The 57,671-nt window shown below is 72.8% G+C and carries 40 protein-coding genes (2 of these 40 running past the window's edge); 22 read left to right on the top strand and 18 right to left on the bottom strand.

What is annotated here, in order from left to right; all coding sequences use genetic code 11:
* A protein-coding gene (thpR, locus tag RIU97_RS03835) for an RNA 2',3'-cyclic phosphodiesterase (protein WP_404953336.1) crosses the window boundary here: on the bottom strand, positions 1 to 77 show its 5' portion. The gene continues 508 nt to the left of window position 1, outside the view; the window shows 77 of its 585 coding nt (coding positions 1-77); it begins with the start codon at positions 75 to 77; its stop codon lies off the left edge, out of view.
* A gap of 259 nt (positions 78 to 336) precedes the next feature.
* Between thpR and RIU97_RS03830 the strand changes: the two genes are divergently transcribed.
* The 5 genes from RIU97_RS03830 to RIU97_RS03810 all read left to right on the top strand — a co-directional run bounded on the left by RIU97_RS03830 (position 337) and on the right by RIU97_RS03810 (position 7,338).
* A complete protein-coding gene (locus RIU97_RS03830) occupies positions 337 to 1,503 on the top strand; it encodes a glycosyltransferase (protein ID WP_404953334.1) in 1,167 nt (388 codons plus the stop codon).
* A gap of 302 nt (positions 1,504 to 1,805) precedes the next feature.
* Positions 1,806 to 2,483 (top strand): two-component system response regulator CseB, encoded by a 678-nt coding sequence (gene cseB, locus RIU97_RS03825; protein WP_404962746.1) that lies wholly within the window; start codon positions 1,806 to 1,808, stop codon positions 2,481 to 2,483.
* A complete protein-coding gene (locus tag RIU97_RS03820; RefSeq protein WP_404953333.1) occupies positions 2,480 to 3,778 on the top strand; it encodes an ATP-binding protein in 1,299 nt (432 codons plus the stop codon). Before cseB ends, RIU97_RS03820 begins: the two co-directional genes overlap by 4 nt.
* Before the next feature lie 153 nt (positions 3,779 to 3,931).
* Complete coding sequence (locus RIU97_RS03815; RefSeq protein ID WP_404962745.1) at positions 3,932 to 4,684, top strand: ABC transporter ATP-binding protein; 753 nt, start codon at positions 3,932 to 3,934, stop codon at positions 4,682 to 4,684.
* A gap of 107 nt (positions 4,685 to 4,791) precedes the next feature.
* The gene (locus RIU97_RS03810; protein WP_404953332.1) at positions 4,792 to 7,338 is read left to right on the top strand and encodes an ABC transporter permease; all 2,547 of its coding nucleotides are present in this window, start codon (positions 4,792 to 4,794) and stop codon (positions 7,336 to 7,338) included.
* Positions 7,339 to 7,370: 32 nt separating this feature from the next.
* On the opposite strand, the gene RIU97_RS03805 is transcribed toward RIU97_RS03810, so the two are convergent.
* Entirely contained in the window at positions 7,371 to 8,060 is a 690-nt protein-coding gene (locus RIU97_RS03805; RefSeq protein ID WP_404953331.1) for an alpha/beta hydrolase, read from the bottom strand.
* A gap of 218 nt (positions 8,061 to 8,278) precedes the next feature.
* Positions 8,279 to 8,926, bottom strand: coding sequence for a DUF4389 domain-containing protein (locus RIU97_RS03800; protein ID WP_404962744.1), 648 nt, complete (start codon positions 8,924 to 8,926; stop codon positions 8,279 to 8,281).
* 171 nt (positions 8,927 to 9,097) lie between these two features.
* On the opposite strand from RIU97_RS03800, the gene RIU97_RS03795 reads away from it, so the two are divergent.
* Positions 9,098 to 9,955 carry a 2OG-Fe(II) oxygenase gene (locus RIU97_RS03795; RefSeq protein WP_404953329.1) on the top strand — a complete coding sequence of 286 codons (858 nt, stop codon included), beginning with the start codon at positions 9,098 to 9,100 and terminating at the stop codon, positions 9,953 to 9,955.
* Positions 9,956 to 10,174: 219 nt separating this feature from the next.
* Here RIU97_RS03795 and RIU97_RS03790 read toward each other — a convergent pair whose 3' ends face one another.
* On the bottom strand, positions 10,175 to 11,122 hold the full coding sequence (locus tag RIU97_RS03790) for a methionyl-tRNA formyltransferase (protein WP_404953328.1): 948 nt from the start codon (positions 11,120 to 11,122) through the stop codon (positions 10,175 to 10,177).
* 271 nt (positions 11,123 to 11,393) lie between these two features.
* Between RIU97_RS03790 and RIU97_RS03785 the strand changes: the two genes are divergently transcribed.
* From RIU97_RS03785 to RIU97_RS03750, 8 genes are all read left to right on the top strand, one after another.
* Complete coding sequence (locus RIU97_RS03785; RefSeq protein WP_404953327.1) at positions 11,394 to 12,749, top strand: lysine N(6)-hydroxylase/L-ornithine N(5)-oxygenase family protein; 1,356 nt, start codon at positions 11,394 to 11,396, stop codon at positions 12,747 to 12,749.
* Between the two features lie 98 nt (positions 12,750 to 12,847).
* Positions 12,848 to 13,906 carry a FecCD family ABC transporter permease gene (locus tag RIU97_RS03780; protein WP_404953325.1) on the top strand — a complete coding sequence of 353 codons (1,059 nt, stop codon included), beginning with the start codon at positions 12,848 to 12,850 and terminating at the stop codon, positions 13,904 to 13,906.
* A gap of 92 nt (positions 13,907 to 13,998) precedes the next feature.
* The gene (locus tag RIU97_RS03775; RefSeq protein ID WP_404962743.1) at positions 13,999 to 14,982 is read left to right on the top strand and encodes a FecCD family ABC transporter permease; all 984 of its coding nucleotides are present in this window, start codon (positions 13,999 to 14,001) and stop codon (positions 14,980 to 14,982) included.
* Positions 14,983 to 15,020: 38 nt separating this feature from the next.
* Entirely contained in the window at positions 15,021 to 15,869 is an 849-nt protein-coding gene (locus tag RIU97_RS03770; RefSeq protein ID WP_404953324.1) for an ABC transporter ATP-binding protein, read from the top strand.
* A 112-nt stretch (positions 15,870 to 15,981) separates the two neighbouring features.
* Positions 15,982 to 17,040 carry an iron-siderophore ABC transporter substrate-binding protein gene (locus RIU97_RS03765; RefSeq protein ID WP_404953323.1) on the top strand — a complete coding sequence of 353 codons (1,059 nt, stop codon included), beginning with the start codon at positions 15,982 to 15,984 and terminating at the stop codon, positions 17,038 to 17,040.
* Between the two features lie 2 nt (positions 17,041 to 17,042).
* On the top strand, positions 17,043 to 18,830 hold the full coding sequence (locus tag RIU97_RS03760; protein ID WP_404953322.1) for an ABC transporter ATP-binding protein: 1,788 nt from the start codon (positions 17,043 to 17,045) through the stop codon (positions 18,828 to 18,830).
* 57 nt (positions 18,831 to 18,887) lie between these two features.
* Entirely contained in the window at positions 18,888 to 29,855 is a 10,968-nt protein-coding gene (locus RIU97_RS03755; protein ID WP_404953320.1) for an amino acid adenylation domain-containing protein, read from the top strand.
* Positions 29,842 to 31,545, top strand: a complete 1,704-nt coding sequence (locus RIU97_RS03750; protein WP_404953318.1) for an ABC transporter ATP-binding protein — start codon at positions 29,842 to 29,844, stop codon at positions 31,543 to 31,545. Before RIU97_RS03755 ends, RIU97_RS03750 begins: the two co-directional genes overlap by 14 nt.
* A gap of 24 nt (positions 31,546 to 31,569) precedes the next feature.
* Here RIU97_RS03750 and RIU97_RS03745 read toward each other — a convergent pair whose 3' ends face one another.
* The gene (locus RIU97_RS03745; RefSeq protein WP_404953317.1) at positions 31,570 to 32,694 is read right to left on the bottom strand and encodes an alpha/beta fold hydrolase; all 1,125 of its coding nucleotides are present in this window, start codon (positions 32,692 to 32,694) and stop codon (positions 31,570 to 31,572) included.
* A gap of 93 nt (positions 32,695 to 32,787) precedes the next feature.
* Here RIU97_RS03745 and RIU97_RS03740 point away from each other — a divergent pair, with 93 nt between their 5' ends.
* The 5 genes from RIU97_RS03740 (at position 32,788) to RIU97_RS03720 (ending at position 38,711) form a co-directional block, all read left to right on the top strand.
* On the top strand, positions 32,788 to 33,000 hold the full coding sequence (locus RIU97_RS03740; protein WP_404953316.1) for an MbtH family protein: 213 nt from the start codon (positions 32,788 to 32,790) through the stop codon (positions 32,998 to 33,000).
* Positions 33,001 to 33,039: 39 nt separating this feature from the next.
* Positions 33,040 to 34,608, top strand: coding sequence for an amidohydrolase (locus tag RIU97_RS03735; RefSeq protein WP_404953315.1), 1,569 nt, complete (start codon positions 33,040 to 33,042; stop codon positions 34,606 to 34,608).
* Positions 34,609 to 34,894: 286 nt separating this feature from the next.
* Entirely contained in the window at positions 34,895 to 36,307 is a 1,413-nt protein-coding gene (locus tag RIU97_RS03730) for a family 2B encapsulin nanocompartment shell protein (RefSeq protein WP_404953314.1), read from the top strand.
* A gap of 209 nt (positions 36,308 to 36,516) precedes the next feature.
* On the top strand, positions 36,517 to 37,803 hold the full coding sequence (locus RIU97_RS03725) for a family 2 encapsulin nanocompartment cargo protein terpene cyclase (protein ID WP_404953313.1): 1,287 nt from the start codon (positions 36,517 to 36,519) through the stop codon (positions 37,801 to 37,803).
* Positions 37,804 to 37,817: 14 nt separating this feature from the next.
* On the top strand, positions 37,818 to 38,711 hold the full coding sequence (locus tag RIU97_RS03720) for a geranyl diphosphate 2-C-methyltransferase (protein ID WP_404953312.1): 894 nt from the start codon (positions 37,818 to 37,820) through the stop codon (positions 38,709 to 38,711).
* A gap of 169 nt (positions 38,712 to 38,880) precedes the next feature.
* Here RIU97_RS03720 and RIU97_RS03715 read toward each other — a convergent pair whose 3' ends face one another.
* Positions 38,881 to 40,485, bottom strand: coding sequence for an FAD-binding oxidoreductase (locus RIU97_RS03715; protein ID WP_404953311.1), 1,605 nt, complete (start codon positions 40,483 to 40,485; stop codon positions 38,881 to 38,883).
* 63 nt (positions 40,486 to 40,548) lie between these two features.
* Between RIU97_RS03715 and RIU97_RS03710 the strand changes: the two genes are divergently transcribed.
* Complete coding sequence (locus tag RIU97_RS03710) at positions 40,549 to 41,196, top strand: TetR/AcrR family transcriptional regulator (RefSeq protein WP_404953310.1); 648 nt, start codon at positions 40,549 to 40,551, stop codon at positions 41,194 to 41,196.
* On the opposite strand, the gene RIU97_RS03705 is transcribed toward RIU97_RS03710, so the two are convergent.
* Positions 41,165 to 41,632, bottom strand: coding sequence for a MarR family winged helix-turn-helix transcriptional regulator (locus tag RIU97_RS03705; RefSeq protein WP_404953309.1), 468 nt, complete (start codon positions 41,630 to 41,632; stop codon positions 41,165 to 41,167). The two genes, RIU97_RS03710 and RIU97_RS03705, sit on opposite strands and share 32 nt — an antisense overlap.
* An 89-nt stretch (positions 41,633 to 41,721) precedes the next feature.
* Here RIU97_RS03705 and RIU97_RS03700 point away from each other — a divergent pair, with 89 nt between their 5' ends.
* Positions 41,722 to 42,588, top strand: coding sequence for an SDR family NAD(P)-dependent oxidoreductase (locus tag RIU97_RS03700; protein ID WP_404953308.1), 867 nt, complete (start codon positions 41,722 to 41,724; stop codon positions 42,586 to 42,588).
* Positions 42,589 to 42,975: 387 nt separating this feature from the next.
* Here the strand turns inward: RIU97_RS03700 and RIU97_RS03695 are convergent, their stop codons facing one another.
* Both RIU97_RS03695 and RIU97_RS03690 read right to left on the bottom strand, forming a co-directional pair.
* Complete coding sequence (locus RIU97_RS03695) at positions 42,976 to 43,425, bottom strand: hypothetical protein (RefSeq protein WP_404953307.1); 450 nt, start codon at positions 43,423 to 43,425, stop codon at positions 42,976 to 42,978.
* On the bottom strand, positions 43,356 to 43,634 hold the full coding sequence (locus RIU97_RS03690; protein ID WP_404953305.1) for a hypothetical protein: 279 nt from the start codon (positions 43,632 to 43,634) through the stop codon (positions 43,356 to 43,358). The genes RIU97_RS03695 and RIU97_RS03690 overlap by 70 nt, the downstream gene beginning before the upstream one ends.
* A 272-nt stretch (positions 43,635 to 43,906) precedes the next feature.
* Here RIU97_RS03690 and RIU97_RS03685 point away from each other — a divergent pair, with 272 nt between their 5' ends.
* Positions 43,907 to 44,674, top strand: coding sequence for an NPP1 family protein (locus RIU97_RS03685; protein WP_404953304.1), 768 nt, complete (start codon positions 43,907 to 43,909; stop codon positions 44,672 to 44,674).
* Between the two features lie 24 nt (positions 44,675 to 44,698).
* Here the strand turns inward: RIU97_RS03685 and RIU97_RS03680 are convergent, their stop codons facing one another.
* The 9 genes from RIU97_RS03680 to RIU97_RS03640 form a co-directional block, all read right to left on the bottom strand.
* Positions 44,699 to 45,835, bottom strand: coding sequence for a substrate-binding domain-containing protein (locus RIU97_RS03680; protein WP_404953303.1), 1,137 nt, complete (start codon positions 45,833 to 45,835; stop codon positions 44,699 to 44,701).
* Positions 45,836 to 45,869: 34 nt separating this feature from the next.
* Positions 45,870 to 46,931 carry an ABC transporter permease gene (locus RIU97_RS03675; protein WP_404953302.1) on the bottom strand — a complete coding sequence of 354 codons (1,062 nt, stop codon included), beginning with the start codon at positions 46,929 to 46,931 and terminating at the stop codon, positions 45,870 to 45,872.
* On the bottom strand, positions 46,928 to 48,481 hold the full coding sequence (locus RIU97_RS03670) for a sugar ABC transporter ATP-binding protein (RefSeq protein ID WP_404953300.1): 1,554 nt from the start codon (positions 48,479 to 48,481) through the stop codon (positions 46,928 to 46,930). Before RIU97_RS03670 ends, RIU97_RS03675 begins: the two co-directional genes overlap by 4 nt.
* Before the next feature lie 117 nt (positions 48,482 to 48,598).
* Entirely contained in the window at positions 48,599 to 51,385 is a 2,787-nt protein-coding gene (locus RIU97_RS03665) for a SpoIIE family protein phosphatase (protein WP_404953299.1), read from the bottom strand.
* A gap of 75 nt (positions 51,386 to 51,460) precedes the next feature.
* Complete coding sequence (locus RIU97_RS03660; RefSeq protein WP_404953298.1) at positions 51,461 to 52,432, bottom strand: cyclase family protein; 972 nt, start codon at positions 52,430 to 52,432, stop codon at positions 51,461 to 51,463.
* A 129-nt stretch (positions 52,433 to 52,561) separates the two neighbouring features.
* A complete protein-coding gene (locus tag RIU97_RS03655) occupies positions 52,562 to 53,281 on the bottom strand; it encodes a DUF2993 domain-containing protein (RefSeq protein WP_404953297.1) in 720 nt (239 codons plus the stop codon).
* A complete protein-coding gene (locus RIU97_RS03650; protein ID WP_404953296.1) occupies positions 53,278 to 55,533 on the bottom strand; it encodes an MMPL family transporter in 2,256 nt (751 codons plus the stop codon). The genes RIU97_RS03655 and RIU97_RS03650 overlap by 4 nt, the downstream gene beginning before the upstream one ends.
* 139 nt (positions 55,534 to 55,672) lie before the next feature.
* Positions 55,673 to 57,073 carry an ATP-binding protein gene (locus tag RIU97_RS03645; protein WP_404953295.1) on the bottom strand — a complete coding sequence of 467 codons (1,401 nt, stop codon included), beginning with the start codon at positions 57,071 to 57,073 and terminating at the stop codon, positions 55,673 to 55,675.
* Positions 57,070 to 57,671: the 3' portion of a response regulator transcription factor gene (locus RIU97_RS03640; RefSeq protein ID WP_404953294.1), read on the bottom strand. Its footprint extends 91 nt past the window's final position; 602 of the gene's 693 nt are visible here — the last part of the coding sequence; its start codon lies beyond the right edge, outside the window; it ends in the stop codon at positions 57,070 to 57,072. Before RIU97_RS03640 ends, RIU97_RS03645 begins: the two co-directional genes overlap by 4 nt.

Here is a 57,671-nt window from a genome sequence, read left to right as displayed (position 1 = left end):
AGCTCTTGCTTCGCGTCGTCGGGCGGGGCGAGCGCTATGAACACGCGGACGGTCTCGGCCTGGATCTTTTCGTTCACGGAGGACTTCGTACCGTGTCCGAGCGGGTCCAGTCATCTTTGCGTTCCCCGCGCGCGGTGCGGCGGCGGACGGCAAAAGGAAAGGCAAGGAGGTAACCGACTCCTTGCCACGCTCAACATATAGCGCACCGGGGGCCTTGCGGCAAGACCCCGGCCGTGCCGCAGAATCACCGATCGAACCTGGAATCTGCGGAAGTTGGGGTTGTTCACGTTGCGTGTGCTGTTGTCGACGTACGGGTCGCGCGGAAGTGTCGAGCCGATGGCGGGTCTCGCGGTCGCCCTGCGGGAGCTCGGCGCGGAGGTGCGGGTGTGCGCCCCGCCGGATGCGGAGTTCGTGGAGCGGCTGGCCGGGGTCGGTGTGGAGATGGTGCCGGCCGGGCAGCCGGTGCGCCCGATGGTGCACTCGGTGACGCCGGGTTCGGCGGTGGGGCTGGCGCAGCGCGTGGCCGACCTGATGGGCGCGCAGTTCGAGACGGTCGCCGCGGCGGCCGTGGGCTGTGATGCGCTGGTGGCGACGGGCCCGTTGCCGGCCGTGACCGGTGCGCGGTCGGTGGCCGAGAAGCTGGGCATCCGCTACGTGCACGCGAGCCACCAGCCGGTCGCCCTCCCGTCGCCCTACCGGCGGCCGCCCGCGCGGCGGGGCCGGCCGTTGCCGCCGGGGGTGAGCGACAACCGGGCGCTGTGGGAGCTGGACGCGCGGATCGCGAACGAGATGTTCGGCGAGGAGCTGAACGGCCGACGGGCTGCGTTCGGCCTGCCACCGGTGGAGAACGTCCGCGACTACGCCTTCACCGACCAGCCGTGGCTGGCCACGGACCCGGTCCTGGACCCCTGGCGGACGACGGACCTCGACGTGGTGCAGACCGGTGCCTGGACCCGGCCCGACGAACGCCCGCTCCCCGCCGGCCTGGAGGCGTTCCTGGAAGCCGGCGCACCACCGGTGTACGTCGGCCTGGGCAGTACGCCCATCGGCGCCCCGGAGGACTTCGCGCGGACGGCCGTCGCCGCGGTCCGCGCGCAGGGCCGCCGTGTGGTCCTCGCCCGCGGCTGGGCCGGCCTGGACCTGGTCGACGACCAGGACGACTGCTTCGTCGTCGGCGAGGTCAACCAGCAGGCGCTGTTCCGGCGGGCGGCCGCCGTCGTGCACCACGGCAGCGCGGGCACCACGGCGACCGCCACCGGGTCCGGCACGCCCCAGGTGGTCGTGCCCCAGGGAGGAGACGCACCGTACTGGGGCGGCCGGATCACCGACCTGGGCATCGGGACCGCCCACGACGGCCCCGCCCCGACCACCGAGTCCCTGTCGCTCGCGCTCGAGGCGGCCCTGGAGCCCGAGACCGGCGCACGGGCGACCGCCGTGGCCGCCACGATCCGTAAGGACGGGGCGACGGTCGCCGCGAAACTGCTGCTCGACGCCGCCCACTGAGCCAGCCGTGATCCCGGTGCGGCGCACCACCCCGGACGGGTTTTGTATCGGGCGGGTATCAGGGAGCGCTTGGTCGTCCATCGAAATGCGTGCGCCGGGCCGCGGCGAACGGCCACGCCCGATGTCTGCCATATCGTTCCTTTCAGGTCCCGTCCGCGCGTGGGCGCGGACGGGACCTGCCCGTTTCCCACGACCGTCCGAACAGGAGCCGTCCGCCCGTGTCCCCGTCCGTCCCGCCCCCGGCGCCGGCCCCGGCCTCTCCGCCACCCGTTCGCGTGCTGCTGGTGGAGGACGACGACCTGATGCGCCGCTCCTTCACCGTCGCCCTCGAGCGCTACGGCTACCGGATGAGGACCGCGGCCGACGGGCTGGCGGGGCTGGAGCTCTTCCGCGAGGAGGGCTTCGACCTGCTGATCCTGGACGTGATGCTGCCCGGCCTGGACGGGATCGGCCTGTGCCGCAGGGTCCGGGAGACCAGCCTGGTGCCGGTCCTCATGATGTCCGCCCGCGGCGACGGACTCGATGTCGTCGCAGGTCTGGAGGCCGGCGCGGACGACTACGTGGTCAAACCCGTGGACACGTACGTGCTCGTGGCACGCATCCGTTCGCTGCTGCGGCGGGCGACCTACGCGCCCGCGCCCGCCCCGGAACCCGGGCGGGCGACCGGCGACGACGGGCCGCCACCGTCGGCGGGGGAGACGCTGGTCTTCGGGGACCTGACCATCGACACCGGCGGCCTGGAGGTCTTCGTCGCCGGAAGCCCGGTGGCGCTGACCCCGACGGAACTGAAACTGCTCCTGGCGTTCGCCGCCCACCCGGGCATCGTGCTGGAGCGCCACACGCTGCTGCGGGACGTGTGGGACTACGGCTGGGACGGCGACAGCCGCGTCGTGGACCTGTGCGTGCAGCGGCTGCGCAGGAAACTCGGCCGCGACAGGATCGAGACGGTCCGCGGCTTCGGCTACAAGCTCAGGCGTTGAGGCCGGTGCGTCCGTTCCACCGGCTCCGGCCGGCCCGCGTGTCCCTGCGCTGGAAGATCGCCGCACTGGCCGCGGCCACGTCATGCCTGGTCGTGGCGGCGGTGGGCGTCCTCGTGCACGTGTGGACCGCACAGGACATCCGCAGCCGGGCCGAAGCCCAGGCCTTCAACACCGTGTACTCCGCCACGGCCACCTACCGGCGCACCGGAACGCTGATCGACGGTGCCGAGCTCGATCCGGCCGAGCTGCCCGCCGCACTGCGCCGGCCTGCCGACGGCGTCCGGCACGTCGCCCACGACGGGCACGTCGAGGGCAACGTGGGGCCCAGCGTCTGGGCCGCCCAGCGCACCGGCGGCCCGGACAGCCCGGTGCTCGCCGTCCGGGTCAACATGAGCTCGGAGCTCCACGATCTGCAGCGGCTCGACGTCAGCATGGCGCTGGCCTCGCTGGTCGCGCTCGCGGCGGCCGTGCCCCTCGCGGTCTACGGAGCCGGGCTGCTCGCCCGTAGGCTGCGGCGGGTCTCCGAGACCGCGGGCCGGATCTCCGCCGGGGACCTGGACGCCCGGACCGGACCCACCGAGGGCGGCGACGAGGTCGCCGACATCGCCGCCACCGTCGACCTCATGGCCGACAGCCTCGGCCGACGGCTGCGCACCGAGCGCCAGTTCACCGCGGACGTGGCCCACGAGCTGCGCACCCCCGTCGGCGGTCTGCTGGCCGCCGCCGACCTGCTGCCCCGCGGTGAGACGGAGGACCTGCTCCGGGCCCGGGTGCGCGACCTGCGCGGCCTGGTCGAGGACCTCCTCGAGATCTCCCGGCTCGACGCCGGCGCCGAACGGCCGGTCCGCGACCGTGTCCCGCTCGGCGCGGTCGTCTCCGAGGCGGTGGCGCGCACCGGCCTCGACACCGAGGTCACCGTCACCGCAGCCGCCGACGCCGACGCACAGGGTGGTCCCGAGGCCGCACGGGCCGGGGAGACGGTGGAGACCGATCCGCGCCGCCTCGAACGGATCGTCGGCAACCTCGTCGTCAACGCCCACCGGCACGGAGACACCCCGGTACGGGTCGCCGTCGAGGGCCGGACGGTCGTCGTGCGCGACCACGGCCCCGGCTTCCCCAGGGACCTGCTCCTCGACGGCCCGCGCCGCTTCCACACGGGCGGCACGGGGCGCGGCTCGGGCCACGGCCTGGGCCTGACCATCGCCCTCGGCCAGGCTCGGCTCCTCGGCGCCGAGCTGCGCTTCGAGAACGCCCCGGACGGCGGCGCGGTCGCCACCCTCCGTCTGCCGGCCTGACCGCCCGCCCCTACACAACCGATACGAAGCGGAGCGGACGCCGATACGCGGCGGCCCGAACCCCGATACGTTCCCCGGACACCCTTCGGAGTGCACCTTTCCGCACCCGAGGAGGAGTCCTTCGTGACCGCCGACGCCTTTGCCCCGCACCCGCTGCACACGCCGACCGGGGCCGCGGCCGCCACCACCGACCTGTCGAAGGTCTACGGCAGCGGCGACACCCGCGTCGTCGCCCTGGACCGGGTCAGCATCGCCTTCGGGGAGGGCGAGTTCACCGCGATCATGGGTCCCTCCGGCTGCGGCAAGTCCACCCTGCTGCACTGCGCCGCCGGTCTCGACTCCTTCAGCTCCGGCTCCGTCCGCATCGGCACCGCCGAACTGGGCACCCTCGACGACCGGCAGCTCACCCGGCTGCGCCGCGACCGGATCGGTTTCGTCTTCCAGGCCTTCAACCTGCTGCCGACGCTGACCGCGCTGGAGAACATCACGCTGCCGCTGACCATCGCAGGCCGCCGGCCCGACCGGCAGTGGCTGGACCGGGTGGTCTCCATGGTCGGGCTGCCCCAGCGCCTGGACCACCGGCCGGGACAGCTGTCCGGCGGGCAGCAGCAGCGCGTCGCGGTCGCCCGCGCCCTGGTGTCCCGTCCCTCGATCGTCTTCGGCGACGAACCCACCGGCAATCTCGACTCCCGGTCCGGGGCCGAAGTCCTCGGCTTCCTGCGCGACTCGGTGCGCGAGCTGGGCCAGACCGTGGTCATGGTCACCCACGACCCCGTCGCCGCCGGCTACGCGGACCGCGTGGTCTTCCTCTCCGACGGCCGTCTGGTCGACGAGATGAGCCGTCCCACCCCGGACCGGGTGCTGGACCGGATGAAGGAATTCGACACCCGCTCGCGCACCAGCTGAACCGCCCCCCGCCCCGGCACCACACCAGCACCAGCCCGAGCACCGCACCAGCCGCCCTCCCGCTCGCTCGCACCAGCCGAGCCGCCTCCCCCAGGATCCGCATCCCCATGTTCCGTACCGCCCTGCGCAACGTGTTCGCGCACAAGGCCCGTCTCCTGATGACCGTGTTCGCGGTCATGCTCGGAGTCACCTTCGTGTCCGGCAGCCTCGTCTACGGCGACAGCCTCCACCGCGCCGCCACCGCCCGGGCGACCGACGGCTACGAGCGCATCGCCGTCAGCGTCTTCCCCGAGGACTCCCGGGACTCCCCGAACCACCCCGGCGGGCCGGCCGGCATCGACGCCGGCACCGTGAACACCCTGGCCGGGGTCCCCGGCGTCGCCGTCGCCGCGGGCCGCGTCACCGGTTTCGCCGCCGTCGCCGACCGCGAGGGCCGGCTGCTCGGTCACGGCCCGTCCCACAAGGGGGGCAACTTCGCCGCGGGGGCAGCCGGCACGGACCCCGCCTACCGCTTCACCCAGGGTTCGGGCCCGACCGGAGACGACACGATCGCCCTCGACGAGACCACCGCCGCGAAGGGCGGCTTCCGCGTGGGCGACACCGTCCGCGTCGGCACGAACCAGGGCGCCGCCTCGTACACCCTCAGGGGGATCTTCCGTGCCGACGGGACCACGCTGCCCGCCGGGGGCAGCCTGACGCTGTTCGGCGACGCCACCGCGCAGCGGCTCTTCCTCCAGCCCGGCTGCTACCAGAACGTGGACATCACGGCCGCACCCGGCGCCGACGCGCAGCAGCTCCTCGGCCGGATCGAATCGGCGCTGCCCCAGGGCACCGGCGCGGCCACCGGGGCCCAGCTCGCCCGGATCCAGGCGAACCTCGCCACCAGCGACAGCGACACCATGAGCCAGATCCTGCTCGGTTTCGCCGCGGTCGCCCTGTTCGTCGCCACCTTCCTCATCTCCAACACCTTCACCATGCTCGTCGCCCGGCGCACCCGGGAGCTGGCCCTGATGCGGGCCGTCGGGGCCTCGCGCAAGCAGGTGCGCCGCATCCTGCTGACCGAGTCCCTCCTCGTCGGCGCGATCGCCTCCGCGGCCGGACTCGCCGCCGGCACCGGGGCCGCGGCCCTGCTGCAGACCCTCTTCGCCCCGGCCGACGCCCCGGCCGGCCCGCTGGTCCTCACCCCGGGCACCGTGATCACCTCCCTGCTGGTCGGCACCGCCCTGCCCATGGTCGCCGCCTGGCTGCCGATCCGCCGGGCCATGGCCATCCCGCCGGTCGCCGCGCTCAGCGCGGCCGAGCCCGCGGCGCCCGCGCGCACCGGCTCCCTGCGCACCGGCCTCGGCGCCGCGCTGCTGGTCGGCGGCATCGCCGCCGCCGTGTACGGGGCCCTCACCACGGGGCGGGACTCCCGGGCCGTCATCGGCCTCGGCGCGGCCCTCACCCTGACCGGGGCGATCGTCCTCATCCCGCTGCTGGCCCGGCCGTTCGTCGCCCTGGTCCGGCCGCTGCTGACCCGCCTCCACCCGGTGTACGGCAGCCTCGCCGCCCGCAACACCGTGCGCGACCCGCGCCGTACGGGCGCCACGGCCGCCGCGCTCGCCATCGCGCTCACCCTCGCCTCGGGCCTGTCCGTCCTCGGAGCCTCCGTCGCCCGGTACCTCGACCGGGCGACCACCCACGACTTCACCGCCGACTACCTGGTCAAGCCCGCCGAGGGCGGCATGCGGATGACCCCCGACACCGCGGCGGCCCTGAGGAAGGTGCCCGGGGCCGCGGTCAGCCCGCTCAACCAGTCCACCGAGTACCGGCTGGCCGGAACCCCCTCCGTGCTGACCGGCGTCGACCCCGCCACCATCGGCCGGCTGCTGCGCTACGACGTGGTCGCGGGCTCCCTCGACCGCCTCGCCGAGGGCCAGATCGCCGTGGCCGAATTCAAGGCCAGGCCGGCCGGCTGGCACGTCGGCCAGACCCTGACCCTGCAGCGTCAGGACGGCGAGCGGGGCAGCGTCACCATCGGCGCCGTCTACCGGGCGGACGAGCAGAGCAACCTGCTGCCCAGCATCACCGCACCCGACTCCCTCGTCGCCCGCTACGACTCCACCCCGCACACCGCCGGAATCCTCGTCGGCACGGCCGGCGGACCCGGCCGGAGCGCACTCGGCGACGTCACCCGCGCACTCGGCGACAACCCCGCCCTGGCCGTGCTCGACCGGGCGGGCATCCGGGCCCAGGACAGCGGGTCCATCGGCGACCAGCTCAACGTCTTCTACGCCCTGCTGAGCATGGCCCTGGCGATCGCCGGGCTGGGCATCGCCAACACCCTCGCGATGTCCGTCCTCGAACGCCGCAAGGAGATCGGCACCTTGCGCGCCCTCGGTGTGGACCGCGCCGGTGTGAGCCGGATGATCCGGCTGGAGGCCCTGGTCCTTGGCGGGCTCGGCGCGGCGCTCGGCACGGTCCTGGGCGTCTTCCTGGGCTGGGCGCTCGGCCGCACCCTCCAGGAAAGCGTCGCGGGCTACGCGCTGGTCCTTCCCTGGGGCCGGCTCGCCCTCGGCGTGCTCGTCGCGATGGCGGGCGCGCTGGCCGCCTCGCTCTGGCCGGCCCGCAGGGCCGCCCGCGTCGATATTCCGGCCGCCACGGCGGCGCAGTAATCCCCGCGCCCGGGCCCGCCGCCGTGAGCTGCTCAGCAGTCGGCGGGCCCGGCACCGGACCGGGCGAGGACGCGACCGAGCCAGGCGGAACGGGCGGCGCGGGCGTCCCGGCTGAGGGCCGCCCGGGGCGCGAAGGTGTCGAAGCCGTGGGGGAAGGCCCCGGGCCACACGTGCAGTTCGGCCTGGCCGCCGGCCTGCCAGATCGCGTTCGCGTAGGCCACGGCCTCGTCCCGGAAGGTCTCGGCCGATCCGACCTCGATGTAGGCCGGGGGCAGCCCGGACAGATCCGTGGCGCGGGCGGGGGCCGCGGCGAGGCCGCCGCCGGCGCTCTTGCCCCCGATGACGACGCGGTCCGCGTCGATGCCCAGTTCGGGCGCGTGTTCGGCCACCCGGACGAGTCCGGCGTAGCAGTCCTCCACCGGGCCGGGGTACCGCGTGTGCGGTGCCAGCCGGTACTCGACGGAGACGACGGCCAGCTCCAGGGGCAGGGCCCATGCGCGCAGCACCTGCGGGACGACGGACCGCGCGTTGCCCATGATCATTCCGCCGCCGTGCAGGTAGTACAGCGCCGGCAGCGGGCCCGCGACCCCGGCGGGCCGTGCGCTCACCAGCGTGACGTCCGGGTCGCCCGGCGCTCCCGGCACGACCAGCTCGTCCACCTCGAAGAGGCCGTCGGTCGGCCCGGAGCTCCCGCCGTGCCGGCATGGGCCGGGACGCGGCATCCCGCACCTGCCGGGCGGCGAGGTTCTCCGGGGTGAACGGCTCCCTCGCCGCGTCCCCCAAAGCCGCCAGCGCCGCACTCAGTTCGGGGTCGAAGGGGGGCGCGTTCCAAGCCGTCGGGCCGGGCTCGCCACCTGCGGGGAACGCTCGCGCGGGATCCCTCCGGCGTGGTCAACCACCCGTCGGCCACGGGCCGGTGCCCGGCGTCCGAGCGCGCGGTTCATACGGCGGTCACGTGTTCCTCACCGCCCATGTCGAGGCGGAAGGGCGGGTAGGCGTCCGTCATGAGCGTGGCGTACGCCGTCACGCGGAGCACCCACCGGTTGAGCCCGATCACCAGGTCGAACAGGTCGCGCGGGTACTTCTCGGTGAAGGCCAGCGTGACGACCGCGATGAGCGCGAGCAGGCCGATCAGGCCCGCGCTCCACCAGCCGCCGTGCGCACCGGTGAAGAAGCCGATCACGAGGTAGTGCGGAATGGCGAGCAGCCACCACTTCACCAGGACCAGGCCCCGGGAGAGCCGCTCGGGGTAGGCGATGTCCAGCCGGGCCGGGTAGTCGGGTTCGGGTCCGAGGCTGAACGGCGGATACCGGTCGGTGCCCAGGACGCCGTAGGAGTAGTACGTGACCCGCCAGGTCCAGCGGAGGACCCCGAGGTTGCAGTCGAAGAGGGCCCGCGGATACCGCTCGGTGAAGAGGATGGCGAAGAACGCGATCACGCAGATCACGAGGAAGGCGATCCACAGGAACGCCAGCACGATGTAGTGCGGAACGGCCAGGATCCACTTGACCAGCCACAGCCAGCGCGAAAGCGGTGGGTCCAGTCGGGCCGTCACCGTTACCGGCGGGTAGGAGGTCGGCAGGGTCATCGTGCTCACCTCATCGGCTCACCTCGTCCCCTCCCATCATCCCGGCTGCGCGCACCGCGCTCCACTCGGGCGGACCCCGAGCGCGAGCACATGGGGCGGGAGCGGCGTACTCCTGTGCGCCCCTGCGTGCTCCTTCGACGGTGCGGGCCACTCCGCTTACGGTTCCGGGCCATGAGCGGATACGCGAAGGAACCGGCCACCCCGACGGAAATCAGCACCCGGGACTTGCCTCCCTCCGACCGGTGGTCCACGACCCCCGTCATACCGGCCCCGGTCTGCCGCTTCGAGAACTTCCTCGGCGAGGAACGCGCCGCCGGCCTGCTGGCCTACGGGATCTCCCGGCAGCCCGACTTCAACGCGGGAACGGTCCTCGACCCCCTGTCGGGCCAGGTCTCCCACAAAGGCCGCAGCTCCCTCGTCCTCCCCGTGACCAGCTCCGTCTTCAGCCGGCACCTCGCCGACTGCCTGCCGCTCGTCCAGGAGGTCCTCGGTCACCAGGCCGCGCTCACGCAGACCCTGACGGTCCTGACGGCGCACGGGGAAGGTGGCCACTACGGCATCCACACCGACGCCTCACGGGTCCGCGACGTCGGCACGGCCGTGTCGGCCGTGTACTACCTCCACCGCAGGCCCCGTGGTTTCGAGGGCGGCCAACTCCGTTTGTACGACACGCAGTTCCACGAGAGCGGACCGCTGCCGGCGGAGACCTACCGCACCATCGAACCCGAGCACGACACCATCGTGTTCTTCCCGGCCAGCGCCTTCCACGAGGTGGTCCCGTCCACCTGCCCCAGCGGCCGGTTCGAAGATCACCGGTTCACGCTCACGACGTGGATCAGCGGCACCGAGTCCGCGCCGGCGACTCCCGGCACCCCGTTCCGGATCTGGCAGTGGATGGCCCGCGCGGCCGAACACACCCGCCCGCTCGCGGACATCACCCGCGACCACGACGGCGCCAGGCCCATCGCCCTCCCGGCCGCCGACCCCGTCACCCGGCTCACCCTTCCCGCGCCCCGCACGGCACCGTGAGCGAGGTCCTCGAAAGTCCCCTCACGAACACCGCCGACCTGGTGGGCCGGACGGTCATCGCACCGGCCCGGCCCGGCCCGGCGCAGGCCTGATGACCGCCGTGATCGGCACGCCGAACTTCCGCCACCTGCTCGTACGCAGCCGCCGGTAGTCGCACACGGCCGGGGGCGACGGGTCACGGGCCCCCGGTCACGGACGCCCGGTCAGGACTCCGACGGGTCAGGCCCGCCCGGTCAGGTATCCGCCCATCGAGGTGAAGTACTCGGCCGCGGGCAGCTCCCGGCCGTCCTCGGTCCGTACGCGCGTGACGGCCAGCCCGTGGTTGCGGCCCGTCCGGGCGTCGGCGCCCGCGACGATCACCACGCCCTCGCCCTCCCGGTAGAAGATCCGGCCGGGCGTGCCGCCGTACCGGCCCTCGGACACGCAGGCGGACAGGACCTCCAGGCGCCTGCCCTTGTGGAAGGTGAAGGCGCTGGGGTACGGCTCGGACTGGGCGCGGACCAGGCGGTCGAGGTCCTCCGCGGGCCAGCTCCAGTCGAGCCGGCTGTCCTCGAGGGACCGCTTGTGGAAGAAGCTCGCCTGGGACCGGTCCTGCCTGGTGAACTCCGTCCGCCCGGAGGCGATGAGGTCGAGGGCGCCGACGGTGACCGGGGCGATGAGGTCGACGGTCCGGTGGAAGAGGTCGGTGGCGGTGTCCGTCGGCCCCACCGGTACCGACTCCTGCCGCACGATGTCCCCGGCGTCGAGTTCGTCGTTCATCATGTGCGCGGTGACGCCCACTTCGGTCTCGCCGTTGATCAGCGCCCAGATGAGGGGCGAGAAGCCGGCGTACTTCGGCAGCAGCGAGTCGTGCACGTTCAGGGTGCCGTGGCGGGGGAGTCCGAAGACGCGCGGGGGCAGCCACGTACGCCAGTTGTTGGCGACGATGATGTCCGGGTCGGCCTCCTTGAGGCGCTGGAACAGCTCGTCGTCGTCCGGGCGGTTGCGGAGCAGGACCGGGACGCCGTGCTCTTCGGCGAGGTCGGCGACGGAGTCGCTCCAGATCTTCTCGTAGGCGTGCTCGCTCTTCGGGTGCGTCACCACCAGCACCACGTCGTGCTCGGAGTCCAGGAGGGCTTGCAGGGTGCGGTGCCCCCAGGTCTGGTAACCGAACATGACGACCCGCATGGGGTTCCTCCTCAGGGACAGGGGTTGGTAGCAGTCGAGTAAAGCAAGGCTTGCCTAAGTTGACAACGGTGCTCGCTCTGCCGGGAGTTGACGATCACTCCGATCCGGCCGCCCGATTTGTCTATCGACAGCCCCGGGAGAATCAGCTTAGCCTTACCTAAGTTTCGGTCGCGTCTCCGTCGGCGTGCCCGGCTTTCCGGCCTTCCCGATGCCCGACCGACCGCCTTGGCCGCTCGGCAGACGGCGGCTGCCCTCGCACGATGGGAGCGACATGGCACAGGCTCGTCCTGGCGACCCCCCGCTGATCCACGACCTCATAGGAATCGGCTTCGGCCCGTCCAATGTGGCCATGGCGATCGCGGTCGGTGAGCACAACGCACGCGTCGGCAGGGAAGAAGTGATCACCACTCACTTCTTCGAGCAGCAGCCGCGCTTCGGCTGGCACCGGGGCATGCTCATCGACGACGCGACCATGCAGGTGTCCTTCCTGAAGGACCTGGTGACGCTCCGGAACCCGGCCAGCGAGTTCAGCTTCCTGTGCTACCTGAAGAGCAGGGGACGGCTGATCGACTTCATCAACCACAAGAACCTCTTCCCGCTGCGCGTGGAGTTCCACGACTACCTGGAGTGGTCCGCGGCCAAGGTCGACGACATGGTCTCCTATGGCCACGAGGTCGTGGGGGTCACGCCGGTCGTCCGCGAAGGAGTGGTGGACCACCTCGACGTGACGGTCCGGTCGGGGGAGGGACTCGCGCTCCACCGGGCCCGCAACCTCGTCATCGGCACCGGCCTGCGTCCCCTCATGCCGGAGGGCGTGGAGCGCACCGACCGCATCTGGCACAACTCCGATCTCCTGACGAAGGTCGACGGCCTGAAGGACGCCGACCCCTCCCGTTTCATCGTGGTGGGCGCGGGGCAGAGCGCCGCCGAGAACGTCGCCTACCTGCACCGCCGCTTCCCGCAGGCCGAGGTCTGCGCCGTCTTCTCCCGGTACGGGTACAGCCCCGCCGACGACAGCGGCTTCGCCAACCGGATCTTCGACCCGGAGGCGGTCGGCGAGTTCTACACCGCGCCCGAGAACGTCAAGCGCAAGCTGATGGACTACCACCGCAACACGAACTACTCCGTGGTGGACATCGACCTGATCGACGAGCTGTACCGGCAGATGTACCAGGAGAAGGTCCTCGGCACCGAGCGCCTGCGCTTCATCAACGTCTCGCGGCTGACCGGCGTCACGGAGACGCCGGCCAAGGTCCACGCCACCGTGCAGTCCTTAGTGACAGGCGAGGAGACGCTCCTGGACGCGGACGTCGTGGTGTTCGCCACCGGCTACCGCCCCGCCGACCCGATCGGCCTCCTCGGCGAGGTCGCCGACCGCTGCCTGCGCGACGACGAGGGCCGTGTCCGCGTCGAGCGCGACTACCGCATCGCGACCGACCCGGAACTGCGCTGCGGCATCTACGTGCAGGGCGGTACGGAGCACACGCACGGCATCACGTCGTCCCTGCTGTCCAACACCAGCATCAGAGTCGGCGAGATCCTCGACTCGCTCCTCGACCGGGGCCTCAAGTCCGATTCCGACGAGGTCCGGACCGTGGCCGACGGAACGGGCAGCACGGCCCGCTAGCCCGATACGCGGACCGCTGCGGTCCGCACACTGCCGCCTGGTGGCGCGTGCCACCGGCGATGTTTCGCCGGTGGAGCGAAGGGATAACGTACAGCGACATGGGCACGACTACAGTGGAGCGTCCCGCGCCCAGGGGTGCAACGGAGGCCCGCCGACGCCGGGTTGTGGGCTCCTTGGCACTCCTGCTGATCCTCCTGACCGCCGTGGTGGTGTCGTTGGCCGTCGGTGCCCGCGCCCTCGGTCCGGCCGACGTGTGGCACGGGCTGACGGCGGAACCGGATCCGGACCGGCGGCTCACCGAGATCAGGCTCATCGTGCAGACCGTACGCGTGCCCAGGACGGTCCTGGCGGTCGTGGCGGGCGTGGCTCTGGGCGTCGGCGGGGCGTTGATCCAGGGGTACACGCGCAACCCGATCGCCGACACGGGCCTGCTCGGGGTGAACTCGGGAGCCTCGTTCGCCGTGGTCACGGTGATCGCCGTGTTCGGGCTCGCCGGCCCGTTCCAGTACGTCTGGTTCTCCTTCCTGGGGGCGGCGGTCGCCGGTGTCGTCGTGTTCGGACTGGCGAGCATCGGCCGGGGGGCCGGCAACCCCCTGACGCTCGCCCTGGCCGGACAGGGGATCACCGTGTTCCTGGCGGCGATGACCACGGCGGTCGCGCTGTCGGACAAGGCCTCGCTGAACGCACTGCGCTTTTGGAACGCGGGCTCCGTGGCCGGTGTCGGATTCGACGTCATCTGGCCGGTGACGGCGTTCATCGCGGTCGGGCTGGTGCTGGCCCTGACCACGCTGCCCGCGGTCAACCTGCTCAATTTGGGCGACGACGTGGCGCGCGGGCTGGGCGTGAACATCGCGCTGAGCCGGACCGTCGGCATCATCGCCATCACCCTGCTGGCGGGTGCGGCGACGGCGGCGTGCGGGCCCATCGCCTTCCTCGGTCTCATGGTGGCCCACGTGGCCAGGTACCTGACCGGGCCGGACTACCGCTGGCTGGTGCCGTACGCGGGCCTGCTCGGCGCCATCGTCCTCCTGGTCTGCGACATCGCGGGGCGCCTGCTGGTGCGGCCGGGCGAGTTGGACGCCGGTGTCGTGGTGGCCCTCCTCGGCGCCCCCTTCTTCGCGGTTCTGGTGTGGCGCGGAAAGTTCAAGAGCGCGTGAACGGGGCCGACGTGGAAGTCGTGGAAGTCGTGAAGCCGCCGGTGGCGCCGGGCGTCCGGCTCGGCCGGGTGTCGTTCGTGTGGCGACCGTGGATGGTGTGCGCCACCCTGCTGCTGGCGGCGGCGACGTTCCTGGTGTTCTGCCTGTCCATCGGCGTCGGGGAGTTCCCCATCGGCCTGCCCCAGGTGATCGCCACGATCCTCGGCCGGGGCGAGCAGGTGGACGAGTTCGTGATCATGGACCTGCGGATGCCGCGGGCCCTGGCCGGGTGCGTCGTGGGCATCGCGCTGGGGGTGTCCGGGGCGATCACCCAGTCCATCGCGCGCAATCCGCTGGCCAGCCCCGACATCCTGGGGATCACCGGCGGCGCCGGCGCGGTCGCGGTGTTCCTGGTGACGGTGTCGGGCGGGACCGCCGCGGCGGTCGTGAGCTCCGTCGGCCTGTCGGGGGCGGCGCTCGCGGGCGGTCTCGGCACGGGACTGCTCGTGTACTTCCTGGCGTGGCGGCGCGGGATCGACGGTTTCCGGCTCATCCTCATCGGCATCTCGGTGAGCGCCGTGATGGAAGCCGTCACGACCTGGCTGCTGGTCCAGGCCGACATCAGGGACGTGGCCCGGGCCCAGGCGTGGCTGATCGGCTCGCTGGACAACCGGTCGTGGGACGACATCCGGGTGGCGGTCTGGTGCACGCTGGCGCTGATGGTCGTCGTGGCGTGCGCCGCGTTCCAGTTCAAGCCGATGCACCTCGGCGACGAGGTGGCCGCGGGGCTGGGCGTCCGGTACTCGGCCGTCCGGGCGGTGCTGCTGCTGTGCGCGGTCCTGCTGGCCGGCGTGGCGGTGAGCGCGGCGGGCCCGGTTCCGTTCGTCGCGCTGGTCGCGCCGCAGGTGGCGATGCGTCTGCTGAGGTGCCCGACGCCGCCGATGGCGGCCTCCGGCATGGTGGGGGCCCTGTTGCTGATCGGCGCGGACCTGGTCGCCCGTACGGCGCTGCCGATCACCCTCCCGGTGGGCGTGGTCACCGCCGCGATCGGCGGTCCCTTCCTGGTCTACCTCCTGGTGCGGGCGAACCTCCGTTGACCGACTCGTATGAAGGCACGTCTAGTGCAGGGGGACTTGTGGCCGTATCGCACATCACCGGGATCCAGTCCGGGGGTGAGGACACCTCACGGCTGGCGGCCAGGGGGGTCACGGTCGGGTACGGAGGCCGGAGCGTCATCGACGACCTCCACGTGGCGATCCCGCCCGGGGTGATCTCCACGATCATCGGCTCCAACGGCTGCGGGAAGTCGACCCTGCTGCGGACCCTCTCACGGCTGCTCAAACCGACGAAGGGGTCGGTCGTCCTGGACGGCGAGGACATCGCCACGCTCAGGACCCGGGACGTGGCGAAGAAGCTCGGCCTGCTGCCGCAGGCGCCGGTCGCGCCGGACGGGCTCACGGTGGCCGACCTGGTCGCCCGGGGGCGACATCCGCACCAGAGCTGGCTGCGCCAGTGGTCCTCGGACGACGCCGCCGTCGTGGAGCGGGCGCTGGCCATGACCGGGGTGTCCGACCTGGCCGACCGGCCGGTCGACGCGCTGTCCGGCGGACAGCGCCAGCGCGTCTGGATCTCGATGACGCTGGCCCAGGGCACCGACCTGCTCCTGCTGGACGAGCCGACCACCTTCCTGGACCTGGCGCACGCGATCGACGTGCTCGACCTCGTGGACGACCTGCACGAGTCGGGATGCACCGTGGTCATGGTGCTGCACGACCTCAACCTGGCCACGCGCTACAGCGACAACCTCATCGTGATGAAGGCCGGGTCGATCCTGGCGCAGGGGCACCCGCGGGACGTCATCACCGCCGAACTGCTGCACGAGGCGTTCGGGCTGCGCGCCAAGGTGATCGACGATCCGGTGGGGGACCGGCCGCTGATCGTGCCGATCGGCCGTACCCACGTCCAGCTCGGCCGACTCGACTGATTAGACAAAAACCCGGTTCAAGTAAGGCTAGGCTAGCCTCACTTGAGCGCGATACGGTTTGCCTGCCCTCGGGCGGGGGCGCAGTGGACAGCCCGAAAGCAAGGGATTGCGGATGCTTCTCCATCGAACGACTCGTACGAATTCCTGGGGGCGGCTGACGGCGGGACTGTCCGCCGCGGCCCTCGGCGTCGGCCTCCTGGCCGGATGCGGTTCCGACACGAAGGACCAGTCCGACAAGAAGAGCGACGACGCCCCGGCTGCCGCGGCCGGCACCTTCCCGGTCACCGTGGAGCACGCGTTCGGGTCCACGAAGGTGGCCAGGGCCCCCCAGCGGGTCGTCTCCGTCGGCTACACCGACGACCAGGCCATCCTGGCGTTCGGCATCAAGCCGGTCGGCATGGTGGACCAGTACCCCAACCCGCCGGGCACCAGCCCGGACATCAACACCCAGTGGCCCTGGGTGAAGGACAAGTGGGGCGACACCCGCCCCGAGGTCGTCATGAACAACGGCGACACCGGACCGAACTACGAGAAGATCGCGGCCCTGCGCCCCGACCTGATCATCGCGGTCTACTCCGAGATCGACCAGGCCGCCTACGACAAGCTCTCCAAGATCGCCCCGACGGTGGGCCGCACCAAGGCCGAGAAGGAGCCGTTCAGCGCCCCCTGGCAGGACAACGCGGTCCACATCGCCAAGGCGCTGGGCCAGGAGTCCAAGGGCACCGAACTGGTGAAGGGCATCCAGGACAAGCTCGACGCGGCCAAGAAGGCGCACCCCGAGTTCGCGAACCAGACCGCCGTCGCACTGTCCTGGTACAAGGACTCGGCGGCCCCCTTCACCTCCACCGACGTCCGCGGGCGTCTGGTGAGGGGCACCGGCTTCAAGTACCAGACCGAGATCGACAAGATCGCCGACGGCAAGTTCTACACCACGCTGTCCCCCGAGCGCATGGACCTGATCGACGTCGACCGCATCTTCGTCATCAACGACAAGGCCGACACGGAGGCGCTCAAGAAGTTCGAGCTGTTCGCCAACCTGGCCGCGGTCAAGAACGGCAAGGTGTCGTACCTGCTGGACGGCGAGGGCCCGGCGGTCGGCGCGGCCATGTCCCAGGGCACCCTGCTGTCCCTGCCGTACGCGGTCGACGAACTCGTCAAGTCGGTCGGCTAGGTGTGAGCACCACCGATACGCGCGTCGCCCCGTCGACCCTGCGCACGACGACCGGACGCGAGGCCACCCGCTGGGTCACGGCGCACTGCCGCGAAGTGCCCTGGCTGACGGCCGCCACCGTGCTCACCACGGTGGCCGGGGCGGCGCTCCAGGTACTCCCGCTGCTGCTGCTCGGCCGGGTCGTGGACGGGGTGGTAGCGGGCGAATCCCGCGCCATCCTGGTCACGACAGGGGTGCTGATGGTGGCCGCCGCGCTGCTCGGCGCGGCGGCCACCACCCTGTCGACCTACCTGGTCGGGCGGCTGGGCGCGGACCTGCTCGCGCGGCTGCGGGAAGGTGCCGTACGGGCGGTGCTGGGGATGCCGAGCGCACGCATCGAGCAGGTCGGCCGGGGAGACGTGCTGTCCCGGGTCGGTGACGACGTCGCCGTGCTGTCCAGGGGCATCCGCACGGCCGTCCCCACGGTGTTCTCGGCGGGCGTGCTGGTGGTCATCGCCACGCTCGGCATGTTCGGCCTGGACTGGCGGCTCGGCCTGGCCGGCGCCGGCGCGCTGCCCGCGTACGCGCTGGCCCTGCGCTGGTACCTGCCCCGGTCCGCCCCGCTCTACCGCAAGCAGCGGGCGGTCCAGGCCGACCGCGCGCAGGCGTTGATCAGTGGGCTCAACGGGATCGACACGGTGCGGGCGTACCGCCTGGAGGGGGCCGTCCGCGAGAAGGTCACCACCGAATCGTGGCGGGTGCGCGAACTCGGCATCGAGGTGTTCCGGCTCTTCGGCCGCTTCGTCGGCCGGGAGAACCGCGCCGAGTTCATCGGACTGGTCCTGATCCTCGTGGTGGGCTACGCCCTGCTGGAGGCCGACGCCGCCAGCCTCGGCGAGGTGTCGGCGGCCCCCCTGCTGTTCCACCGGCTGTTCACCCCGCTGGGCTCCATCATGTTCACCTTCGACGAGGCGCAGAAGTCGGGTGCGAGCCTGACGCGGCTGGTCGGCGTGCTGGGGGAGGACGCCGAGGACCGGCTGGTCGGCGCCCCGGGCGTCGTACCGGCGGCCGACGTGCCGTACGCGGTGACGGTGGAGGGACTCACGTTCAGCTATCCCGACACCGAGGAGCCGGTCCTTCGGGACGTCAACCTGACGATTCCGGCCGGGGGTTCGCTCGCGCTGGTGGGGGCGACGGGCGCGGGCAAATCGACCCTGGCCGCGCTGATCGCGGGCATCGGGACCCCACAGGCCGGGTCGGTGCGCATCGGTCCGACCGACCTCGCCGGTCTGGACGAGGCAGGAGCGCGGGCCCTGGTGAGCATCCTGACGCAGGAGACGCACGTGTTCTCCGGCCCGCTCGCCGACGACCTGCGGCTGGCCGCGCCGGAAGCGACCGACGCCGAGCTGATGGACGCCCTGCGCACGGTCGGCGCCGACAAGTGGGTCGACGCGCTGCCGGGCGGAACGGGCGCCCTGGTCGGCGAGGGCGGCGAGCGGCTGGACGTCACCAAGGTCGCCCAGATCGCCCTGGCCCGGCTGGTGCTGGCCCGGTCCCCGGTGGTGGTGCTCGACGAGTCGACGGCGGAAGCGGGCAGCGAGGGCGCGGCCGAGCTGGAACGGGCGGTGCTCGCCGCGTGCGCGGGCCGGACCACGCTGGTCGTGGCACACCGGCTGACGCAGGCGATGGCGGCGGACCGGATCGCCGTGCTGGACGCGGGACGCGTCGTGGAGCACGGCACGCACAACGAGCTGGTGGCTCTGGGCGGCCGGTACGCGCGCCTGTGGCGGGCCTGGCGCGAGGGTAGCTGAGCCCACCCTGATCCGGGTGGGCCGACTTACAGACTGTGAAGGGGCGTTGAGTCTTCGATGACGGAACCGACCGCTCGTCTCGTGCGGCTATCTCCCACGCGCCTGGCCGGCGTGCGCCGACGAACAGGCGACTACTCCGACAGGACCATCGCCCACGCGTGCGCCATCGGGCTGTCTTACTGGGCGACGGGCCCGAGTCCGGACGGCATGGAGCTCACCTCCGGCACCCTGTTCGCCGACGTCCTCGGATGGGTCGACAACGGTGGTGCCGGGGCGCCCGGTTGGGCGGTCGGCGCGGACGGCCGAAGCATCGCCGTCCCCGAAGGCGTCGTACCGGCCGACGCGCAGCTCGCGCTGGACGACCTGGCCGACTTCCCGGACCGGTCCCTCGGCAGCATCGGCCCGTCCAGCGTCGCGGCCAGGCTCGCGAGCCTGGCCGAATGGAACGACACCGGAGCGGACCGGGTCCGCCCGACCATCGTGGAGATGTTCCGCGAGCAGGCCCGGACCAGGCCCGACGCCGTCGCCGTAGTCGACGAACACCGTTCGTTGACCTACCGTCAAGCAGCCGCACTCTCCAGCCAGTTGGCCCACCACCTGATCGAACGCGGCATCACCGCCGAACAGGTCGTCGGCATCTCCCTGAGCCGCTCCGCCGACATGGTGATCGGCCTGCTCGGCGTACTCCAGGCAGGAGCCGCGTTCGTCCCGCTCGACCCGCAGTGGCCGGCCGCGCGCCGGGCCGTCGTCATCGACGACGCCCGCGTCGTACTGCAGCTGAGCGGCCCGGGCGAGCCCGACCCGGGTGAACCCCCGACCGTGGCCGTCGACCTCGGCGACTGGCGGTACGGCTCCTACTCCGGCGACGGGACCGGGATCACCGTCCCCGGCAACGCGCTCGCCTACGTGATCTTCACGTCCGGTTCGACCGGACGGCCCAAGGGCGCGATGATCCGGCACGAAGCGATCAGCGAGCGCCTGCTGTGGCAGGTCGACGAGATCCTGCACTTCGGCCACGACGACGCGTCGCTGTTCAAGGCGCCGCTGTCCTTCGACATCTCCATCAACGAGATATTCCTGCCCCTGGTGTCCGGCGGCCGGCTGGTGGTCCTGCGCCCCGGCGGCGAACGCGACCCGCACCACCTGCTCGGCGTGATCGCCGAGCAGCGCGTCACCTTCACCTACCTGGTCTCGTCCATGCTGGACGTGCTGCTGGAGATCGCGGGCGACTCCGGGAGGCTGGACAGTCTGCGGCACGTGTGGTGCGGCGGCGAGGTGCTGACCCCGGAGCTGTACGAACGGTTCCGCACCCGGCTCGACATACCCATGTACCACGGCTACGGCCCGGCCGAGACGACGATCGGCGTCTCGCACGTCATCTACCGGGGCGCGGCGGAACGCCTGTCCACATCGATCGGCAAGGCCAACCCCAACACCCAGCTGTACGTCCTGGACGAAGAACTGCGCCCGGTCCCGGTCGGGGTCGGCGGCGAACTGTACGTCGGAGGGTTCCTCCTGGGGCGCGGATACGTGGGTGCACCCGGTCTGACCGCCTCCCGCTTCGTCGCCGATCCCTTCGCCGGGGACGGGTCCCGGCTGTACCGGACCGGTGACCTCGCACGGTTCGCCCCGGACGGCTCGCTGGACTTCCTCGGCCGCGCCGACAACCAGATCAAGATCCGCGGCATGCGCCTGGAGATCGAGGACGTCGAGGTCGGCCTCGCGGAACACCCCGCCGTACGGCACACCTGCGTCCTCGCGAAGAAGAACACGGCCGGCGGCACCTACCTCGTGGGATACGTGATCCCGGCGGCCGGGAGCGAGGACCTGCGGGCGGACGAGGTCAAGGCGTGGGCCGCCGGGCACATGGTGGAGTACATGGTGCCCACCCACGTCGTCGTGATGAAGGAGTTCCCGCTCACCGCGAACGGCAAGCTCGACCGCGGCGCGCTGCCGGAACCCGAGCTCGGCACGGGCCCGCTCGTCGCACCGGCCACCGAGAACGAACGCCTGGTGTGCGCGGCCGTCGCGGCGCTGCTGCGACTGGACGAGGTCGGCGTCGACCAGGACTTCTTCCAGCTCGGCGGAGACAGCCTCCTGGCCATCTCGCTGCTGAGCGCTCTGCGCACCGTGGGCCTCCACGTCACACCCCGGCAGATCTTCACCAACAGCGTCATCGGCGCGCTGGCGGCCGTGGCGAGCCGCGAAGACGCGGCCGCCGTGGACCACGGCGACGTCGCGACCGGCTCCGCCGCGGGATCGCCCGTCGTGCGGTGGCTCGGCGAGACCACGGACGCCATCGACGGCTTCGTCCAGTCGGTGGTGCTGAACACCCCGGCGGACCTGACCGCCGAGGCCCTCGACGAGATCCTCGCCGCCGTGGTCGCACGGCACGACATGCTGCGCGCCAGGCTGGTGCGCGGCGACCGCTGGAGCTTCGACATCCCGGAGGCCGACGGGACCGCACCGGGGTGGCAGGAGGGTGACGACCTGCCCCTCGACGCGTGCGTCGCGCTCGCCACCGCCGGACTGGACCCGGACAACGGCGTGATGCTGCGGGCCGTGTGGCGCCGCGCGGCACGCCAGCTGGTCGTGGTCGTCCACCACGTGGTGATCGACGGCGTGTCCTGGCGGATCCTGCGGGAGGACCTCGCCACGGCGTGGCAGCGGTTCGCCGCGGGCACACCGGTCGAACTGCCGCCGGTGGGCACGTCGTTCCGGCGCTGGACGCAGTTGCTGGAGCGCGCGGCGTTCGACGAGGACCGCGCCCACTACCAGCGACCCCTGCCGGGGGCGGACGCACCGGTGGGCAGGCGCGCACCGGCCGCCGCCGACACCGTCGAGCGGGAGCGGGCGACCACCGTCTCGGTCAGCCCCGAGGTCACGGCCGCGCTGCTCGGCGAGGTTCCCGCCAGGTTCCACGCGGGCGCGAACGACGTACTGCTGACCGCCCTCGCCGTCACGCTCGCCCGGTGGCGCCGCGACCTCGGGCACGACCAGACGTTCGCGCACATCGAACTGGAGGGCCACGGCCGCGAAGGGCACCTCCTGGCCGACGCGGCCGGGTTCGACCCCGAGCTCTCCCGGACCGTCGGCTGGTTCACCACCCTCTTCCCGGTGACCGTCGACCCCGGACCGGCGGACGACCTCACCGCGCCCGCCTACCTGGCCACCGCCCTCAAGGCGGTCAAGGAAGACCTCGCCCGGGTTCCGGGCAACGGCCTCTCCTACGGCGTCCTCCGGTACCTGAGCGGCGGCACCGGGTCCGACGCGCCCGCGCCCCAGGTCCTGTTCAACTACCTGGGCCGCTTCGAGGCGGGAGCCTCCGGAGACTGGGAACTCGCTGGCAGCACCGACCAGTTGGGGGAGCGGCGCGACCCGCGGATGCGACTGCCGCGCGCCCTGGAGTTCAACGCGATCGCGGAGCCGGCCTCGACGGCCGGCGCGTACGAGCTGACCACCACCATCTCCTGGCCCGAGGGGATGTTCACCGACGCGGACATCGCGGCCATCGGCGGGTACTTCCGGGAGGCCCTGGCCGGACTGGCCGCACTCGACCAAGGCGGCCACTCTCCCAGTGACTTCGGCCTGGTGGCGCTCACCCAGGCCGACGTCGACGACCTGGACGGCCCCGCGCTGCGGGACGTCCTGCCGTTGACCCCCCTGCAGGAGGGCCTGTACTTCCACTCGGTCTTCGACGACGACTCCGCGGGCAGCTACGTGGAGCAGCAGCTGCTGAGACTGGACGGGGAGGTGGACCCCGACCGGCTCGCCGCGGCGGCCACCAGGCTGCTCTCGCTCTTCCCCAACCTGGCCGCCCGGTTCACGGCCCTCGCCGACGGCCGCGTGGTCTCCGTACTGGAAAGCGGAGTGGAGGCCCCGTTCACCACGCTGGACCGCCCCGGCATCACCGACGAGGAGATCCGCGACCACGCCGAGCGGGACCGTCGCGCCGGGTTCGACCTGGCCACCGGTCCGCTCATGCGATACACGCTCATCCGCGCGGGCTCCGGCCGTGACGTCCTGGTGCAGACCGTGCACCACATCATCGCCGACGGCTGGTCGGTGCCGCCGATGCTCCGCGCGCTGCTCGCCGAGTACCACGCGCCGGGCACCGTGTACCCGCTCGGCGGCTTCGCCGACTACGTGCGCTGGCTCGCCGAGCGCGACGAGGACGAGAGCGACCGGGTGTGGCGCGAGCAGCTCGCCGAGCTGTCCGGCCCCTCGCTGGTCGCCGAGGGGCACACCCCGTCCGACCGGTTCGCCGACACGGCCCTGGAGCCGCAGGACGACATCGACGAGGCCGCCCGGTCGGCCGGTGTGCCGCTGAGCGTGGCCGTGCACAGCGCCTGGGCGGTGACGCTCGGCAGCGTCCTGCAGGGCAGGGACGTCGTGTTCGGCTCCACGGTGTCCGGGCGCGACGCGGACGTGCCCGGCATCGCCGACATGGTGGGTCTGTTCATCAACACGATCCCCGTACGCGCCCGGTGGGCCGCGGGCACCACGGCGCGCGATCTGCTCGCCTCGGTACGGGACCACCAGAGCGCGGTGCTGCCGCACCAGCACGTCTCGCTGGCGCGCACAGGCCGCCAGGCCGGCGCCGGACCGCTCTTCGACACCCTGGTGGTATTCGACGTCGCGACCGACGTCGCCGGCCTGCGGGGGCCCGACGACACGCTCGTCGTCACCGGCATCGTGAACGAAGGCGCCCCGCACTACCCGTTGACGCTCGTGGTGGAACGCACGCTCGACGGCCGTCCGCGCTTCAACCTCATCTACGACGGGGCTCTGCTGCGGGAAGCGACCGCGCGGGAGATCCTGCACACCTTCACCCGCACCCTCGCCGGTCTGCTCACCCGACCGGACGCCCTGGTCGACGGCCTGGCCCGCGAGGACACCCGGCGGCCCGCGCGGATCAGCCCGACGACCCTGGGCGCGCTCTTCGATGCCGCCGCGCAGCGGCACCCGGCCGCCACCGCCGTCACCCAGTGCGCCCTCGACGGAGCCGCCCGCTCACTGACCTACAGCGAACTGGCCCAGGCGAAGGACGAGTTGGCCTCGGTCCTGCGCACGGCCGGCGTCCGGCCGGGCGAACGGGTCGCCGTCGCCGTACCCCGCTCCCTGGAGCAGGTCGTCGCCCTGGTCGCCATCGTCACCGCGGGCGGCGCGTACGTGCCGCTCGACCTCGCGTACCCGGACGAACGGCTGGAGTACGTCCTCGCCGACGCCGCTCCGCAGGTCGTGCTCGTGGACCGTGAACAGCGGGACCGCTTCACGCAGTTGCTGGACCGGGCGGGCGTGCCGGCCCGCGTACTCGTCCAGGGGGACGAGGCTCCGCCGGAAACCACCCCACCGCCGGCCGAGGCCCAGGCGGACTGGCACGATCCCGCGTACGTGATCTACACGTCCGGATCGACCGGCCGGCCCAAGGGCGTCGTCGTCCCGCACTCCAGCGTGGTGACCCTGCTCGCGAACACCCGGACCGACATGGACTTCGGCCCGCACGACGTATGGGTCCAGTTCCACTCGTACTCCTTCGACTTCGCGGTCTGGGAGCTGTGGGGCGCGCTCACCCACGGCGCCGAACTGCTGGTGCCCGAGTACGGACTGACCCGCTCCCCGGTCGACTTCCACCGGCTGGTGCGCGAGCGCGGAGTGACCGTGCTCAACCAGACCCCCTCGGCCTTCTACCAGTTCATCGAGGCCGACCGGCAGGCCGGCGAGCCGCTCCCCGCACTGCGCCGGGTCGTCTTCGGAGGCGAGGCGCTGGACCTCGGCCGGCTGCGCCGCTGGGTCGAACGGCACGGCGCCGCTTCGCCCGAGCTGGTCAACATGTACGGCATCACCGAGACCACCGTCCACGTCACCCACCGGGTCCTGACCGACGGGGACTTCGACCACGGCGACGACGTCAGCCCGATCGGCGCCCCGATCCCCGGCCTGGTCACCTACCTGCTCGACGACCGGCTCCGGCCCGTGCCGCCGGGCCGGGCGGGCGCCATCTACGTGGCCGGCGACCAGGTGTCGCTCGGCTACCTGGGCCGGCCCGGACTCACCGCGGGCCGGTTCGTGGCCGACCCGTTCGCGGGCGGCGGCTCCCGCATGTACCACACGGGCGACCTCGCCCGCCGCACCCTCGACGGCGAACTGGAGTTCACCGGCCGCGCCGACGACCAGGTGCAGCTCAAGGGCTTCCGCATCGAGCTCGGCGAGGTGGAGTCCGCGATCAGGGAGCTCGACGGCGTGGTCGACGTGGCCGTGACCGTCGCGGACAGCGGCGACCACCTGGTCGCGCACGTCGTGGGCCGGGTCCACGGGGACACCACCGCCCTCACCCGCCTGCTGTCCGCGAAGCTGCCCGCGCACATGGTGCCCGGCCTGGTCCTCCCGGTCGACGCCCTGCCGCTGACGGTCAACGGCAAACTGGACCGCAAGACCCTCGCCGAGCGGGCCGCACACCACGACACCCCGGTGGCCGCGACCGGCTCCGCGCTCACCGCGCTGGCCGGCATCTTCACCGAGACGCTGCCCGGTGTCGCCGTGGACGGTGACACCGACTTCTTCCGCGCCGGGGGCGACAGCATCCTCGCCATCACCGTGGTCAACCGGGCCCGGGCGCTCGGCCTCACCATCGCGCCCCGGGACGTGTTCCTGCTCAAGACCCCGCGCGCCCTCGCCGAACACCTGGCGACGAGCACCCCGCAGGCCGCGGCGCCGGCCCCCGCACTCACGCCCGCCGCCCGCGAGGACGGCCCGCTGACACCCACGCCGATCATCCTGCGCCAGCGGGAACTGGGCGGCTCCCTCGCCCGGTTCGCCCAGGCCCGGACGCTCGTGGCCGCCGAGGGCACCGGCTTCGCCGACGCCGAGCGCGCCGCGAACGCCGTCGTGGCGGCCCACCCGGCCCTGCGGATGCGGCTGCGCGTCGAGCACGGGGTGTGGTCCCTGCGCACCGAACCCGCCCGCGCGGTCACCGTCGTACGCGTGGACGCCGCCGATGCCGCCGACGCCACTGGTGCCGACGCCACCGGTGCGGCGACTGCCGCGACGACCGCAGCGAACGAAGCCGCCGGACGGCTCGATCCCGAGGCCGGGGACGTCATCGCGTTCACCTGGCTGGAGGCGAGCCGGACCCTGGTGGTCACCGTGCACCACCTGGCCGTCGACTCGGTGTCCTGGCTGGTCCTGCTGGACGACCTGGCCGCCGCCCTGCGCGGCACGGTCCCGGCGCCGCCCACCACCTCCTACGCCGAGTACGCGGAGGCACTGGCGTACCGGTCCGCCCACGTGACCGACGACCTCGGGCACTGGATCACCACCCTCCATGCGCCCCCGTTGCTGCCCGCCGTCGAGGGGCTGCGCGAGACCACGGTGGTGCTCCCGCCCGACGTCAGCGACCTCGTGACGCGTACCGCACCCGCCGCCCTCGGCATCGGGCTCACCGAGCTGCTGTGCGGCGCGCTGCGCACCGCCCTGACCCACGTACAGCCCTCGCCCACCGATCTCGCCGTCGACCTGGAGCGGCACGGCCGGGTCCCGGTGCTGCCCCACCACGACTACACCCGTACGGTCGGCTGGTTCACCTCCATCGCGCCCGTGCGCCTCACCGCGCACACCGACCCCGTGGCGGCCGCCCGCGAGGTGGCCGAACGGCAGCCGGACGAGCGGGCGCACGTCGCCTACGGCCAGCTCAGGTACCTCAACCCGCAGACGGCCCCCCTGCTGGACGCCCGCCCGCAGGTGCTGTTCAACTACCTCGGCCGAGGCAGCGAGTCCCAGGCCCCGCACCTGGCCGGCGGCGACCAGGGCAGCCCGTACGCCGTCGAGGTCAACGCGTGGACCGACGCGGCCACCGGCAGCCTGCACGCGGCCTTCACCCTCGCCGAAGGCGTGCCCGACGAGATCACCGGGCACTGGCGGCGGGCACTGGAACGGGTCGCGGACGCCTCCACTACCGCCGAGCGCACGGCGCCGGTCACCCCGCTCCAACGGGGTCTGTTCTTCCAGGCCCAGCTGGCCGGACCGGCCGGACACTACGTCGCGCAGAGCTGGTTCACCTTCGACCGGCGCCTGGACACCGACGCGCTGGCCGAGGCGATGGCGTGGGTGATCGCGAGGCACCCCGCGGTGGGCGCCGGCTTCACCACCGACGACGACGGCCACGCCGTACAGGTACTCGCCGCGGGCCGGCGGGTCGGCGTCCGTACGCTCACCCTCTCGACGGACGCGGAAGTCGACGCCCTGCTCGCCCGGGACCGCGACACGGGATTCGACCCGGGTGAGCCGCCGTTGATCCGGCTGACCGTGGTACGGCTGCCCGACGACCGCGACGGCCTGCTGCTCAGCTACCACCTGCTGCTGTGGGACGGCTGGTCCCGCGAGATCGTGCTGCGCGACCTGTTCGACGCCTACCAGGCCGCCGTCGCAGGCGAGTTGCCCGTCCCGGCGCCGGCGACACCGAGCTTCGAGGACTACGCACGCGCGCTCGACGCCAGGGACGCGGCCGTTTCGGAGCGTTTCTGGGCGGAGCACCTGACGGGCCTCCCGGGCCCGACGCTGCTGGCCGGTCCGGCCCCGGCCCTCGTGGACGACCTGCCGCGCACCCTCGTGCACACGCTCCCCGCCGAACAGTCGGAACTGCTGCGGGAAGCGGCCAGGGCACACGGCGTCACGCTGAACTCGGTGCTGACCGGCGCGTTCGGCCTCCTCCTGGGGGCACGCACGGGCCGCAGCGACGCCGTGTTCGGCGTGACCGTCTCCGGCCGCGAGGGCGAGGGCCTGTCCGACATCGTCGGCGTACTCCTCAACACCGTGCCCATGTGGACACGGGCCCGGCCCGGCGACACGGCCGGTGCGTACCTGTCGGCCGTACAGGCGGCGAGGGTCGCGGCGATGGAGCACGAGCACCTCGGGCTCGGCGAGATCCAGCGGGCCAGCGGGCACGACACCCTGTTCGACAACCTGTTCGTGCTCCAGAACTTCCTGGACATGGACGCGTTCGCCGAGATGAACACCCGGCACGGCATCACCGCCGTGCGCGCCGACGACTCCACGCACTACCCCTTCACCTGGGTCGTCACGCCCGGCGACCGGCTCACGGTCAAACTGGAGTACCGCGACCACGACACGGAGGGCGCCCGCCGGCTCCTCGACGACTACCTGCGCGTGCTCGACGACCTCGCCCGGTCCACCGGCCCGGTGGGCGCGCTGCCCGGCCTGGAACCGCGGCCCGGCCCGGGCGACCGCACCGGCATCGGCACGGACACCGTGGTCGACCGCTTCGACCGGGCGGCGGACCGCGACCCGCAGCGGGTCGCGCTCGTCGCCGACGGCCGCACCATGACCTTCGCCGGCCTCCGGGACCGCAGCCGCGCCGTGGCGGGCGTCCTCGCCCGGCGCGGCATCGGCCCCGAGAAGACCGTGGCCCTCGCCGTCCCGCGCTCCCTCGACTCGATCGTGGCGCTGTTCGCCGTACTCCGCACCGGCGCCGCGTACGTGCCGCTGGAGCTGGACCACCCGGACGAGCGGATCGCGGCGATCGTCGCGGACGCCCGCCCCGACGTGATCCTCACCGTGAGCGCCGTGTCGCCCCGGCTGACCGGCGACCTGATCGAGCTGGACCGGCCCCTCCCCGAGGCCGAACCGGTCGTGACGTTCGCCCCCGACGACCCCGACCGCCTGCGGCACTCCGCGTACACGATCTACACCTCCGGATCGACCGGGCGCCCGAAGGGCGTGGTGACCGAGTACGCCGGGCTGACCAACATGCTGATCAACCACCAGCGCCGGATCTTCGAGCCGGTGCTGGCCGAGCACGGCCACCGGATCTTCCGCATCGCGCACACCGTGTCCTTCGCCTTCGACATGTCGTGGGAGGAACTGCTGTGGCTCGCCGACGGCCACGAGGTGCACATCTGCGACGAGGAACTGCGCCGCGACGCCCCCCGGCTCGTCGAATACTGCCTCGAGCACGGGATCGACGTCATCAACGTGACCCCGACCTACGCGCAGCAGCTGGTGGCCGAGGGTCTGCTCGACAACCCTGCGCGGCGGCCCGCCCTGGTGCTGCTGGGCGGCGAAGCCGTCACCCCGACGCTGTGGCAGCGGCTCGCGGAGACCGGGGGGACCGCCGGCTACAACCTGTACGGACCCACCGAGTACACCATCAACACCCTCGGCGTCGGCACCTTCGAATGCCAGGACCCGGTGGTGGGCGTTCCGATCGACAACACCGACGTGTACGTACTGGACCCGTGGCTGCGCCCGCTGCCGGACGGAGTCCCCGGCGAGCTGTACGTGGCGGGCATCGGCATCGCCCGCGGCTACCTCGGCCGGCCCGGCCAGACGGCGGACCGGTTCGTCGCCTGCCCGTTCGGCGCGCCGGGCGAGCGGATGTACCGCACCGGGGACCTCGTGCTCCGGCGGCCCGACGGGAACCTGATGTACCTCGGCCGCACCGACCAGCAGGTCAAGATCCGGGGCCACCGCGTCGAACTGGGCGAGGTCGAGGCCGCGTTCGCCGCGCACCCGGCGGTCCGCTTCGTCGCCGCGGTCGCCCAGCCCGACCCGCAGGTCGACGGCGCGTACCGGCTGGCCGCCTATCTCGTGCTGGAAGGCGGCGAACTGGCCGCGGTAGCCGCCCAAGTGGGCGCCGCGCTGCCGGACTTCCTGCGCCCGACCCACTACGCCCAGGTCGACGGCATCCCGCTGACGGTGAACGGGAAGGCCGACACCAAGGCGTTGCCCGAGGCCAAGCCGCTCGGCGCGCTGACGACGGCGGGGGAGCGCGGCCCGGAGACCGAGACCGAGACCGTCGTGTGCGAGTTCTTCGCAGAGGCACTGGACCTGGACGATGACGAGGTGAGCGCGGTGAGCGACTTCGTGTCCCTCGGAGGACACTCCATGCTGGCGGTGCGGCTGATCGGGCTGCTCCGCCGCGAGTACGGTCCTGTGATCACGATCCGCGATCTGTTCACCCTGCGCACCCCGGAAGCGATTGCCCGTCACCTCGATGAAGACTCCTGACACGCAGCGGCCCCCCGTGGGGTCCGACATCCTCCGTACCGCACTGCGCCGCAACGTCGGCGCCATGACCTGGGGCACCGTCCTCATGGGCCTCTACCAGGCCGGTGAGACCGCCTTCCCCATCGCACTCGGCCTGATCGTCGAGCACACGATGCGGGGGGAGCGCAGCCTCGGCGCGCTCGCCGTGTCCGTCGCCGCGCTCGCCGTGATCATCACGACCGTGTCGCTGTCGTGGCGGTTCGGCATGCGCATCCTGCAGAAGGCCAACACGACCGAGGCGCACCGCTGGCGGGTGCGCGTCGCGGACTGCGGACTCCAGCCGGTGGCCAGGGACGTCGACCTCAAGTCGGGCGAGGTGCTGACCATCGCCACCGAGGACGCCGACCAGACCGCCGACATCATCGAGGTGGTGCCACTGCTGATCAGTTCGCTGGTCGCGGTGCTGGTCGCGGCGGTCGCCCTGGGGCTCGCCGACCTGCGGCTCGGCCTGCTCGTGATCGTGGGAACCGTGGCGATCCTGTCGATCCTGAGCGTGATGTCCAAACGGATCGGCTCCAGCACCCGCGAACAGCAGGCCCGGGTCGCGAGGGCGGGCGCGAAGGTCGCCGACCTGATCACCGGCCTGCGCCCGCTGCACGGGTTCGGCGGCAACCACGCCGCCTTCCGCTCCTACCGGAAGGTCAGCACGGAGGCGAAGCAGCAGGCGGTCACCGTGGCCCTGGCGAACGGCGCGTACGCGGGCACCGCCATGGCCCTGAACGCCGTCCTCGCCGTCTCCGTGACCCTGACGGCGGGCTGGCTGGCGTTCGACGGCCGGATCACCATCGGCGAACTCGTCATGGCCGTCGGGCTGGCCCAGTTCATCATGGAACCGCTCAAGATGTTCTCGGACATGCCCAAGTACGTGATGATGGCCCGCGCTTCGGCCGAGCGGATGGCGCTGGTGCTGGCCGCGCCACCGGTGACGGCCTCGGGGCCGGAGCGCCCGGCCGCGGGCGGGGACCTGGAGATCGACTGCGTCCGGTACGGGTCCCTGCGCGAGCTGAAGTTCCAGGTCCGGGCCGGCGAGTTCGTGGCGATCGCCGTCTACCAGCCGCGCTCCGCGGCCGACCTCGTCTCGATCCTGGCCGTCAAGATCCCGCCGGACGCGTACGAGGGAGTGGTGCGGGTCAGCGGGGAGGACATCGCCGGCCTGTCGGTCGAGGCGGTCCGCGAGCACATGCTGGTGAACCCGTACGAGGGGGAGATCTTCGCGGGCACCCTCCGCACGAACATCGACCCGTCGGGCACCAGCCGCACGCTCGCCGAGGCCGTCGAGGCCTCCCTGCTGACCGACGTCGTCGCCCTGCACCGCGAAGGGCTCGACTACGGGGTCCGCGACCGGGGGGCGAACCTCTCCGGCGGACAGCGGCAGCGGCTGTCCCTGGCCCGCGCCCTCGCCGCCGACAGCGACATCCTCGTCCTGCACGACCCGACGACCGCCGTCGACGCGGTCACGGAACAGCTCATCGCGCGCAACATCGCGGAGCTGCGCCGGGGCCGCACCACCGTCGTGATCACCGGCAGTCCGGCCCTCCTGGACGCCGCCGACCGTGTCCTCGTCCTGGACGACGGGGCCATCACCGCCGAGGGCACCCACCGCAACCTGCTTGCCACCGACGAGGAGTACTGCCTGGCGGTGGCCCGGTGAGCGGAGGGATCCGAAGGGGACGGTCTAGACGAGCGCCCAGGCGACGTCCCTGAGCAGGGCGTGGCGCCAGCCCGCCCGGTCGTGGCCGGACGCCGAACGGGACACCCGTACGGTCGCACCGGCCCGTTCGGTCAGGGTCTCGACCAGCTCGCAGTGGGGCAGCATCCGCCTTTCGTGTTCCCCCACGTCGAAGGCGATCCGCAGACCGGACAGGTCGGGGCGCTCCCGCAGGCGCGCGCCGAGGGCGCCGCCGACCGGGCCGCCCAAGGGGTCCGCCAGGTCGGGGGCGCCGGGCGTCCACCAGAACGACGGCGACTGGCAGGCGACCCGGGACACCAGGTCCGGGAACTCCAGCGCCGCGTACAGCGCGCTCAGTCCGCCGAGGCTCTGTCCGGCGACCACCAGACGGTCCAGGTCCGCGGGCAGGCCGGTCTCCGCCACCAGCGGCAGCAGTTCGTCCCGGACCCCCTCCCACAGCTCGGGCCTGCACCCGAACTCGGCCTCCCGGTCCCGGACCGGCAGGAAGACGAGGGTCACCGGGGGCATCTCGCCGCTGGCGACGGCCGAGTCGAAGGCGGTCACGGCCGGATGCAGGTACAGCCAGTCGTCCCCGTCGAGCAGCAGGACCACCGGACCGCCACCGCCCGCCGCGTGGACCCGTACGGTGCGCCGGCCGCCGAGCCGTTCGCCGGCCCAGCGGACCCGGGTGCGCGGGAGGGGCAGTACGTCGTCTCCGCCGGGGTCGACGAGGGGCCAGTGCGGCTGGGCGGGAGCGTCGGGGGTCGCGGCGATGGACCGGTCGCCGCCCGCACCGGCCGGGTTGAACGGGTCGGCGTGCGCGGTGCCGTCGACGAGGAACTGGTAGGTCACGCGCAGCCGCGCGGGCATGGGGACCTCGGCGTACCAGCAGTCCGTGCCGGCCCACCGGCGCAGGGGTACCGGCTCCGACCAGCTCTCGAACCCGATGCTCGCCGGAGCGCCCCGCCACAGGAACAGGGTCACCCAACTCCCGTCGTCGGCACGGACCGACGCCGGCGCCCCCGCGGCCGCCCAGAACGCCTCGGTGCCGGGATCGCCGGGCAGTCCGTACGCGGCGAAGGAGCGGTCCGTGCCGGCCCCGCGGCCGGAGACGGGATCGGTCAGGCGCATGCGGATCTCCTTGTGAGCGGCAAGGGGAAAGACTAAGCTCTTTCGAATTAGGCGAGCCTAACCTAATCATCACGTTCCCGGGAGGTACCGACCGTGAGCACCAACCCCTTCGACGACGCCGAGGGCCGCTTCCTCGTGCTGGTGAACCACGAGGGCCAGCACTCGCTGTGGCCGTCCTTCGCCGAGGTGCCCGGCGGGTGGACGACCGTCTTCGACGAGAACACCCGGGGGGCGTGCCTGGACTTCATCGAAGCCAACTGGACCGACCTGCGCCCCCGTTCCCTCGCGCGGTCGACGGACGCCTGACCCGCTCCGGACGCCACCAACAGGGGGACGACACCACCCATGCTGTGCACCAAGCTGATCAACGCCCGCTTCCTCACCATGGACCCGGACCATCCGGTCGCCCACCAACTGGGCATCTGGCACGGCCGGATCGTCGGCCTGGACGAAGCCGTGGCCTCCCTGCCCGCGCGCGAGGTGATCGACCTTCAGGGCGCCACCGTGCTCCCCGGGTTCATCGACGCGCACGTGCACCTGCCCTGGACCGGCTTCACGCAGAACACCCCGAGCATCGCGGGCTGCACGCGGATCGACGAAGCGCTCGCCGTCGTGGCGGAAGCCGTCGCCCGGAAGAACTCGCCCGGATCCTGGGTGAGCATCGTCGGCTACGACCAGCGGGCGCTGGGGCGCCACCTGACGGCCGCCGAACTGGACACCGTCAGCCAGGGCCACAAGCTGTACCTGCTGCACGACTCCGGGCACGGCTGCGTCGTCAACACCGCCGTCCTGCAACTGCTCGCCGCGGACGTCCCGCACGAGAACGGCTTCCTCGCCGAGGGCGCGATGGGCGCCGCCCGCGCGCTGCGACTGCCCTACTCCCAGGAGGAGGTGGCCGAGTCCATCGGACGCGCCGCCCGCACCTGCCTGGCCGAGGGCATCACCGCCTGCGCCGAGGCGGGCATCGGCGGCGCCCTCTTCGGCCACACCCCGGTCGAACTGGGCGCCTACCAACTCGCCCGCGAGAAGGGCCTGCTGCCGCTGCGGGTCCAGCTGATGGTCTCCGCCGACCGGCTGCGGCCGGTCGGCGCGCACGAGGCCGACGGCATCCCCAGGGCCCTCGACCTCGGCCTGCGCACCGGCTTCGGCGACGACTGGCTCTCCGTGGGCGCACTGAAGATCTTCACCGACGGCGGCATGATGGCCCGTACCGCCGCCCTGAGCGCCCCGTACGAAGGGCTCGACCACGCCGGCCAGTTGCAGGACGACCCCGAGGTGCTCGACCGGTCGATCGTGGACGGCCACCTCGCCGGCTGGCAGCTCGCCGTGCACGCCATCGGCGACCGCGCGGCCGACGTGGCCCTGGACGCCCTGGAACGGGCCCAGCGGCTGCGGCCCCGCCCCGGCGCCCGGCACCGTATCGAGCACGCCGGCCTGATCCGTCCCGACCAGCTCCCGCGCATCGCGCGACTGGGAGTGAGCGCCGTCGTCCAGCCCGGCTTCCTGCGCTACTTCGGCGACGACTACGCGGCGATCATGGGCGCCGAGCGGGCGCCCTGGCTGTACCGGGGCAGGGGATTCCTCGACCACGGAATCACCCTGGTCGGCAGCTCCGACCGGCCGGTGACGAACGGCTCCCCGCTGCGGGCCATCCAGTTCATGGTCGAGCGCGCCTCCGGATCCGGCCGGCTGATCGGCCCGGACGAGGGCATCACCGTCGACGAGGCCCTGCACGCCTACACCGTCGCCGGCGCCTACGCCTGCCACTGGGAGGACCGCGCGGGCAGTCTCGCCCCGGGCAAGCGCGCCGACCTGGTCGTGCTCGGCGACGACCCGCGGCGCGTCGACGTCTCGCGCATCGGCGACATCGAGGTGGTGGCCACGTACGTCGACGGACGCGAGAGCGGAAAGTAGTCCGGCGGTCTGAAGGCCCGCCGCGCCCCCACGGGCGCGGCGGGCCTTCGCCGTGTGGCCCCCGACGCGCGTGGCCGAATAGCGTCGGTCGCCTGGGCAAACGTACTGCGGGTCGAGATCACTGCATCGAGGTAATGAGGGCGGCGCGTCAGGGCCAGCCGTCCGCACCCGCCGTTACTGTTCCCCGGGATCTGGACGGATTCCCGAATATTCACCCTCTTTTTCCTCTTTCACCGGTGACGTGCACAGATGCCGATCACCGCCCTTACGAAGGAGAGCTCGACCGATGACTGTTGACACGAGCCCGGAAACGCAGCTGGAAACGACCCAGCAGTCCAGCCTGAGCACGGCCGCCGCCCGCAACCTTGCCAGCACGACCAAGTCCGCCCCGCAGATGCAGGAGATCACCTCCCGGTGGCTGCTGCGCATGCTCCCCTGGGTGGAGACCAAGGGCGGCACCTACCGGGTGAACCGCCGGCTCAGCTACACCGTCGGCGACGGGCGCATCGAGTTCATCCAGGACGGCGGCGACGTCCGGGTGATCCCCCGCGAGCTCGGCGAACTCGCCCTGCTGCGCGGCTTCGAGGACGAGGAGGTGCTGGCTGCGCTCGCCGGCCGGTGCGTCCAGCGCGACTTCCGGGCCGGTGAGGTGCTGGTCGAACGCGGTACCCCGGCCGACCAGATCCACCTGATCGCCCACGGCCGGATCAACCAGACCTCCGTCGGGAAGTACGGTGACGCGGTCGCCGTCGCCGTACTCGCCGACGGCGAGCAGTTCGGCGAGAACGCCCTGCTGGACGCGGACGCCGTTTGGGACTACACCGCCACCGCCGAGACGCCCGGCACCCTGCTCACCCTGTCCCGGGCCGGGTTCGCCGCCGTGCTGTCCGCGGCGCCGAGCCTCCAGGCCCACGTCCAGCGGTTCAGCTCGCTTCCCCACCAGCGGCAGAACAAGCACGGCGAGGCAGAGATCGCCATGTCGGCCGGCCACACGGGCGAGGCCGAACTGCCCGGTGCCTTCGTCGACTACGAGCTCAAGCCCCGCGAGTACGAGCTCTCCATCGCGCAGACCGTCCTGCGGATCCACACCAGGGTCGCCGACCTCTACAACGGGCCGCACAACCAGACCGAGGAGCAGCTCAGGCTCACCATCGAGGCGCTGCGCGAGCGCCAGGAGCACGAGCTGATCAACAACCGGGAGTTCGGCCTGCTCCACAACGCCGCCTTCAAGCAGCGGATCCAGACCCACTCCGGCCCGCCCACCCCGGACGACCTCGACGAGCTGCTCTGCCGCCGCCGCGGCTCCAAGTTCTTCCTCGCCCACCCCAGGGCGATCGCGGCGATCGGGCGCGAGTTCAACTCCCGCGGCCTCTACCCGGACCACGTCGACGTGGGCGGGCAGCAGGTCCCGGCCTGGCGCGGGGTCCCGATCCTGCCCTGCAACAAGATCCCGATCAGCAAGGAGAACACCAGCTCGGTCCTCGTCATGCGAACCGGCGAGGACAACCAGGGCGTCATCGGTCTGCGCCAGACCGGTCTGCCGGAGGAGTACGAGCCCGGCCTGTCGGTGCGGTTCATGGGCATCGACGAGAAGTCGATCATCTCCTACCTGGTCACCGCCTACTACTCCGCCGCCATCCTGGTGCCCGACGCGCTCGGCGTGCTGGAGAACGTACAGATCGCCCGCAGGCGCGACTAGCGCGACCTGGGACGGCCGGGGGCCACGGCCGGGGATCACGGCCGGGCCAGGGCCGTTGCACCTGCCGCCGTGCCCTCCGGCCCTGATCCACCGGACACCCGCCCAGCGGACCCGCCCGACGGCCACGACGGTCCGGCCCGGATCGTTCCGGGCCGGCCGAGCGCGCCCGGGATCCGGGACAGCCCACCCACCCCAGCAAGGAGCCACGGATGCCCGAGCCCGGGCCTTCCCCTCTGCAGTCGAGCCTGCCTGCCGCTGCGGCCCGTTTCGGGGCCCACGCCTTCGCCAACGCCCTGGCCTCCGGCATCGAGGCCGCCGGCGTCCTGTCCACCGAGCCCGCGGAAGCGCCCGTAGAGCTGCCCGCAGAGATGCCCGTACAACTGCCCCCGGCCAGCCCGGCCCTGGAACGGATCCTGCGCGGACCCAGCGGGCTGGGCACGGCGAGCCTGCACCTGGCCGCTCGGGCCGAGGAGCCGCCGGCGGCACCGGCTGCACCGGCGTCCGAAGAGCCGGTGCCGGGCCGTCCGATCCCCGGCCTTTACTACCACCCGATCCAGGAGCCCGATCCCGCACGGGTGGAGGAGGTCAGTCGCAGGATCAAGGACTGGGCGGTGGACGAGGTCGACCTGTACCCCGACGACTGGGAGGGCGAGTTCGACGGTTTCTCCGTCGGGCGTTACATGGTGGCCTGCCATCCGGACGCCCCCACCGTCGAGCACCTGATGCTCGCCACCCGGCTGATGGTCGCCGAGAACGCCGTCGACGACTGCTACTGCGAGGACCACGGCGGTTCGCCCATCGGCCTGGGCGGCCGCCTCCTGATGGCGCACACCGCCCTCGACCCCCTCCACACGACGAAGGAGTACCAGCCGGAGTGGGCGCAGTCGCTCCACTCGGACGCGCCCCGGCGCGCCTACCGCTCCGCCATGGAGTACTTCCTCCGGATGGCCAGTCCCTCGCAGGCCGACCGGTTCCGGCACGACATGGCCCGTCTGCACATGGGGTACCTCGCCGAGGCGGCCTGGGCCCAGACGGACCACGTCCCCGAGGTGTGGGAGTACCTGGCGATGCGCCAGTTCAACAACTTCCGCCCCTGCCCGACCATCACCGACACCGTCGGCGGCTACGAACTGCCCGCGGACCTCCACGCGCCGGCCGCCATGCAGCGGGTCATCGCGCTCGCGGGCAACGCCACCACGATCGTCAACGACCTCTACTCCTACACCAAGGAACAAGCCAGCCCCGGCCGGCACCTGAACCTGCCCGTGGTGATCGCCGAACGCGAGGACATGTCCGAGCGGGAGGCCTACCTGAAGGCGGTCGAGGTCCACAACGACCTCATGCACGAGTTCGAAGCCGAATCCGCCGCCCTGGCGGCCGCCTGCCCCGTCCCGAGCGTGCTGCGCTTCCTGCGGGGCGTGGCCGTGTGGGTCGACGGCAACCACTACTGGCACCAGACCAACGCCTATCGCTACAGCCTGCCCGACTTCTGGTAAGGATGGATCTATTCGTGACCAGCACCGATCTCACCACCGCCGCCACCTCTGCCGACCCGGCCGTGATCATTCCCTCCCCGGCGACGCCCTACCAGGGGGACATCGCCCGTTACTGGAACAACGAGGCCAGGCCCGTGAACCTGCGCCTCGGCGACGTCGACGGCCTTTACCACCACCACTACGGCATCGGCGACGTCGACCACGCCGCCCTCGGTGACGCCGCCGACAGCGAGTACGAGAAGAAGCTGGTCGCCGAGCTCCACCGGCTGGAGTCGGCGCAGGCCGAGGTCCTCCTGAACCACCTCGGCCCCATCGGGCGCGAGGACACCCTCGTGGACGCCGGCTGCGGCCGCGGCGGCTCGATGGTCATGGCTCACCAGCGCTTCGGATGCAAGGTCGAGGGCGTCACCCTGTCGGCCAAGCAGGCAGACTTCGCCAACCAGCGCGCCCGCGAGCTCGGTATCGAGGACCACGTCCGCGCCCGCGTCTGCAACATGCTCAGCACGCCCTTCGAGACCGGGCAGGCCGCGGCCTCGTGGAACAACGAGTCGAGCATGTACGTCGACCTGCACGACCTCTTCGCCGAGCACTCCCGGGTCCTCCAGGTCGGCGGCCGCTACGTGACCATCACCGGCTGCTGGAACCCGCGGTACGGCCAGCCCTCGAAGTGGGTCTCCCAGATCAACATGCACTTCGAGTGCAACATCCACTCCCGCCGCGAGTACCTGCGCGCCATGGCCGACAACCGTCTCGTACCGCAGGCCGTCATCGACCTGACCCCCGAGACGCTGCCCTACTGGGAGCTGCGGGCCACGTCCTCGCTGGTCACCGGCATCGAGGAGGCGTTCATCGAGTCCTACAAGGACGGCTCCTTCCAGTACGTGCTGATCGCCGCCGACCGCGTCTGACCGACCGCGTCTGACCGACCGCGTCCGACCGACCGCCTCTGACCGACCGCCTCTGACCGACCGCCTCTGACCGACCGCCTCTGACCGACCGCGTCCGACCGAGCGCCGGCCCGTGGTGCCGGATCCGCCCCCCGGCGGACCCGGCCCCACCCGCCGCTCGCCGGAACGGTCAGTCCACGAGCACGCCGGGGTTGAGGATGCCCCGCGGGTCGAGCGCCCCCTTCGCGGCCCGCAGCGCGAGGGCGAAGGGCTCGGGGCGCTGGCGGTCGTAGTCCGGCCGGTGGTCCCGGCCGACGGCGTGGTGGTGGGTGATGGTGGCCCGGTGTTGGTGCAGGACCTCGCCCGCGACGGCCTTGAGATCGTCCCACAGGGCGACCTCGTCGCCGTTCCGGCCGGCGGCGAGGACGGTGAAGTACGGGGCCGCGCCGTCCGGATACACGTGCGTCAGACGGCAGTTGACGGTGGCGGGGTGTCCGGTGGCCTTGAGGGCCGCCGCGCCGACCTCGGTGCGCACCGCGTCGATCAGGCCGGGGATCCGGTCCCAGGTGGCGGCCGTTTCGAAGGTCTCCGCGACGGCGCCCATCCTGGCCAGGCCGTCGCGCAGGTAGGGCATCCGGAGGAAGGCCGAGCGCCAGGCGCGCACGGCCGCGTCACCGTTCGGCGCGTCGTCCCGGCCGGCGGTCCCGTCGTACCGGCCGCCGTGCGAGCGGGCCAGGGCGACGGCCCGTTCGAGCCGGGCGGTCACCGGTTCGTCCGCCGACTCGAACCCCAGCACCAGCACGGCGCAGCCGTCCCGTGCCGCGTCGGACAGCGCGGCCTCACCGGCGTCCAGCAGACGGCAGTTGGCGGGGGAGAGGTCGGACTGCGCGATCGCCCGCACCGCCCGGAGCGCGTCGTGGAAGTCGGCGAAGGCGACAGCGGCGGACGCCTTGTGGCGGGGGCGTTCCTGCAGCCGGACCCATGCCTCGGTGATGATGCCGAGGGCCCCCTCGGAGCCCAGGAACAGGCGGTCGGGGGAGGGGCCGGCCCCGGAGGCGGGCAGCCGCCACGAGTCGCTGGTGCCGGCCGGGGTGACCACGCGCAGCGACTGCACGAAGTCGTCGATGTGCGTGCGGCCGGTGGCGTAGTGGCCGCCGGCGCGGGTGGCGAGCCAGCCGCCGAGGGTGGAGAACTCGAAGCTCTGCGGGAAGTGCCGCAGAGTGAGGCCGTGCGGCCGGAGCTGGTCCTCCAGGCTGGGCCCGAGGGTGCCGGCCTGGATGCGTGCGGACCGGCTCTCGGTGTCGACCTCCACGACGCGGTCCATGGCCGTCAGGTCGAGGGACAGCACCGCCCGGTGGGCGTCGCCGCGGTACTCCACGCCGCCGGTGACCGAGGAGCCCCCGCCGTACGGGACGACGGCGACCCGCCGCTCACCGGCCCAGTCCAGCAGGTCGGCCACGTCCCGGTCGTCCAGCGGGCGGGCGACGAGGTCGGGGATCCGGCCGGGCCGCCCCCGAAGGGCGCGCATCACGTCGCGGTAGGCCTTGCCCATGGCGTGGGCGGCGCGGTCCGCGGGATCTGCGGTGACCAGGTGGGCGAGGCTGCCCGGCGCCTCCACGGAAGGGGCCCCAATGGCCAGATCGCCGACCCGGGGAACGGGGAGCGGCCGGGCGAGGGTACCGGGGAGGAGGGCGCCCATCGCGGCGCATTCGGCGTCGTCGGGATGGGCGTCGGCCCACCCCCAGCCCCACCAGGAGCGGGCGCGGGACGTCGGCTGCGCGGTGGTGCCGGTCATGGGGCACTCCAGGGGTCGAGGTAATTTACCTAGCGGTAAATTACCTACTGATAATATCGGCCCATGGCAACCCCATCGGCATTTTCGTCCAAGGCCGGCACCAAGGGAGTCCCGCGGGAGCACCGCCGCCGGCAGATGCTGGAGGCCGCGACGGAGGAGTTCGGGGCGCGCGGCTACGCGGCCGCGTCCCTCCCCGCGATCGCCGCGCGGGTGGGCGTCACCAAGACGCTGCTGCACCAGTACTTCGGGACCAAGGAGGATCTGTACGTCGCCTGCCTGGTCCCCGTCGGGGACCGGCTGCTGGACGCGATCCGTACGGCGATGGGCCCTGACGGGACCGCGCCGCACACTCCGCTGCGCGTGCTCCAGGGGATCTTCGCCGCCCTGGAGGGGCGACGGGAGGCGTGGTTCGTGCTGTACGACACCACGCTGCCGCCCGGCGGCGAGGCCGCCCGCCGGGCTTCGGAGTACTGGGCGGCCATCGACGGGCTCGCCGCCGGCGGCACCGCCGACCTGCTGAGCGCGGCCGGATCCACCGACCCGCTGGACGCCGACGCGCTCAAGTACGTCTGGCGGGACCTGGTGGCCACCCTCGTCCGCTGGTGGGTCAAGCACCCGGAGCAGTCCCCGGAGGCCATGACCCGGCGCTGCGCGCGCCTCTTCGCGGCCGCCGCCACCCTCAGCCCTGAAGGCGGCCCTTCTCGGCCTTGAGCTTGCGCCACACGGTCCCCAGCGCCTCCATGTCCCGCTCGTCGAGGAGCTCGGTGAAGACCGGGGCCAGGGCCTCGCGCCGGGTGGCGTCCGCCTCGGTGAAGAGCGTGCGTCCCGCCTCCGTGAGGGAGACCTCCACCGACCGGGCGTCACGCGCCGAGGGCGTGCGGGTCGCCAGGCCCCGGGTCTGGAGGGCGTCCACCACCCGGGAGACCTGGCTGCGGCTGAGCAGCGTGCTGTTGCCGAGGACGGAGGCGGGCACGGGATCGGGGCTGGAGGCCAGCCACAGCATGACCTCGAACCAGGACACGGGCAGGTCATGCGCCTTCACCAGGGCCCGGTCGACGCGGTCGGTCAGCGTGGTGCCGGCCCAGACGAGCCCGTAGAAGGCGTAGTCGGCCGCCGGCATCTCGGCTTCGGTGAGCTTCTTCGGCATGTCGGCAGTCTAGAGGTTGCGTGCGCACGCACATAACTTTATGGTGTGTGTGCACGCACATAAATCACGTTCCGTGAAAGGTGACCGCCATGTCGACCCTCCCCACCACCCCCGACGCCTCCCTCCGTACCGTCTTGATCACCGGTACCTCCTCCGGAATCGGCCTGGCGGCGGCCATCGCCGCCGCCCGGGCCGGCTGGCGCACCGTCGCCACGCTGCGTGACACCGGCAAGGCCGACGCCATGCGCAAGGCGGCCGCCGAGGCGGGCGTCGAGCTCGACATCCGCCGGGTCGACGTCGTCGACGAGGCGTCCGTCGCCGCCGCCGTCGACGGCGTGATCGCCGACTACGGCCGCCTGGACGCGGTCGTGAACAACGCGGGCGCGGGGCACGTCGGCACCCTCGAACTCGAAACCGTCGCCGACGTCCGCGAGGTCATGGAGGTCAACTTCTTCGGCGTGCTGAACGTCTCCAAGGCCGCACTGCCGCACCTGCGGGCCACCGGCGGCCGCCTGATCACGGTCACCAGCGTCGGCGGCGTCATCGGCCAGCCCTTCAACGAGGCCTACTGCGCCGCGAAGTTCGCCGTCGAGGGGTACATGGAGAGCCTGGCTCCCGTCGCGGGCGCCGTCGGCGTGAGCGTGTCCGTCATCGAGCCGGGCGCCGTGGCCACGGAGTTCGTCAACAACATCGGGCTCGACGTCGAAGGCCGGATCGCCGCGGCCGGCCCGTACGCCGACGCGCTGCGCCACTACGTCGAGCGCACGGTCGGCCAGTTCCTGGACGGCGCCCAGACCCCGGCCGGCGCGGCCGAGTCCGTGATGGAGGCGCTGACCGTCGACCGGCCCGCGTTCCGCATCCAGACCTCGCAGTGGGCCCGCGACTTCACCGGCAACAAGCTGGCGGACCAGGACGGCTCGGCGGTCGTCGGCATGACCGGAACCTGGGTCTCCTGACCGGTGAGGACCGGGCCGGGGCGCCCGATCTGTGCTCCGGCCGGAACCGGGTCATCATGGCTGGAGGCCGACGAACCCTCCGCGCGAGGGTGCGGCGGAGCGAGCCGGGAGGTGACTCGTACACATGGACGAATCACGCAGAGCCTGGATCATGATCGGCGTCGTCGTCGCCGTCATCTTCCTGAACCTCGTCGCCATCGTCCTGATGAACACCGTCGGGTGATGACCGCCCCTACCTGAGCTCTACGGTGGCCCTGAAGCCCCTGAGACGGCCTCGCCGCCCTTCCGGTCCGGGCCGTGGCGCATCTCCGTGAGCCAGAGCCATTCCCCGCCGCAGCTCGTCCGGGAACCGCGCCCCGATGACCGACAGCTCGGCGGTCCGGCCGGTCATGACGCGGCCCGCGCGGTCGACGGCGATGATGTCCGGCCAGGCGGGGCCGTGGTCCCGCGACAGCAGCGGGGCATCGGGGCCGCAGCCACGAGCCCGAGCTCGACAGGTTCCGGACGCTTCCGGGGCTGGAAGGGCCGGGGCATCGCCGCGCAGGAGCCGTACGGCGTGTACTCCTCGGCGGCGGAGAGGGTGAAGGCGAACCGCTTCTGCCGGTCGTCCGACGGCGGCTCGGCGGGCCCTGCGAGCGGCCCGACCCCGGTCTCCACGGTGACGTCGACGAGTGAGGGGTCCGCCGGGCAGGGCCGCCGGCCCACGACGACGGCGTCGGACAGCGCGTAGGGCCAGGCGGACCCCTGATCGTCGGCGCGTCCCTGGATCAGCATGCCGCCGAGCCGCCCGCCGTCCTTGCCGTCGACGGCGTCGCGGGCGGGCCGAGCGGTGCGCACGCGAAGAGCACCAGCTCTTCTCTGGGCACGGCCGGGACCGACGGTTCGGCGAACAGCCCCTCCACGTCCGCGCACTTGGCCAGCGGGTCGTACCCGCGGGCGTAGGGGACGCTCCAGCCCTGCGGCCCGTGGTCCCGCTCCTCCACCAGGACGTACCGGAGCGGCGTGCCGCGCTCCCGGCTCCAACGCTCGCGCCAGGGGTTTGTCATGCCACGCATCCAGCAGGGATCCGCCCGGGATCTCACGCGGTTTCGCGTCGGGCGGGCGACCGCGAGCCGGTGGACCGCCGCGTCCCCATGTCCTGACATCCGGTCACATCGCTTTGGCTGAGCGGCAGTTCGCCTAGGCGCCGGGTCCGAAAGAGAGCCTGCCCGGACCCTTGCCGTGCCGCCCGCGGTTCGCGAATGATGCTCCGGGCGCGTCGGCCGATGGTGGCCGTGATTCGCCCGCCCTCGTCGAGCCGACCGGTCAGGAGCCCGTTTTGCGGACGAACCGTCACATCCGGAGATCAACGGTGGTCGTCGGGGCCGCCCTCGCGCTGGTCGTCGCCGTTCCCCAGGCGGCCTTCGCCGCGCCGCCCCCGGCCCTGCCCAGCCAGTCCGAGGCGATCGAGCTGACCTTCCAGCCGGCCTACGACTACGACACCGACGGCTGCTACCCGACACCCGCCATAGGCCCGACCGGAGTTCTGAACGGCGGACTCAAACCCACCGGCGCCCTCAACGGCAGCTGCCGGGACGCCTCGGACCTCCAGAACACCAACGGCTACTCCCGCTGGAAGTGCAACAACGGCTGGTGCGCCGTGGTCTACGCGCTGTACTTCGAGAAGGACCAGGCCCTCGCCGGTGTCTCCCTCGGCGGTCACCGCCACGACTGGGAACACGTGGTGGTGTGGATCCAGAACAACGAGGCCAAGTACGTCGCGACCTCCGCCCACGGCGACTTCAACATCCACACCCGTGACCAGATCCGCTGGGACGGCACCCACCCCAAGATCGTCTACCACAAGGACGGGGTCGGCACGCACTGCTTCCGCGCGGCCAACACCAACGACGAGCCGCCCGAGAACCACCGCGGCACCTGGCAGTTCCCCGCGCTCGTCGGATGGTCGGGCTACCCCGCGACCCTGCGCGACAAGCTCAGCCAGGCCGATTTCGGCAGCGCGCACTTCGGCCTGAAGGACGACTCCTTCGCCTCCCACCTCGCGGAGGCCAAGCCGGCGGGCATCCCCTTCGACCCGTACCAGTAGCCGGCCGGCAGCCGGGGGTGCGGGTCACCTGCCCCAGATCTTCCGGTACCCCTCGCGGTAACCGGACGGATCCCAGGACGTGGCGCCGTCGCTGTTGCCGGCCGTCGCGATGTGGACGGGGGCCACGTAGCCGCTGGCGGGCCGGCCGGCGAAGGCACGGTTGAACTCGTCGACGATCTGCCAGCCCTGCTCGGACAGCGGCTCGGGGACGGTGGCGGCCTGGAACTGCTTGCTGTTGATCCGCTGGAAGGCGGACGGGTCGCCGTCGCCCGCGCCGATGTTGAACGGCGGTCCGGACCCCGGCTTGCCGGCCGCGCGCAGGGCCGGGGCCGCGTCCGCGAAGTAGAGGTCGTTGATGGCGACGGAGTGGGTCCAGTCGCCCTGGAAGCGGGAGAGGAGGGAGGAGACCGCCTGGGGAGTGCGGCTGGCGGCGTCCGGGATGGGGATGTTCTCGCGGGACAGCAGCCGTACGCCGGAACAGGTGGCCAGCTCCTGCCGGATCAGGTCGGACTTGTTCTTGGCGAAGGGGATCGAGTCGTCGGTGAAGAGGACGACCCCGGCATCGCCGCGGGACCCGGCGATGATCCAGTCCGCGCTGATCCGCGCCACGTCCTCCACCTTCGTCGTGACGTTGGTGAAGAGCCGGGGGCGCTCGCTCGGGCCGGGCGAGCCGACCGCGTGCCAGCCGATGACCGGGATGTCCGCGGCCTCGGCCCGCGCCATCTGCTGCGAGGTCAGCTGGGGGTCGAAGCCGCCGATGACGATGCCCGAGGGCTTGAGCGTGATGGCCTGGCTGAGCGCCGCCTGGATGCCGGCGGGGGTGCCCTCCCCGTCGATCACCCGGACCTTCCAGCCGATGGCCTCCGCGGCCTCCTCGACGCCCTTCGCGACGCCCGCGACACCGGGGTTGGTCATGGTCTGCGCGACGTAGACGAGGGTCTTGCCGGCCGCTGCCGGGGGACCGCTGGTGGGGCCGTGCCAGGCGGCGTCGGTGTTCTCGGCCTGCCGGACGGCCCCCCCGGCCTTCGCGAGGGCGGCGGGGCACCCGGCTTTCGACGGCCCGGCACCGGTCGACGGGCCGCTCCCGCAGCCGGCGACGAGGGCCGTGGCCGCTGCCAGCAGGGCTGCGGCCGTGAGGGTGGTCTTGCGGTTCGGGTACACGGGGCTCCTGGTGCGGGTGCGCGTACGAGGTCTGCTACGGATGGCTGTCCTGCGGTGGTGCGGCCGGAGCCTGCGCGGGGGACCGGCGGGTCGCCGGGGCGCCGGTGCGCAGCCGGCGGCGGGCGGAGTAGCCGGCCAGGCCGACGGCGATGAGCAGGGTGGCGCCGTTGAACAGCGGCGTCGCCCAGAACTGGGCGCCGAGCTGGCCGATGCCGGCGAGGCCGATGGCGAGGACGGCGACGGCCACGACGGTGCCGAGGACGTTGGCGCGGCCGGGTTTGATCGTGGTGGCACCGAGCAGGGCGCCGACGAAGGCGGGCAGCAGGTACTCCAGCCCGACGCTCGGGTTGCCCGTCTGCTGCTGGGCGGCGAGGAGGACCCCCGCGAATCCGACGACCAGGCCCGATCCGGTGAAGGCGTAGACGGAGTAACGGTGGGTGGGGATGCCGATGATGCCGGCGGCGCGCGGGTTGGAGCCGATCACGTACAGGTACCGGCCGAGCGGCAGCCGCTCCAGGATCACCCAGAGGCCGGCCGTGAGGGCGAGTACGTAGAAGGCGGGCAGCGGCAGGCCGAGGAACCGGGAGTCGTAGAGGCCGGTGAAGTCGGCGGGGAGGCCGTTCGGGCCGGGGACGATCCGGCCGCCGTCGGTGATCCAGCCGGTGAAGGCGTACATGATGCTGCCGGTGCCGAGCGTGGCGATGAAGGAGTCGATCTGTCCGAACTCGACGATGACGCCGTTGAGCGCGCCGACCGCCGCCCCTCCGAGGACGACGACGAGGCAGGCGGCGGGCCAGGGCCAGCCCCCGTTGACGATGAGCTGCATCACCAGCACGTGCGCCAGGCCGAGTCCGTAGCCGATGGACAGGTCGAACTTGCCGGCGGCGATCGGGATCGTCGCGCCCAGCGCCAGGAGGGCGGGGATGGACTGGTTGGAGAGGATCGAGGAGACGTTGTCCCGGGTGGGGAAGGTGCCCGGCAGGGTCAGGGAGAAGACCAGGAAGAGCAGGACGGCGAGGGCCAGGAGGCCGTAGCCGCCGACGAGGTGCCCGCGGAGGTGGCCCAGCAGGGATCGGCGCGAGGGGGAGTGGGTCATCGGCTCGTCGCGGTCCCGGTGATCGGGGGCATGGCCGAGGCGGTCCGGGTGAGTTCGGTGACGGTGAGGGCCGCACCGGTCAGTTCGGCGCTCACGGTCCCGCGGACGAAGACCAGCGCGCGGTGGCACACGCCCGCGACCTCCTCGAAATCGGTGGAGATGAGCAGGACCGCCAGGCCGGAGGCCAGCGCGTCGTCGAGCAGCCGGTGGATCACGGCCTTGGCGCCGACGTCCACACTGGCGGTCGGCTCCTCGAGGACGAGCAGGCGCAGGTTCCCGCGGAGCCACCTGCCGACCATGACCTTCTGCTGGTTGCCGCCGGACAGGGTGGCGATCGGCACCTCGCTGTCACGGGGGTGCACCGAGAAGCGGTCGATCAGGGCGGTGGCCTCGGCGCGCTCGCGGCGGGGGCCGGTCCACCGCAGCGCCGGGACACCGGCGGCCCGGGGGTTCGCCAGGAAGTTCTCCCGTACCGTCAGTTCGGCGGCGCAGCCCTCCTCCTGACGGTTGCCCGCCACGAAGCCGACGCCGGAGGCGAGAGCGGCGGAGACCCTGCGCGGGCGGTACGGGCGGCCGTCGAGCAGCGCCCGCCCGCCGAGGATCGGCCGGGCGCCGGCGAGGGCGCGGCCCAGGTCCATGTGGCCGGCGCCGGTCAGGCCCACCATGCCGAGGATCTCCCCGGCCCGCAGGTCCAGGCTGACCGGTCCGGCGTACGCGGTCCGCACGCCGTCGAGGCGCAGGAGGGGCGGGCCGCTGGTGGCGCGGGGCGCGGCCGGCGCGTGGGCGGCCGGTTCGTGGCCCACGATGGCGCGCACCAGCCGGGCGGGGCCGAAACCGGCGAGGGGGCCGCGTTCGACCACGTGGCCGTCGCGCAGGACGGCGAAGGAGTCGGCGACCTTGTACACCTCGTCGAGCCGGTGGCTGACGTAGAGGATGCCGTGCCCCCGGTCGCGCAGGGCGTGCAGGACGTCGAACAGCCGGGCGCAGTCCGCGGCGGGGAGGGTGGCGGTCGGCTCGTCGAGCACGATGAGTTCGGCCTCGGTCGCCAGGGCGCGGGCGATGGCGACCAGCGAGCGCTCGGCGGGGGCGAGGTCGGCGATGCGGGCGTCGGCGTCCAGGTGCCCGGCGACGATCCGCAGGGCCTCGTCGCAGCGCTCGCGGGTGCGCCGCCAGGAGATCAGTCCCCGCCGGCGCGGGTAGCCGGTGCCCAGGGCGATGTTCTCGGCCACCGTCATCCACGCGACGAGGCCGAGGTCCTGGTGGATGAAGGACATGGTCCGGGCCGCGGCGTGCGAGCCGAGGGGATGGCCGGCCACCGTCACCTCGCCCTCGTCGGCGCGGTGGACCCCGGCGAGCACCTTGATGAGGGTGGACTTCCCGGCACCGTTGGGGCCGAGGAGGGCGAGGACGCTGCCCCGGTGGATGTCGAGGTCGACCCCGGCCAGCGCCACCGTGCCGCCGAACCGCTTGCCGAGACCGCGCACACGGACGAGGGGTCCGCCACCGAAGAGCGGAGGCGGGCTCATCGAGGTGTCGGGAGCGTCATGCACAGACTTCTCCGGGGGTCGGCCTCCGAGTTCTTCCCGACTGCATGGGGATTCTATGCCGATCTGCCCGTGTATCTCCGGCATTGAACTCGCCGGGATGTGCCGTCGTGGGCGACACCGTCACGCCGCGGTCAGGGCGCACTCGGCCCAGATGACCTTGCCCTCGGGTGTGTACCGGGTACCCCAGGCCTGGGAGAGCTGCGCGACGAGGAACAGGCCGCGGCCGCCCTCGTCGGTGCTGGCGGCGTGGCGCATGCGCGGGGCGGTGCTGCTCGCGTCGTACACCTCGCAGATCAGGGTGCGGTCGTGGATGAGGCGCACCCGGATGGGTCCGGTGCCGTAGCGGACGGCGTTCGTGACCAGCTCGCTGAGCAGCAGTTCCGTCGCGAACGCGGACTCGTCCAGCCCCCACCGGCTCAGCTGGCTCACGGCGGCGGCGCGGACGTCGCCCACCAGGGCCGGGTCGGCGGGCAGGTCCCAGGAGGCGATCCGGTCGGGGGACACGGCGTTGGTGCGGGCGACGAGGAGGGCGATGTCGTCACCGGGGTGCTCGGGGGCCACGGCGTCGAGGACCGCCTGGCAGGTCTCCTCGGGGGCGCGGTCCGGGTGGGCCAGCGCGCGGGTGAGCGCGCCGAGGGCCACATCGATGTCGCGATCGCGGTCCTCGATGAGTCCGTCGGTGTAGAGGACCAGCTGGCTGTGTTCGGGGAGCTGCATCTCCACGGACTCGAAGGGGAGCCCGCCGAGGCCGAGCGGGGGTCCGGCGGGCAGGTCGAGGAGGGTCACGGCGCCGTCCGGGTGGACCAGCGCGGGCGGGGGGTGGCCGGCGCGGGCCATGGTGCACCGCCGCGAGGTGGGGTCGTAGATGGCGTACAGGAAGGTGGCGCCCACGATGCCGCTGCCGAGGGCCGGATTGTCCCCGCCCTCCTCCCGGTCGAGGCGCACCATCAGGTTGTCGAGGTGGGTGAGGAGTTCGTCGGGGGCGAGCTCCAGTTCGGCGAAGTTGCGGGCTGCGGTGCGCAGCCGGCCCATGGTGGCGGCGGCGTGCAGTCCGTGGCCGACGACGTCCCCGACGAGCAGGGCGACGCGGGTGCCGGACAGGGGGATGACGTCGAACCAGTCGCCGCCGACCCCGTGCTCGGCGGGGAGGTACCGGTGGGCGACCTCGACGGCGTCCTGGTCGGGGAGGCCGCGCGGGAGCAGGCTGCGCTGGAGGGCCAGGGCCAGGGTGTGTTCGCGGGTGTAGCGGCGGGCGTTGTCGATGCAGAGGGCCGCGCGGGCGGCGAGCTCCTGGGCCAGCGAGCGGTCGTCGTCCCCGTAGGGGGCCGGGTCCTGCGAACGGTAGAAGCTCGCGATGCCCAGGAGGACACCGCGGGCGTAGAGGGGGACGGTGATGAGCGAGTGGATGTTGTGCGCGAGGAGCAGTTCGGCGTGCTCGGGGTCCTGGGCGATCCAGCCGAAGGCGGCCTTGAGATCGGGTTCCAGCACGGGCTGACCGGTGGTCAGGCAGCGCATGTGGGGCGTGGTCGGGCGGAGGGTGACCTGCTCGCCCACCGGGTAGAAGGGGCAGTCCTCGCGGATCCCGTGGACCACCGTGCGGTGCATCTCCGTGGTGGGGTGGGCGGACTCCTCGCCGCGCAGGACGGCCTCGGGCATGTCGATGGTGACGAAGTCGGCCAGCCGCGGGACCGCTATCTCGGCGAGCTCCCAGGCGGTGCGGCCCACGTCCAGGGTGGTGCCGATGCGGTTGCTGGCCTCGGCCAGCAGCTCCAGGCGGCGTCGCGCGGCGACGGCGTACTTGCCCACCTCGGGCTCGCCCACCAGCACCAGCCCCCGGACCGTGCCGCCGGAGGAGTCCTCGGTGGCGGGCGCGCCGGACGTGCTGGCTGCGCCGCCGGACGTGCCGGGCGAGCGGGCGACCCTCGTGGCCGTACGGGGCGCGGCGCGGGAAAGGGGCCCGGGCGGCGGGCCGGTGGGGGCGGGGGCGTGCCGCTCTTCCTCGTCGGGGAGGAGCGCCTCGATGACGATGCCCTCCACCCCCGAGGGGCTCGTCACGGGGCGGCTCACGAGGGTGACCCACCGGTCGCGGGACAGGGACACCTCGGCGGCCGCCCACTGGGCCGAGGACATCAGCTCCGTGGCCTTTTCCTTGAGCGTCATCTGATCGCTCTGCTCCAGCTCGCTCTGGAGCAGCTCGGCCATGGCGAGCCCGTGCCCGTTCCCGGAGTACTCGTCCGTCCCGGTCCGGCTCGCGGCGTCGAGGTAGGCCTGCAGCAGGCCGCGCTCGCGCGCCGCACTCTGCTCCATCAGCCGTCTTTCGATGGCCTCGGCGGCCTTGCGCACCACGGGGATCATGGCCGGGTCCGCGTCGGTGTAGGGATAGCCGAGGCACAGGACGCCCTCGATGTGCCCGCTGAGCTGGTCGCGCAGGGGGATCGCCGTACAGGCGCTCGACTGGGACCGCTCGGCGAAGTGCTCGGCGCCGAAGACCTGGCAGAGCCGCCGTTCCGCGAGGGTGAGACCGATGCCGTTCGTCCCGGCGAACTGCTCGGCGAAGACGAAGCCCGGGACGGCCTGGATCGGGGAGAGGTGCTTGACCATGGACTTCTCGCCGAAGCGGCGTTCGAGTACGGTGCCGTACCCGTCGGCGAGGCTGATGTTCATCTGGCTGCCCGCGAAGACGGACTCCAGCCGGTCGAGCACGGGCCGGGCGGCGCGGATCAGCCGGCCTTCCGGGTCGAAGTCCTGCGTGAACGGAAGCTCGGCCTGGTCGGGCGAGATCCCCAGCAGCTGGCTGCGCTGCCACGAGTGCAGGATCGGCCCCCGCACGCTCCCCTCGACCGACTCGCCGTGCAGGAATCGGTCACGGGGACGCACGGGCCCGATGCGGTCTCCCACCACCCCCATGTGCACCACTTCCCTCGGCCTTCAGCCCTAGGTCCACGCCTTGATGCCCTGAATCGCCAGATTTGAGTATATTCCTCACATGACCGCGACCGGATTGACGGGCGACCCCGTCCCGCCGGGCACGTTCAGCGGCGTCACGACGAGCATGAACGCGTAGCGGCCCGTTTCGGCGCAGGCGGCGGAGAGCGGTTCCAGGTCGAGGTTGTCCAGCAGCGGCACCCCCATCGCGGTGACGGCGAGGGTGTGCACGGGGGAGTGCACCCCCTCGACCGGCGAGGGCCGTACGTCGCTGTCCCCGTCGCCCGCGAGCAGGGCGATGCCGCGCTCGGCCAGCAGCGGCAGGGCGTCCACGTGCCAGCCCGCGCTCGCCCCGCCGGGGTCCCAGGGGCCGGATTCCCGGCGGCGCCGGAAGGCGCCGGAGCGCAGCAGCACCGCGTCCCCGTCCCCGATCGTCACCCCGAGCGCCTCCTCGGCGGCGATGAGGTCCCGCGCGTGCACCGCGCGCCCGGGATCGAGCCAGGTGACCCCGAGGACGGCGGGCAGGTCGACGAGCACACCCCTGGTGACCAGCGGGCCGAGCGCCGACACCGCACCGAAGCGGGCGCCCGCCGCATCGACGCACTCGCGCGCCGCCCGGCCGTCGTACAGCTGCCCCCGGTAGGCGACGTGTGACAGCGCGTCGAGGTGGCTGACCCCCTTGCCGTGGTAGTCCACGGCCAGGAAGTCCTTGTAGACGGAGGGCTCCGGGGCCTCCACGTCGCCGAGGTCGGACATGTAGTGCAGGGCCGGCTTCGCGTTGTCCGGACCGGGCCGGGTGTCCCAGGGCCGGGCCATCGGGACGACCGTCCCGGACCGGACCAGGGCGGCGGCCCGCCGGACGTGGTCCGCCGTCACCCGGTTCCAGGCGCCGCGGTCGGCCGCGGCCCACCGGCCCCACGTGCGGACCCGGTCGAAGAGCGCGTCGAACTCCTGGCGGGAGACGGCGGGCCCGTTGCCGGGAGCGGAGGCCGGCGGGGTGCCGGGGGCGTCGGCGGGGTCGTGGCTCATCTGCGCATCAGCGCTCCAGGGTCCCTAGGGTTCTCGCGGTTCTCGCGGTTTCGGAGTTATCGCCCCAGGATTCCCTCCCGTGCCCCGTACGCGAGCGGGCGCGCGGGCCGGCCCCCCGTCCCGTCGGTGTCAGGCACCCGCCAGAGGGGCGGGGCCGCCGGTCAGGGATACGTCGAGGCCGTCCGGCTGGACGCGTACGGACGTGGCCTTGAGGCCGAGGGGGTACTCCTTCGGCGCACCCGGCTCCGCTCCGAAGCCGCCGTCGCCCGTACCGAGCCGGCCGGTGGGGACGGAGCGGCCGAACACGGTGAGCCCGTCGACGGCGAGGGTGACCTTGCCGTCGGCGAGGACGGGACGCAGCGTCAGCTGTCCGGCGCCGCCGGGGCCCACGGCGGCGAGGATGGTTCCCCGCGCCGGATCGGTGGTGACCGCGGACACCGGCACGGCGGGCACGGCGGTCCGGATCGCGGTGGCGAGGGACTGCGTGGAGGCCGTCACCTGGGCGTGAGTACCGCCCACGGTGGCCCCGTCGCCGAGGCGTACGTCGTCGAGCCGCGCGCGGACACGCACCTGCGGGAGGCGCCCGACCCGGGCGTCGTCGCTGCTGATGTCGAGGCGGGGGATGCTCCCCTGGGCCAGGTCCCACAGGGCCCAGTCGCCGGCCACGCGGACCGTCACGTCCTCTCCCAGCCCGGGAGCCGCCTTCGTGACGCGGTGACGGATCACGGAGCGGGCGGTGAACTCGGCCGCGCCCGTGGCGACGACGGCCGGCAGGACCACGGCGGTCGTGACGGTGAGGACGAGGTGGCGGCGCACGGCCGCGCGGGCCTTCGTCAGGCGCTGCTTCATCGCCGTTCTCCTTGAGCGGCCGGGGCCGGGGCCGCGGCCGGGGTCGTGGGGGCGGATACGGCCGGCGGGGCGGGTGCGTCGGCGGGCCCTTCCGGGTCGAGATGCGGAAGGAGCCGGTCCAGCCAGGAGGGGAGCCACCAGTTGGCCCGCCCGAAGAGGTACATGGACGCGGGCACCAGGAGCAGACGGACCACCGTGGCATCGATGATCACGCTGATGCCCAGTCCGAGGGCGAGCATCTTGACGGCGACGTTCGTGGAGAGCAGGAACGCCAGGAAGACACTGGTCATGATCAGGGCCGCGCAGGTGATCACGCGGGCCGTGGCGGCCAGGCCCGTGGCGACGGCCAGGTGGTTGTCCTCCCGGTGCAGCCACGCCTCGCGGATCCGGGAGAGCAGGAAGACCTCGTAGTCCATGGAGAGCCCGAAGACGATCGCGAACATCATCATCGGCACGTAGGACTCGACGGGCACCTTCTCGGTGACGCCGAACAGCGCACCGCCCCAGCCCCACTGGAACACCGCGACGAGCACCCCGTACGCGGCGGCGATCGAGAACAGGTTGAGCACGGCGGCCTTGAGCGCGATCAGCGGACTGCGGAAGACGGTGAGCAGCAGCAGGAACGCCGCGGCGACGACCACACCGATGATCAGCGGCAGTTTGGCGGTGAGGGTGTCGGTGAAGGTCTGGGTGGCGGCGGCCGTGCCGGTGACGTAGCCCGTGGCGCCGGTGCCCGACAGTGCCTGCGGCACCGTTTCGCCCTGCAGGGTGTGGATCAGGTCGGCGGTGGCGCCGTCCTGCGGGCCGGTGGCGGGGGTGACCGTGGTGATGAGCAGGACGTCGTCGGGGCTGGGCACCGGGGTCGTCACGGAGGCGGCGCCCGGTACGGCGGCCAGTTCGCGCTGCAGCGAGGCGGCGAGGTCCTGGCGCCGGCTCTCGTCGGCGACCTGCCGGCTGTCGAGGTGGGCCACGACCGTGAGCGGGCCGTTGGCGCCCGGGCCGAAGCCCTCGGTGATGAGGTCGTAGGCCCGGCGGTCGGTCCTGCTGGTGGACTGCGCTCCGGCGTCGACGTGCCCGAGCCGCATGGAGGCGACCGGGACGGCCAGGATGCCGAGCACGAGCAGGCCAGTCACCAGGAACAGCCAGGGGCGCCTGCTGACCCGGACGGCCCAGCGGTGCCAGACGTCGCCCTCACCGGTGGGTTCGGCGACCGGCGTGCGCACGTGGAGCCGGTCGATGCGATTGCCGAGCAGGCCCAGCAGGGCGGGAGTCAGCGTCACGGTCGCGGCGGCGGCCACGACGACGCTGATACCGGCAGCGACGCCGAGGGTGCCGATGAAGCCCACACCGGAGACGCAGAGCCCGCCCAGCGCCATGGCCACCGTGGCGGCGGCGACCAGCACGGCCCGCCCGCTGGTGGCGACCGTACGCCCGACCGCCTCCGCGGGCTCCGTGCCTGCTTGCAGCAGAGCCCGGTAGCGGGTGGTCAGGAACAGCGCGTAGTCGATGCCGACACCCAGGCCCATCATCGCGGCCAGGGTCGGGGACGCCTGGGCGAAGTCGAAGGTCCCGGCGAGCAGTCCGAGACCGGCCAGGCTGACGGCCAGGCCGAGCACGGCCGTCAGCAGCGGCAGACCGGTCGCGGCGACGCTGCCGAAGCCGATCAGCAGTACGAGCACGGCGACGGCCAGGCCGATGGCCTCCGAGGTGTGGTCGGCCGACTTGGGGGTGGCGAGCTGCCCGAGCGGAGCCCCGTACTCGACGGCGACGTGGTCGGAGCGCAGCGGCTCGACGGCGCTGTCGACCCCGGCGAGGTAGGAGGGGCCGAAGGTCGCCGGATTGCCGTCGAAGCGGACGGTGATCCGGGCGGTCCCGCCGTTCGCGGAGACCGCCCCGGGCGTGGTGAGCGGGTCGGCCACCGACAGGACGTCCGGCAGTCGGCGCAGGCCGTCCACGGACGATTCGATCGCGGCCCGGTGGCCGGTGACCGAACCCTGGTCGGTGGCGATCACGATGGGTGCGGCCGTGCCACCGGAGCCGCTGGTGTGGGCCTTGAGCAGGTCGGAGCCGGTCTGCGTAGGGGTACCCGGCAGGGTGAAGCTGTCCGCGAAGGAGCCGCCCCACGCGTGGTTGGCCAGCCCGAGACCGGCGAGCAGCACCACCCACAGGGCGACGACCCGACAGGCGTGCCGGGCACACCAGCACCCGATCCGATGGAGGAGCCCCGGCCCCTCGGCCGATGAAGTGTTCATGGGGCCTGATGGTGCGCGGTGCGTGTAAGGGGGCCGTGGGCGCATTGTTGGGGGAATGTACGGGCGCCCCCGCACCCCGCCCGCACCCCGCCCGCGCACCACCCCCCGCGCGCCCGCCGGTACGACGGGCGCCGCCCGCTCACGCGCCCCCGGATGGCGGCGGAAGGGTGACGGTGAAGCAGGCGCCGCCCTCGGGTCCGTGCCCGTCGACGCGGATGGCGCCCCCGAGGCGGCCGGTCAGCCGGTGGGCGATGGCCAGCCCCAGGCCGGAGCCGACCGGGCGGGTGCCACGGTAGCGCTCGTGGAGGGCGCCGTGGTCGAAGGCGATGCGCACGTCGTCGTCGGTGAGGCCCGGTCCGCCGTCGCGGACCTGCAGTTCGGCCCCGCCGTCCGGGGCCGCCCGGACCGCGAGGACCAGGGGCGCGCCCTCGGGCGTGACCCGCAGGGCGTTCTGGACCAGGCCGTCGATCAGCTGCCGGACCCGGAAGGCGTCCGTCTCGACGACGACGGGCCGCCCGGGCCGCTCCAGCCGGAGCCCGACACCGTGGCGGGCGCAGGGGCCGGTCCAGAAGGCGGCGGCCTCGGCGACGACCGCGCCCAGGTCGGCGGGGGCCATGTCGAGACGGAACTCGTCCGCCTCCAGCCGGGCCAGGTCCAGCAGGTCCCCCAGGAACCGGTCCAGACGCCGGGTCTCGTCGGCCAGGACGCCGCCGACCTCGGGCACCCGCTCCGGCTCGATCAGGCCGTCGGCGAGGGCCTCGGCGTAGCCCTGCAGCGCGGTCAGCGGGGTGCGCAGGTCGTGGGAGACGGAGAGCAGGAACTCCCGCTGCCGGTTCTCGCTGTGTGCCAGGGCCTCGTCCAGGACGTTGAGGGCCCGCCCGATGTCCGCGGTCTCCCGGGGTCCGTCGACGGGCGCCGGTACGCCGCGTTCGCCGTCGGCGAGCCGGTGCGCGATCTGCGCGGCCCGTACGAGGGGACGGGCGATGCGCCGGGCCAGGAGCGCCCCGGCCAGGGCCGCGCCGAGCATGCCGACGATCAGCGGCACCACCACGTTGCGGCGGATCCGGTTCGTGTTCTCGCTGACGACCGCGTACGGCTCGGTCAGTACGACCGCGCCGCCGCGCACACCGGGCCGCCCCACCAGCAGCACCTCCTCGCCGCCGAGGATGCCCGTGGTGGAGACCGGCTTCCCCGCCAGCAGCGCCGATTTCGACGCCCGGTCGACGGCCGGGGTGGCGGTTCCGCTCACCGAGCCGTCCGGGGCGATGACCGCGAGCTGCACGCCGTTCGGCCCCGCCAGGACCTGGGCGCCGGTGAAGAGCGCCTCGGACAGGGCCGGCAGCCGGCTGAGCACCGTCGCCTGACGCGTCAGCTGGTCGCGTTCGCGCTGCTCCGCGCCGTGCGCTGCGGTCTGCCAGGCGATCAGCCCGGTGAGCGCCACGGCGAGCGCCGCCACCACGGTGCTCAGCACCACGATGTTGCGGGCGAGGGAGCCACGGGCACCGGTACCCGCACGGGCGCCGGAGCGGGGGCGGTTCACGCGCGGGGGGCGATCGCGCTGTATCCGACGCCCCGGACCGTACGGATCGGGCTCGCGTCGCCGAGCTTGGCGCGCAGCTGAGAGACGAAGACGTCGACCATCCGGGTGTCGCGGTAGCCCGGGTAGCCCCACACCTGGGCGAGCAGCTGCTCACGGGTGAAGACCTGCCCCACGTGCCGGAGCAGGTGCGCGAGCAGGTTGAACTCGGTGGCGGTGAGCTCGACCGGCTCGCCGTCGCGGCGCACGGTCCGGCTGACCGGGTCCACGCTGAGCCCGCCGAGGCTCTCGGGCGGCTGCGCGGGCGGCCCCGCCGCCCGGCGCAGGACCGTCTTGACCCGCGCGACCAGCTCGCGCGGCGAGAACGGTTTGGTCAGGTAGTCGTCCGCGCCCAGCTCCAGACCGAGGATCCGGTCGGCCTCCTCACCGCGCGCGGTGACCAGCAGCACCGGCGTCCAGTCGCCCGCGTCCCGCAGGGCGCGGCAGAAGGCGATGCCGTCCATGCCGGGCAGGCCGATGTCCAGGACGATGGCCACCGGGTGCATCCGCCGCGCGGCCGCGAGCCCGGCGCTCCCGTCGGCCTCCACGTGGACACCGAAGC

Origin of the sequence: Streptomyces sp. 147326, assembly GCF_045000215.1 — a bacterium.
In the GTDB taxonomy this organism is placed as follows: Bacteria; Actinomycetota; Actinomycetes; order Streptomycetales; family Streptomycetaceae; genus Streptomyces.
Note: the sequence above shows the minus strand (reverse complement) of the source record. Positions and strands in the feature narration are given on the sequence as shown.

Coding starts and splice junctions, on each gene's coding strand:
- RIU97_RS03705 (WP_404953309.1), bottom strand. CDS start 41,632: ATGCCGAAGAAGCTCACCGAAGCCGAGATGCCGGCGGCCGACTACGCC.
- RIU97_RS03800 (WP_404962744.1), bottom strand. CDS start 8,926: ATGACCCTGCCGACCTCCTACCCGCCGGTAACGGTGACGGCCCGACTG.
- RIU97_RS03710 (WP_404953310.1), top strand. CDS start 40,549: ATGGCAACCCCATCGGCATTTTCGTCCAAGGCCGGCACCAAGGGAGTC.
- RIU97_RS03785 (WP_404953327.1), top strand. CDS start 11,394: ATGGCACAGGCTCGTCCTGGCGACCCCCCGCTGATCCACGACCTCATA.
- RIU97_RS03655 (WP_404953297.1), bottom strand. CDS start 53,281: ATGAAGCAGCGCCTGACGAAGGCCCGCGCGGCCGTGCGCCGCCACCTC.
- RIU97_RS03810 (WP_404953332.1), top strand. CDS start 4,792: ATGTTCCGTACCGCCCTGCGCAACGTGTTCGCGCACAAGGCCCGTCTC.
- RIU97_RS03750 (WP_404953318.1), top strand. CDS start 29,842: ATGAAGACTCCTGACACGCAGCGGCCCCCCGTGGGGTCCGACATCCTC.
- RIU97_RS03795 (WP_404953329.1), top strand. CDS start 9,098: ATGAGCGGATACGCGAAGGAACCGGCCACCCCGACGGAAATCAGCACC.
- RIU97_RS03775 (WP_404962743.1), top strand. CDS start 13,999: ATGGTGTGCGCCACCCTGCTGCTGGCGGCGGCGACGTTCCTGGTGTTC.
- RIU97_RS03725 (WP_404953313.1), top strand. CDS start 36,517: ATGCCCGAGCCCGGGCCTTCCCCTCTGCAGTCGAGCCTGCCTGCCGCT.
- RIU97_RS03745 (WP_404953317.1), bottom strand. CDS start 32,694: ATGCGCCTGACCGATCCCGTCTCCGGCCGCGGGGCCGGCACGGACCGC.
- RIU97_RS03650 (WP_404953296.1), bottom strand. CDS start 55,533: ATGAACACTTCATCGGCCGAGGGGCCGGGGCTCCTCCATCGGATCGGG.
- RIU97_RS03790 (WP_404953328.1), bottom strand. CDS start 11,122: ATGCGGGTCGTCATGTTCGGTTACCAGACCTGGGGGCACCGCACCCTG.
- RIU97_RS03805 (WP_404953331.1), bottom strand. CDS start 8,060: ATGCCGCGTCCCGGCCCATGCCGGCACGGCGGGAGCTCCGGGCCGACC.
- RIU97_RS03830 (WP_404953334.1), top strand. CDS start 337: ATGGCGGGTCTCGCGGTCGCCCTGCGGGAGCTCGGCGCGGAGGTGCGG.
- cseB (WP_404962746.1), top strand. CDS start 1,806: ATGCGCCGCTCCTTCACCGTCGCCCTCGAGCGCTACGGCTACCGGATG.
- RIU97_RS03780 (WP_404953325.1), top strand. CDS start 12,848: ATGGGCACGACTACAGTGGAGCGTCCCGCGCCCAGGGGTGCAACGGAG.
- RIU97_RS03675 (WP_404953302.1), bottom strand. CDS start 46,931: ATGACCCACTCCCCCTCGCGCCGATCCCTGCTGGGCCACCTCCGCGGG.
- RIU97_RS03660 (WP_404953298.1), bottom strand. CDS start 52,432: ATGAGCCACGACCCCGCCGACGCCCCCGGCACCCCGCCGGCCTCCGCT.
- RIU97_RS03765 (WP_404953323.1), top strand. CDS start 15,982: ATGCTTCTCCATCGAACGACTCGTACGAATTCCTGGGGGCGGCTGACG.
- RIU97_RS03665 (WP_404953299.1), bottom strand. CDS start 51,385: ATGGGGGTGGTGGGAGACCGCATCGGGCCCGTGCGTCCCCGTGACCGA.
- RIU97_RS03735 (WP_404953315.1), top strand. CDS start 33,040: ATGCTGTGCACCAAGCTGATCAACGCCCGCTTCCTCACCATGGACCCG.
- RIU97_RS03715 (WP_404953311.1), bottom strand. CDS start 40,485: ATGACCGGCACCACCGCGCAGCCGACGTCCCGCGCCCGCTCCTGGTGG.
- RIU97_RS03755 (WP_404953320.1), top strand. CDS start 18,888: ATGACGGAACCGACCGCTCGTCTCGTGCGGCTATCTCCCACGCGCCTG.
- RIU97_RS03730 (WP_404953314.1), top strand. CDS start 34,895: ATGACTGTTGACACGAGCCCGGAAACGCAGCTGGAAACGACCCAGCAG.
- RIU97_RS03690 (WP_404953305.1), bottom strand. CDS start 43,634: ATGACAAACCCCTGGCGCGAGCGTTGGAGCCGGGAGCGCGGCACGCCG.
- RIU97_RS03700 (WP_404953308.1), top strand. CDS start 41,722: ATGTCGACCCTCCCCACCACCCCCGACGCCTCCCTCCGTACCGTCTTG.